Raw genomic sequence first — 57,671 nt, 5'->3', positions numbered from 1 at the left:
TATCGAGCACGGGCGACCCTCTGCGCCAAAGGGTCGCTTGGTCCTAAATGCCGCGTTCGTGTACACTTATGCCTGATTGATAATCGTTCGCATTTGCGTTCGTGTTATCGGCAATTGTGCGAAGCGCCGAGCCGGCGGTTTGCTGTTGGATATTCGATCAGAGCAAAAAGAGGAGTTTTTCGATGCAGCGTTCCACCTGGATTGTGAGCGGCGTGGCAGCCGTGGCGGCTGCGACCGCATTGACGGCGTCGGCGGCGGAGTACCCGATCGGCAAGCCCCAGGTGCAGGGCGGCATGGAAATCGGCGCCGTGTATTTGCAGCCGATCACGATGGATCCGGAAGGCATGATGCGCAAGGCGTCGGATTCGGACATTCACCTCGAAGCCGACATCCACGCCGTCAAGAACAACCCGACCGGCTTTGCCGAAGGCGACTGGATGCCTTATCTGCAAGTCCATTACGAGTTGAGCAAGGTGGGCGGCAAGCAGACGATCAAGGGCGACCTGATGCCGATGGTGGCGAGCGACGGCCCGCACTATGGCGACAACGTCAAGCTGTTCGGTCCCGGCAAGTACCACCTCACGATCGTGGTCGAGCCGCCGATGCAAACGGGTCACATGGCCTTCGGCCGCCATACCGACAAAGAGACGGGTGTGGGCCCCTGGTTCAAGCCGATTACGCTGCAATACGATTTCCCGTTCGCGGGCATCGGTAAGAAGGGCGGCTACTGAGTCGCGCCGCTCGGCATAGGGAGAGAGCAGGATGAAATGGGTTTCGAAGGCCGCACTGGCCGGTTTGTTCGCCGTCGCGGCCCTCGCGGCGCGCGCCGACGACGCGGTCACGGTCAAGCTCGAGATGGCCGACGGTACGCTCACGCCCGCGCGCATCGAAGTGCCCGCCGGCAAGCGTATCCGCATCGAGGTGCATAACGGCGGGAAGGGTGCAGCCGAATTCGAAAGCGTCGAGCTGCGCAAGGAGAAGGTGCTTGCGCCCGGCGCATCCTCGGTCGTCGTGATCGCCCCCCAAACGCCGGGCGAATACAAGTTTTTTGACGATTTCCATCAGGCGGCGCGCGGCGTCATCGTCGTCAAGTAGTGGCTTTTTGCGCCGGGTAGAGGAAAGCCCGGCGCTTGGAGAGTAAGAGATGGGCCAGGTTTTGTTCGTCGTGTGGCGCGAAAGCGTCGAGGCACTGCTCGTGGTGGGCATCCTTTACGCATGGCTGAAGAACGGCGACCCCGAGGCGCGGCGCGGTTTGCCGTATCTGTGGGCCGGCGTGGGCGTCGGCATATTGGCGGCGGTGGTGCTCGGTGCCGCGCTGGTGGGCTTCAGCGAAGTGCTGTCCGGCGATGCGGCGGACTACTTCCAGACGGGCATGGTCCTGGTCGCGTGCTTCCTGATCGTGCAGATGGTCCTGTGGATGAAGCGCCACGGGCGCACGCTCAAACGCGACATGGAACGCACGCTGCAAGAGCGCACGCGCGACGGCAACGGCTGGGGTGTCGCGGTTCTCGTCGCGCTGGCGATCGCCCGCGAGGGCAGCGAAACGGTGATCTTTCTCTACGGTCTCGGGTTCGGTCAATCGGGGCACGTGGGCCATGGCGATATCCTGGCCATCTTCCTCGGGCTCGGTCTCGCATTCCTCACGTTCTACATCCTCCAGCTCGGCGGCCGCGTGTTTTCCTGGCGTCATTTCTTCCGCGTAACGGAAATCATGCTGCTGCTGCTCGGCGCCGGTCTGTTGCAAACGGGTGTCGACAAGCTCATCGATAAGGAAATCCTGCCGCTCGGTATTTCGCAGGTGTGGGATACCTCCCGGCTGCTCGACGATTCGAGCACCGTCGGCTCGCTGGTCGCCGCGTTGACGGGCTATCGTGCCCACCCGGCGCTGACCAATCTGGTGGCTTACGCGCTGTATTGGCTCGTTGTCGGCTGGCTCGCGCGGCGCGCCGGCCGCGCGCCGGCGCAGGCGGCCGGACGCACGGCATGAGCTCGCCCGCGATCGGCGCCGCCGGCCAAGGGCGGCTCGCGCGTGTCGGTGCGTGGATGCAGCGCAACGGCGCGGCGATTCGCGCGATTCAATGGGTCGTCGTCGCCGTTTACGCGTTTCTCATCATCGTCCCGGCGTGCTTGCCGTTGCCGGGCGAGAGCGCGCATCTTTGGAACAATCTCACGCTGGCCGCCCAATTCGTGTTTTGGGGAATCTGGTGGCCATTCGTCTTGCTGTCGATGGTTTTGCTCGGCCGTGTATGGTGCGGGGTGCTTTGTCCCGAAGGGGCGCTGGCCGAATTCGCTAGCCGCCACGGAAGAGGGCGTGCCATTCCGCGCTGGATGCGCTGGGGCGGGTGGCCGTTCGTTGCCTTCGGCCTGACGACCATTTATGGCCAGATGGTCAGCGTCTATCAGTATCCGCGCGCGGTATTGCTCGTACTGGGCGGTTCGACGCTGGCCGCCATGGTCATCGGTTTCCTCTACGGTCGAGACAAGCGCATCTGGTGCCGGTACCTGTGCCCCGTCAACGGTGTGTTTTCCCTGTTGTCGCGGCTCGCCCCGTTCCACTACAAGGTAGACGAGGCTGCTTGGCGGCGTTCGTACACGGCGGGCGAGCGCGGTCACCGCGTCATTCCGATCAACTGTGCGCCTCTGGTGCCATTGCGAAATATGAAGGGCGCGGCGTCGTGCCACATGTGCGGCCGCTGCAGCGGTCACCGGGACGCCATTGCATTGAATTGGCGTTCGCCGGCGCAAGAAGTTGTCGAGTTGGGGCGCGACGCGGCGAACGGTTGGGATACGGCCTTGATTCTTTACGGCCTGCTCGGTGTCGCGATCGGGGCGTTTCACTGGAGCGCGAGCCCATGGTTCGTCGAGATCAAGCAGTACCTCGCCGGCTGGCTGATCGATCACGACTTCACGTGGATGCTCGACACGAATGCGCCGTGGTTTCTCTTTACCCATTACCCCGACCAGAACGATGTCTTTTCCTGGCTCGACGGCACGCTATTAGTCGCCTATATCTTGGCGACGGCACTCGTTTACGGCACGGTGCTCCTTGCCCTTATGACGGCAGGCGCTCGCGTGCTCGGCAAGTTCGATCGGGCGCGCTTGCACCATCTGACGCAATCGTTGATTCCAATCGCGGGCGCGGGCGTGTTCTTGGGATTGTCGGCGACGACGCTGTCGCTGCTGCGCGCGGAACATGTGCCGCTGGACTGGGCGTCGACCGTTCGCATCGCCGTGCTGGCGATCGCTAATGCGTGGAGTGCCTGGTTGGCTTGGCGCGTCACGGGCCAGTACACGCGGCGCGTCTCGTTGCGCATTGGCGCGATGGTATGTGTGGCGGCCGCGCTGGCGGTTGCCGATAGCGCTTGGTGGCTAATGTTTTGGGGCTTCGCGCGATAGCGGAACGCACCCAACAGCGAATCAAACAAGGACCGAAAAAAGCGGCATGGCTGGCTGCGACGTCGTTAAAGAGGGGCACGAAGGGGTCTAGACTCACGTGCTCGACGTTGCGCTGGCTACTGCCCAACACCTCTCGAGGAGGTGGTCCCCACAATACTCGGTGCTTACTTCGTCAGGATCAATTTGCCCAGACGGGTGGCTCGCAACTGGTATCGCTCACCGTTGTGAGCGATAAAAACGTGACTATGCCCCTGCAATAAGTGGTCGCTCGACAGCGTACGTTCCGCCGTACCGTTGCTGTCTTCTCGCCGCGTGCCTACTGAGTCCTTCGAACGGGACCGAGTGACACTGTTCATTGACGTTCTCAACGTTAGCGTGGACTGACGCGTGGGTTCACTCATGCTGGAGCCATCGTTGTTCGATTCGATAAGATCAATTATAAATGAGAATCATTATCGATTGTAAAAAACAAATTCATTGAGATAGGGCACTGATAGGGCGCGACCATCGTCGTCCGATGGCCGGAGGGGACCCGGCGGCCGAGCGGCCGCCTCGTTCAATGAAGCGGCGTCGCCCGCGTAGGGTTGCGCGCGTATTCGCGAATGAGCCGCACGGTGTCGATATCGGCCTCGCGGTACGCCGATTTCACGATCTCGCTGGTTTGGCGGGCGTCTTCGGTGTCGGGCGTGGGCAACGTGGTGGCATATTCGAATCGGACGAACAGTTGCAACTCGTCGGGTTGCTCGATCGTCATCGTCAGCGAGCCGCCCACGTGCGCCTCTGTGGCCAGGATGTCGTAGCGCACGCTTTCGTGCGGCGTCAACGTGACGCGATCGCGGACGGTCGCGTGACCATAGTGCAACTCGCGTTCGAGCGTATCGGCCGTGCGCGACAGAATCGTGCAGCTATCGAGGCCGAGCACGAAAAGCTGCGGCTGTTCGGCGCGCAGCACGAGTCCTTCCCATAGCTGGTCGCGCGTGAGCGTCTCAGCGAGCGGGTTCAATGGATCGTTGATCTGGACGAGATGTTCGAAATTCAAGGGCGTTCCTTCTGCAGCGAGTGCGGCGGGCGGGGCGATTTACACTTCGTCGGGTGTCGCGGGCAATATGGCCGCGAGCCCGGTGTTGATCGCGATCGGTCGCGTCAATATCTTATGAACAGGGCATGCGTTGGCTATTTGAAGTAGCCGCTCGCGTTGCTCATCGGTCAGTTCGCCGTGCAAGACGATTTTCCGGTCGATCGTCGAGCCTTGATCACCCGTTTGCATCGAGAGCGACACTTGCACGTCCTCGAGCGGCCAGCCCTTGCGCTGCGCATACATCTTCAACGTGATCGACGTACAAGCACCCAAACCCGACAGCAAAAGCGATACCGGGGTAGGGGCGCGGTCGCCGCCGCCGAGCGACACGGGTTCGTCGGCGTGCCACAAGTGATGGGCGCCGTCGTCGAACGTGACTTGGTAGGGGGTTGCGCCGATGCTTGCCGTGACAACGCGTTCGCTCATGCCTGTCCTCCTGGTTGGAAAGCTGGCGAGCTCGGGGCGCTGTGCCGCCGGCTTGCGCAGCCGAGCGGCTATTGTGACGCAATTCGTGGCCGTGCGCGTGCACGGAGCGATGGGCGCCCGCCATCGGCCCTTAGCGCGAGCGCTTCAATGCGCGATTTCGCCCATCCGTCCGGCTTGATAATCGACGATGGCTTGCCGGATCTCGTCTTCCGTATTCATGACGAACGGGCCGTGCCGCACCACCGGCTCATTCAGGGGCACGCCGCCGATGAGCAGCACCTCGAGCGGCTCGTCGCCTGCGGAGAGCGTCACCGCATCGCCATCGTCGCCGAAAATCACCATGCGCTGCGCCCCGATCTCGCGCTGCTCGTCGCCATAGCGTCCCGTTCCGCTGAGCGGGTAAGCGAAGACGCGATATGCGCTCGGCACGGGCTGGACGATGGACGCGCCCGGTTGGAGCGTGAAGTGCTGGTAAAGGATCGGGGTGCGCGTTTCGATGGCGGCCTTCACGCCGAGCGCTTCGCCCGCAATGACCTTCACGCGAACTTTGCCGTCGCTCGTGGAGGCAGTCGGAATTCGCTCCGACGGCATCTCTTGGTAGCGCGGCTCGATCATTTTGTCGCGCCGGGGCAGGTTCACCCACAGTTGCAACCCATGCACGCGGCCGCCCGCCCGTGCGAACGCGGGGTCGGGCATCTCGCTGTGCACGACGCCCGCGCCCGCCGTCATCCATTGCACGTCGCCCGGCCGCAGCACGCCGCGATGGCCCGCCGAATCCTTGTGAGCGAAGCTGCCCTCGAGCATGTAAGTGACGGTTTCGAACCCGCGATGCGGGTGATCGGGGGCGCCCTTGGCCTCACCCGGGGCGTAATCGATGGGACCCATTTCATCGAGCAGCAAAAAAGGATCGAAGTCCATTAACATTCGGGTCGGGAATGGGCGGTGAACGACGAAGCCGCCACCTTCTAAGGTGCGAACTGCCGCGATGGTATGGCGGATCGTGCGGGACGTGGTCATGAGCAATATCTCGAAAGGGACGGTCGCGTAAGAATGTGAGACCTATTATATGGACGGGTCCGCGCCCGTTTTAGCCCTGTTCAGAGCAATGGATTGTCCTACCGTTGGAACGATGAAATGCAGCTCGATTCGCAAAATCTAAATGACTTGATGTACTTCGCGCAGGTCGTCGAACACGGTGGTTTTTCGGCGGCAGAACGCGTGCTCGGCATCTCGAAGTCGCGGCTGTCGCGCCGCGTGGCCGAACTCGAAACCTCGCTCGGCGTTCGGCTGCTACAGCGCTCGACGCGCAAGCTCTCGTTGACCGAGGCCGGCGACCGCTTCTTTCGGCATTGCCAGGCGATGCTCTCGGAAGCGCAAGCCGCGATGAACGCGGTTCAGGAGTTGCGCTCGGCGCCGCGCGGGACCGTCCGTGTGAGCGTGCCGGTGACGGTCTCGCAAACGATGCTCAGCGAGATACTTCCCGAGTTTTTGCTGCGCTATCCGGAGGTGCGCGTCTCGATCCGGGTGACCAACCGTGTCATCGATCTGTACGAGGACTCGGTCGACGTCGCGCTTCGCGTGCGCTCCGAGCCGCCCGATAGCGCCAACATCGTCGTGCGGCCGTTATGGCGCACGCAGCAGTTGCTCGTGGGCGCGCCCAGTCTGCTGAGTCAACATGCACCTCCCGTTTCGCCGGCGGACCTGGCCAAGTTCGATACGCTCGATACGCCCAGCGGCGATGGGCGGCACGCATTTCATTTGACGGCGCCCGACGGCCGGCGCCACGTTCATGAGCACGAACCTCGGCTCGTGACGGCCGATCTGTCGACGATACTCGAAGCGGTGCTCGATGGCGTGGGCATCGCCGCGTTGCCGGAGATGATGTACGGCGCTGCTTTGCGTACTGGACAACTTTCGCCCGTCATGCCGGGCTGGACGTTGCCGACCCCTCAATTGTTCGCCGTGTTCGTATCGCGCCAGGGCATGGTGCCGGCGGTGCGAGCCTTCGTCGATTTTCTGGTGGAAAAGCTAGACCAGGAAAACCACACGATGTTGGAATGTCCCACTCGCGAGCAGGTGAGGGCGGCCCAATTGGCGAATAGGGAAGCATCCGCGGCGGTGGCCGATCCGGCCCGTTGATGCTCGACGCCGCCCGTGCGCGGCGCGATGGGCGATGGGCGAATCGCTTTTACCATTTAAGTCGCCGGGCCGATCAGTAGTTTCAATGGCCGGTGTCTTGAAGCACGGGGCGCCGGAGCCTATAGTGAAGTGCCTTTCGCGTTGGGGCGTCCAACGTGAAACCAGACGGATGCTCTTATAGCAAGCCGGATAGGGCCGACAGCGTGGTCCGTGCGAGACACGGCGATCGCATGCGTTGCTCGATAGCCAGTCCGATGGCTGGGAGCCCGCCGCCCGAAGGCGCCGCGTGCGCAGCAAAAAGGCCCTCATCGCCGATGAGGGCCTTTTACTTGTTGGACTTCATTCAATGCGCGCGGGGTTCCGTGACGAACCCAATTTGCGTGAGCCCGCTTTCCTGCGCCGCCGACATCACGTCGGCCACCCGTTCATACGGCACTTTACGATCGGCGCGCAAACGCAACTGCGGTTGGGGCTTCGTTTGCGCCGCTTGCTTAAGGGCGGCGCGCAAGCCGGCATCGTCGACATTCGCCCCATCCCAAACAAGCGTGCCGTCGGCTCGCAGCCCAACCTCGATATGGGCCGGTTTGACATCCTGCGCCTGACTGCCCACATGCGGTAAGTCGAGCTTGATCGCGTGCTCGATCGCCGGAATGGCGATCATAAAAACGATTAGGAGTACCAACATCACGTCGATCAACGGCGTCATGTTGATTTCGCCCATGAGCCCTTCGTCGGCATCGTCTTCGAATAGCGGCATCGCCATGATTCGCTCCGATCAGTTTGCGCGCGTTGCCACACGCAACGCCGGACTCGCTGCCGGCGCCACGCGCGCGCCGGTGACGAAATAGGCGTGAAGGCTATGGGCGAAGCGGCGCAGGCTGCCGACGATCGCCCGGTTCGAACGTGTGAGCGCGTTGTAGCCGAGCACAGCGGGCACGGCGACGACCAGGCCGAAGGCCGTCATGATGAGCGCTTCGCCGATCGGGCCCGCGATGCGGTCGATGGATGCTTGCCCGCTTTCGCCGATGGCGATCAGTGCGTGATAAATGCCCCAGACCGTGCCGAATAGTCCAACGAACGGCGCGGTGCCGCCGATCGACGCCAATACCGCGAGCCCGCGCTGCATGTGGGCAATGCCGTCGTCCATCGAATCTTTCAGGCACCGCGTGATCCAGTCGGACACGTCGAGCCGGTCGTGCAGATGGGGACGCGTGCGTTGATGATGCTCCGCGGCTTCTTGACCCGATAGCGCCAGCGCGAGAAACGGGTTGCGTTCGCGTGCGGGTACGGCGCGCGCCAACGTATCGACGCCGGCCGCGAAGTCGTCCGAATGCCAGAACTGCCGTTCGGCGTTTTTCGTCAGCCGGCTGAGCCGTACGACGTTCCATCCCTTTACGACGATGACCGTCCAAGACATCAACGACATCGTGAGCAGCGTCAGCGCGATCGCGCGTGTGACCAGATCGCCTTGCGCCCAGGCGTGGGCCAGACCGTAGCTTTGCATGTGTACGTCCTCTTGTTCTTGGTTCTTACTTCTTACGAATTGGAAGATCAGTCGTCGTCGAGTCCGAACGTGAACGCCTGCGTGTACGACACGCGGATCGGCGAGCCGTTTTCCAAGTAGGGCTGGCAGGCGCTGGCCCGCAATGCGTCGACGGCCGCGTCGTCCAGCCGCGTAAAGCCACTGCTTTTAGCGAGCGAGACGGCATCGATCGCGCCGCTGGTTCCGATGACGAACCGCACCGTGGCCGTGCCCGTTTCGCCGCGACGCCTCGACAGTTCGGGATAAGCCGGTTTCACGATGCGGCACTCGGCATGTTCGACGTGCTTCGGGGCGGCGACGGCGATCGTTTCGCGGGCAACCGATGAAGCGGCGGAAGAAGGGTTGGCTGCCGCCTGCGCTGTGGGCGCGGAGGCACGCTCGACGCTGGGGGCCGCGGGGCCGGTTGGTGCCGGCACCGGCGCAGGCGCAACCGGCTTGGCAGCCGGCGCGGCGGCCTGCTGTTTCGATACTGGCTTGGCCGGCCTGATCTCCGGCCGCCGCTCGGGTTGGTGCTGAACGCGTTTGGCGGGGGGCTGCGCAGGCGATTGCACGGGAACGGCGGGGGCGTTGGATGGCTCGCTCAGCAGTTGTGCGACGATCGCCGTGGACTCGATCGGACGAGGCACCGCGGCGCGGTTCGCGGTGACGAAGACGGCAATCAAGACCGCGTGGGCGAGTGCCACGCACAGGAATGCGGGGACGATACGTGAACGCGACATGCGGGACGGTGTTGCCGGCCCTACGCCGGCCGCAACGGGAGACGAGGCTTGCATGTTAGCGGGAACTGGGCGCGGCGACGCCGGCGCAGCGAGCGGTACGATGTCGCATTACGAACGGCAGATGAACAAAGAAATGCACAGGGTTGCGATAAAGCCGATCAGTAAGACCATCTCGAGCTCCTGGAGCAAAACGAGCGGCTGCTGGCTATAGCGACTGGCGTGCCGACTGGAAAAGCGGAAAACGGGCGGAGGAGGCGGGACGCTTAGGCGGCTTTGCGCTCGTAGAACATGACCGGCATCGGCTGTACGGGCACCGGCCGCTCGACGCCGCAATGGGTTTCGCAGATCCCGCACTGCGCCATGACCTCACGCACCGACTCCTCGCACTTGCCGCAGCACGTGGCCACGCCTAGTTCGAATTGCAGCTCGTCGAAGCTGTCTGCTCCCTCCGCGATGGCGGCGCGGATCTTTCTATCGGAGACGGACTTGCATACGCAAACGATCATGATTGAAGCCAAGACAGAACGTTAATGCGAACTATTATCATTACGTTTTGCGTCGTTGGCAAGCGCATCGTCCGGTTTTTTGTAACAAGTAGCCGTAACGTTCGAACCCCATTCGCATATGACGCCGCAATGGGAGCGCACTAGGCGCGACCGGTTTCGACCGTTCAGGCGTTGTGGGGAAAGGGCGAGAAAGGGGGCGTGATCTCCCGCTCGCAGCGGGAGCGGCAGTTCAGACGGAAGGCGCTTGCTGCGGCGCTTGGTCGCAGCCGGTAATGCAGACGTGTTCGATGGGACCGTCCAGCCCGAGCAGCATCGATGCGAGCCGGCGCATATGCACGCCTTCGTCCGTCGAGCACAGCCGCGGCGGCGGCGGTTGCGTATCGGCCGGCGCGCGCAAACCGTTCGCATCGAGCACGCGTTCGAGTTGCCGTGCGATCGCCACGCTCGTGTCGATGAGCGTCAGTCGTCCACGCGCAATGTCGCGGATCGCGGCGTCGAGAAACGGGTAATGCGTACAACCTAGGACGAGCGTATCCGCACCGGCCGCAAGCATCGGCTCGATATAGCTCGCGAGAAGCGCGCGCACCTGCGCAGTATCGATTTCGCAGCGCTCGACCGCTTCCACGAGCCCATGGCCGGGTTGGCACATGAAGCGGCAGTCGGACGCGTAGCGTTCGATCAACGATTTGAATCGTTCGCTGCGCAGCGTCACCTGCGTCGCGAGCACGCCGGCCACGCGCGACTTCGATTGGCTGGCCGCCGGTTTGATGCCCGGTTCCACGCCGATGATAGGAATGGCCAGGCGCGCGCGCGCCAACGCGATCGATTCGGCCGTCGCGGTATTGCAGGCGACGACGAGGGCCTTGGCGCCTTGCGCGACGAGCCATTCCCCGATCGCAAGCGTGCGCTCGGAGATGAACTCGTTGTCGCGCAGCCCGTACGGCGCATGCAGCGAATCGGCGACGTACAGCAGCGACTCGTGCGGTAGCTGCGCGCGTATCGCCCGCAGCACCGACAGCCCCCCGAGCCCCGAGTCGAAAATGCCGATCGGCGCGGTACGGGCGCGCGCGATCGTGGCGCGCGGCACCGCCGAGGAGGCGGAGTCGGCGAGCGGCCTATCGGACGATGCGGACGATGCGGACGATGCGGACGATGCGGTCATGACCGGCGAGGCGAGGGCGGATGGTACGCGAGCGCGCGGCGGTCAGGATTGCGCGGGCGAGCCCATGGCCGATTGCTGATAGTTCTGGATGCCGACCTTGTCGATGAGGTCGAGCTGCGTTTCGAGCCAGTCGATGTGCTCTTCGGTGTCGTCGAGGATCGTCGAGAAGATCCCGCGCGATACGAAATCGCGCACCGACTCGCAATAGGCGATCGCTTCCTTGCAGGTGGCTTGGGAGCCTTGCTCGAGCTTTAGATCGCATTCGAGGATCTCTTTCGTTTCCTCGCCGATGAGCAGCTTGTGCAAGTCCTGCAAATTGGGCAGACCGTCCAGCATGAAGATGCGTTCGATCAGCATATCGGCATGTTTCATCTCGCCGATCGATTCGTCGTACTCGTGCTTGCCGAGTTTTTCGAGTCCCCAATGCTTGTACATCCGCGCGTGCAGGAAGTACTGATTGATCGCCGTCAGCTCGTTCTTGAGCTGCGCGTTCAGGTATTCGATGACTTTCTTATCGCCTTGCATAGGTTGTTCCTTGTTTTAGGGGCTATCGGGCTATTGGACTATCGGACCGGTGTTGGCAAACGATAAACGTTGAGCCGGCAAAAGCCAAGGCTTGACACGTCACGTCGGCCATCCGGCCGATGTCCAAGCAAAAAGCCGGGCACGCGGCCCGGCTTTCGTCGAGATGGCGCCGCGTGCGGCCTTACGCGGTGACGACCGGAAGCTTGCCGATCTTCGCTTGCCACTCCTTCGGCCCCGTTTGGTGGACCGACGTGCCGGTCGAATCGACGGCTACCGTGACAGGCATATCGGCAACGTCGAATTCGTAGATCGCTTCCATGCCCAGATCTTCGAATGCAAGCACCTTCGCGCCGCGAATCGCTTTAGAGACGAGATAAGCGGCGCCACCGACGGCCATCAAATACGCCGCCTTGTGCTTCTTGATCGCCTCGATGGCCACGGGGCCGCGCTCGGCCTTGCCGATCATCGAAATGAGCCCCGTTTGCGCGAGCATCGTTTCGGTGAACTTATCCATGCGAGTGGCCGTGGTCGGGCCTGCCGGGCCGACGACTTCGTCGCGCACCGGATCGACCGGGCCCACGTAATAAATGACGCGGTTCGTGAAATCGACGGGCAGCTTCTCGCCCTTGGCCAGCATGTCGGCGATACGCTTGTGCGCGGCGTCGCGCCCCGTGAGCATCTTGCCGGAGAGCAGCAGCGTTTGGCCCGGTTTCCAGCTCGCGACTTCCTCGGGCGTGAGCGTGTTCAGATCCACACGCTTGCTCGTTTCCGTATTCGGTTCCCATTGAACCTTCGGCCAAGCGTCGAGCGGGGGCGCTTCGAGATGGGCCGCGCCCGTGCCGTCGAGCGTGAAGTGGGCATGGCGCGTGGCCGCGCAGTTCGGGATGATGGCGATCGGCTTGGAAGCGGCGTGCGTCGGCGCGGCCATGATCTTGACGTCGAGCACCGTGGCCAAGCCGCCGAGACCTTGTGCGCCGATCCCGAGCGCGTTCACTTTCTCATGCAGCTCGATGCGCAGTTCCTCGATCCAGTCGCGCGGACCGCGGGCGATGATGTCCTGGATGTCGATCGGATCCATCAGCGATTCCTTGGCCATCAGCATCGCCTTTTCGGCCGTGCCGCCGATGCCGATGCCGAGCATGCCCGGGGGGCACCAGCCGGCGCCCATCGTCGGTACCGTCTTGAGCACCCAGTCGACGATCGAATCGGACGGGTTCAGCATCGCGAATTTCGATTTGTTTTCCGAGCCGCCGCCCTTGGCCGCGACCTGCACGTCCACCTTGTCGCCCGGCACGATCTCGTAGTGGATGACGGCGGGCGTGTTGTCCTTCGTGTTCTTGCGGGCGCCTTCGGGCGGATTGACGATCGATGCGCGCAAGACATTGTCGGGGTTCAGGTAGCCGCGACGCACGCCTTCGTTGACCATATCGGTGACGCTCATCGTCGCCGGGCCGCTTTCGCTGCCCCAGCGCACGTCCATGCCGATTTTCAGGAAGACCGTGACGATGCCGGTGTCTTGGCAGATCGGACGGCGGCCTTCGGCGCACATACGGCTGTTCGTCAGGATCTGGGCGATGGCGTCTTTCGCCGCCGGGCTCTCCTCCAGCTCGTACGCTCGGCCCAGGGCCTGAATGTAGTCGAGAGGATGGTAGTAGCTGATGTACTGCAGCGCGTCGGCGACGCTCTGGATGAGGTCTTCCTGTTTAATGACTGTCATGGCTGAGTGCTGTGGGGACGGAGCGGCAAAACGGAAACGATGGCGCTAAAAGCGCACGAAAAATCGCGCTATTGTACCGCGCCGCCGTTACCAAGCACGCTGCGCCCCCGTGGCGCGGCGTCCCGGCCCCTATGACGCAACCGGCGGCGAGCGCTTCGGATCGATGCTCGCGATCGCGATGCCCGTCACGACGCAGGCTAGGGCGACGCCGTGGGCGAGCGTTGGACGTTCGCCCAAAAACACGATGCCGTATCCCGCCGCGGCCACGGGCAGCACGGCGCTGAAGACCCCGGCGAGCGAGCCGTGCACATGGCGGATGCCCTTCATCCAGAGCCAGAACGAGAAGATGCTGGCCGATAGGCCGTACCAAAGGGTCAGCGCCCAGATGCCCCGCGGCACGGCCGTGTAATCGAAGCCGGCCAGTGCCTCGATGCCGAGCGGCAGCATCAGCAAGAATCCGAACAAATGCGTATAGGCGCAGATGTCGATGGCCGCGAGCGTTTGGGTGAGCCGGCGCGACAAGATCACGTAGAGCGATTCGCAGCAAACCGCGCCGAGCACCATGATATTGCCGGCGAGCGAGCCGGTGGCGCCCGCAGCCGCCGAGGCGCCGCCGCGCGATAGATTGACGGCGACGATCCCGAGCATGGCCAAGGCGATCGACACGCAGGCGCGCGCGTTCGGCCGTTCGCCGAGAAAGAGCCAAGCGAAGAGCGCGACGACGGCCGGAATCGTGCTCGTGATGACGCCGGCGGCCACGGCGCTCGTGCGGGCCACGCCGTTCAGCATGAGCAGCGTAAACCCGAATGTGCCGAAGAGCGCCTGCAAGAAGAGATTGAGCCATTCGCCGCGTTTGACCTCGCGCATCTTCGAGGGCCGCAGAAGCGGCCACAATACCGCGAGCGCGATGACGAAGCGCAGCAGCGCGAAGACGAGCACGGGAACGAAAGCGACGATCGACTTACCGATACCGACGTTACTGCCGACGAGCAGCATCGCGGCGATGAGAAACCAAACGTATCGATTCAAGCTGTGATCCGGGGGGAGTTCGGCTAGCATTGTAGGGGGGCGTGCGCGACCACGTAAACCCGGGTTGGCGGCGCGCGCAGCCGCGCCGGCAATAGGGATGTGGTCGACCGAACGGCCGATGGCGCGCGCTGTAAGAAGCCGGTAAGTTGTCGCCGCTACTGTGCACCCACTATCATGCGAGCGCGTTGCGCATGGCGCTTCGTTGTTGCGATGCGGCATTCCATTTCAGTCTTGCGCGGTTCGAGGGCCTATCGGCTCGCTGGCGCCGGACGCGAGTTTCATCTTGTCGATAAGGGAGTAGTCGATGTCTGCGATTGAATCGGTTCTTCGCGAAAACCGCGTATTCTCGCCTTCCGCCGAGGCGGCGGCCGGCGCGGCCATTTCGGGAATGGACGCGTACCGGGCGTTGATGGCCGAAGCCGAGCGCGATTACGACGGCTTTTGGGCAAAGCTTGCGCGCGAGACGCTCGCTTGGCGCAAGCCGTTTACGAAAGTGCTCGACGAGTCCGACGCGCCGTTTTTCAAGTGGTTCGAAGACGGCGAGCTGAACGCGTCGTACAACTGCCTGGACCGCCATGTCGAAGCCGGACAGGGCGATCGCACCGCGGTGATCTTCGAAACGGACGACGGCGTTGTCACGCACGTCACGTACCGGGACTTGCTCGAGCGCGTGTGCCGCTTCGCCAATGCGCTGAAGCGGCGCGGCGTGAAGAAGGGCGATCGTGTCGTCATCTACATGCCGATGTCGATCGAAGGTGTCGTGGCCATGCAGGCATGCGCGCGTATCGGTGCGCCGCACTCGGTCGTGTTCGGCGGTTTCTCGTCGAAATCGTTGAACGAGCGGCTCGTGGACGTCGGGGCCGTCGCGCTCATCACGGCCGACGAGCAAATGCGCGGCGGCAAAGCGTTGCCGCTCAAGCGGATCGCCGACGAAGCGCTGGCGATGGGCGGCTGCGAAGCCGTCAAGAGCGTCATCGTCTATCGCCGCACGGGCGGCAACGTCGAGTGGGATGCTTCGCGCGACCTGTGGATGCATGAGGTCGTCGCGCAAGAAGCCGCGACTTGCGAGCCGGAATGGTTGAGCGCCGAGCATCCGCTGTTCGTGCTCTACACATCGGGCTCGACGGGCAAGCCCAAAGGCGTGCAGCACAGCACGGGCGGTTATCTGCTGTGGGCCGCGCAGACGATGAAATGGACCTTCGACTGGAAGCCGGCGGACGTCTTCTGGTGCACGGCCGATATCGGCTGGATCACGGGCCACACGTACATCACGTACGGTCCGCTGGCGCTCGGCGCGACGCAGGTCGTGTTCGAAGGCGTGCCGACGTACCCGGACGGCGGCCGCTTCTGGAACATGATCGAGAAGCATAAGGTCAGCATCTTCTATACGGCGCCCACGGCGATTCGTTCGCTGATCAAGATTGCCGATGCGGATGAGAAGGTCCATCCGAAGAGTTTCGATTTGTCGAGCCTGCGCATTCTGGGCACGGTGGGCGAGCCGATCAATCCCGAGGCATGGGTGTGGTACCACCAGCATGTCGGCGGCGCGCGCTGCCCCGTGATCGATACGTGGTGGCAAACCGAGACCGGCGGTCACATGATCGCGCCGATGCCGGGTGCGACGCCGCTCGTGCCGGGCTCGTGCACGTTGCCGCTGCCGGGGATCATGGCTGCGATCGTCGATGAGACGGGACAAGACGTGCCGAACGGGCAGGGCGGGATTCTCGTCGTCAAGCGGCCGTGGCCGTCGATGTTGCGGACCGTGTGGGGCGACCCCGAGCGCTTCAAGAAGAGCTACTTCCCGGCCGAGCTGGGCGGGAACTTGTATCTCGCGGGCGACGGCTCCGTACGCGACAAGGAAACGGGCTACTTCACGATCATGGGCCGGATCGACGACGTGCTCAACGTCTCGGGCCACCGGCTCGGCACGATGGAGATCGAATCGGCGTTGGTGTCCAATCCGATCGTGGCCGAGGCCGCCGTCGTGGGCCGGCCCGACGATACGACGGGCGAAGCCGTCGTTGCATTCGTCGTGCTCAAGCGGCCGCGCCCCGAGGGCGAGGAAGCCGCCAAGCTCGCCAACGAGTTGCGCGCGTGGGTGGGCAAGGAAATCGGGCCGATCGCGAAGCCGAAGGACATCCGCTTCGGCGACAACTTGCCGAAGACCCGTTCGGGCAAGATCATGCGGCGCTTGCTGCGTTCGCTCGCGAAGGGCGAGGAAATCACCCAGGACGTCTCGACGCTCGAGAACCCCGCGATCCTCGAACAACTCGCCGAGGTGCGTTGATCGCATGACGCGGCGCGTGGCAGGAAAGCGGTTGCGACGTTTTGTCTAGCGCGCGGCCGCATGCTTGCGGCGCTGGGTTGAAGGCGCGGCACGGTCAATCCCGATTGCCCGTGCCGCGCCTTTTTGATACATAGGCGCATGGCCGCGCCACGTCCTCTCGATCCCATTGCTCAACGCTCGCTCGAACCGCCTCCGGTTTCGGGTGCGATGATGCTCGCGCATCGTCGCTATTGGCGCTTCAACGTGATCTTGATCAGCGTGTTGATGCTGATCGGGTTTGCCGTTTCGTTCGTCGTGCCGCTCTTCGCGCGTGCGTTGTCGAGCGTGCGCGTGGGCGGTTTTCGATTGCCGTTTTACCTCGGTGCCCAAGGGGCGATCGTCATTTACCTGTTGCTGATTGCGGTGTACATCGTCGGCATGACGCGCGCCGACCGTCGTTTGCGACAGGCCGCGGCGGACGATGCCGCGAGCGATGTCACTCACGAGGCGGCGCGATGAGGCTCGTGAGCCGGCTCGTTCGCGCCTACGCCTTATATACGCTCGGGTTCTTCCTGTTCGTCTATACGATGTGGCGCATCGAGCGGGTGACGGGGCCCGGCGTATGGGTGGGCTACGTCTTCCTGTTCGTGCCGATCGCCGTGTACGCCGTGATCGGTTTGCTGTCGCGTACCTCCGATCTCGTCGAATACTACGTGGCTGGGCGACGGGTTCCGGCCGCTTTCAATGGGATGGCGACGGCGGCCGATTGGCTCTCGGCGGCCTCGTTCATCGGGCTTGCAGGCTCTTTGTACGCGACCGGCTACGACGGGCTCGCGTACATGATGGGCTGGACGGGCGGCTATTGCCTCGTCGCGTTCCTGCTCGCGCCGTACGTGCGTAAGCTCGCGCGTTACACGATTCCCGATTTTCTCGGTACGCGGTATTCGAGCAACGTCGTGCGCGGTATTGCGGCGATGGCGGCGATACTGTGCTCGTTCGTTTATCTCGTCGCGCAGATTCAAGGCGTGGGGCTGATCGCGACGCGTTTCATCGGGGTCGACTTCGCGATCGGCATTGCATGCGGCTTGGCCGGCATTCTGGTGTGTTCGTTTCTTGGCGGCATGCGCGCGGTCACGTGGACGCAGGTGGCGCAGTACGTGATTCTCATCAGCGCGTTTTTGATTCCCGTGTCGATGATCGCGCACAAGGATGGGCTTGGGTGGGTGCCGCAACTGACCTATGGCCGGATGATGGAGCGCATGGAGAAGCTTGATCGGACGGTGCGCGATTCTCCGCAGGAGCGCAGCGTTCGCGCGTCGTATCGGGAGTGGGCCGCGCAAATCGACGTGCGGCTCGCGGCGCTGCCGGGTTCCTATCTGGACGAGAAGGCGCGGTTGATGCGCGAGCTCGACGACTTGCGTCGTCGCAATGGGCCGCTGAGGGACATCCATGCGCGCGAGGCAGCGCTCGAGGCGTTCCCGCGCGATGCAGCGGCGGCGCGCGTGGTGTGGACCCAAGAGCGTGACGATTTGCTTGCGCGCGCAACCGATCCCGTGCCGATGTACGAGCCGTTTCCGGCTGCTAGCGATGACGAGCGGCGCACCCACGAGCGCAATTTTCTTTCGTTGCTGCTGTGCTTGTCGCTGGGGACCGCGAGCTTGCCGCATATCTTGTCGCGGTACAACACGACGACGTCGGTGAGTTCCGCGCGGCGCTCGGTGGCTTGGACGTTGTTTTTTATCGCGCTGTTTTATGTGACCGTGCCGGTGCTGGCGGTGCTGATCAAGTACGACGTCATGACGCATCTCGTCGGACGTTCGATGGCCGACTGGCCGACATGGGTGACGCAGTGGCATCGTGCCGAGCCGGGCTTGGTCGGTATCGATGTAGGCAACGGCGACGGCATCATTCGATGGTCCGCGATTCGGCTTCAGCCCGATATGGTCGTGCTGGCCGCGCCGGAGATCGCGGGGCTGCCGTATGTGATTTCCGGGCTCGTTGCAGCGGGGGCGTTGGCGGCGGCGCTTTCGACGGCGGATGGGTTGTTGCTGACGATCGCGAATGCGTTGTCGCACGACATCTATTACCACATGGTCGATCCCGAGGCGTCGAGTCAGCGGCGCGTCACGATATCGAAGATCTTGTTGCTTGGCGTGGCGTTGTTTGCGTCGTACGTGGCGTCGCTCAATACGGGAAACATTTTGTTCTTGGTGGGGGCGGCGTTTTCGCTCGCGGCATCGAGTTTTTTCCCCGTGCTCGTGCTGGGCGTGTTTTGGAAACGGACGACTCAGCGTGGGGCGGTTGCGGGCATGCTCGCGGGGTTGGGGGTGTGCGTCTATTACATCGTCTCGACGTACCCGTACTTTCGGCAACTGACGGGTTTTGTCGGGCCGCGGTGGTTCGGGATCGAGCCGATTAGCTCCGGGGTGTTCGGGGTGCCGGCTGGGTTTGTCGCGACGATCGTTGTGAGCTTGTTCGACCGTGCGCCCGATGCTTATACGAAGGCGCTCGTAGACTACATTCGGCATCCTTGAGGGCGGTTTGGAGGGCTCTCGATACGCGAAGGCGAGGGGAGTGCACGCGCCTGCGGAGTTCTGCTATAATGCGCGGCTCTCGGAGAGATGGATGAGTGGTTTAAGTCGCACGCCTGGAAAGCGTGTATAGGTTAATAACCTATCGGGGGTTCGAATCCCCCTCTCTCCGCCAGTCAAGCTTCTCAGGCGTTCTCGCCGACTCTCAGGAAATCTCGCTCAGCCTTGCCCGTCGGGCAATTTGGGGTTGTCGATCCAGTCGCGTTCGCTCAGCGCCCCAGGGCATTCGCCCCCGCGTTTGTGGGTAGGATTGGGGGTAGGAAGTGGAGTTTCTCGAAAGGCTTATCGCCCGAAGACGATCCATGCTGCTGCGCCGATCACGGCGAGTTCTCGCCTGCGCCCGGCGATATCCCGGGACAAGCAGAGCCGCCAAGACGATCGAATGGCTCCAAAGCAACAACCTTGCGGCGTTTATCGAGCGACCGTCCAAATGGTATTCATGCGTGTCGACGGCTCCGAGGACGTGTAACAAGCGCGTCGTATAGCGTCACCGCGGACCCGACACCCAAGGCCACTAAGAAGACCGTTGTAGCCATGGCGATCGCCCCGCCCGCCAGCGCCACAGAAGCGATGGGGACGAGAGACAGGATGACGACGTTGTTGAGTGTCTCCGCGGTTGCCAGAACCGTGCCCTTGTCGCGCCCCGAACGTTCGGCCAGCACCGTAGTTGCAGACGGGGCTCCGATCCCTAGCGCCGCTCCCCACGCTGCCAGACAGGCGAGCGCGCCAAAGATCGAAAGCGGCAGAAGATAGAACGCCGCGACCGAAGCGATTAGCACGCTTGTCACGACGGTCAGCGAATGTTCCTCGCTGCCAGTCAGGCGTCGCAGCTTCCCCGCAGACAGATTGCCGATCCCCAGCCCGATGCCGAACGCCGTCACGCTCATCCCGACATGAGCAACGTCAAGCTGATAGCGCTGGCGCAACACCTCTCCCGACAATAGGAAAGCCGATACGCCGGTTCCGTTCCATAAGCCTTTTGCGAGCAACTGGCGTGTAACGTTAGCGTTACGGAGCCACCTGAAGCCATGGTTTTCACGCGTGGCGACTGCACTGTGCCGTTTAGGCATCGCCACGGCGCCTATCAAAAACGCCACGATGCAGTCCATCGACGTCAGGAGGAACGGCGCTCGCCAATCAACCCAGCTTGTCAGCAGCCCTGCCAACGCGGGACCAAGGGCGATGCCGAACGTCATGCCTAGCATGACGGCACCCATTGCGGACGCATGGCGCTCGCGCGGAATGACTTCGGAGACCAGCGCGAACGCGGTGGGAATGATGACCGCAGAGGCGAGTCCGCCGAAGATTCGCAGCGCGATCGCGATTGGCAACGTCGGCGCGAAAGCAATGCCGACGCCGTCGATCGCAAACGACAGTAGCGCGATCAGTAGAAGCCGGCTGCGATCGATGCGGTCCGACAGATAGCCGAAAAACGGGGCCGCGATGGCGTAAGCGAACGCATAACTCGATATAAGCCAGGCAATGCTGGTCGAGTCGGTGTCGAATGCGGCGCTGAGCGGACCCAGCATCGCTGAGAGCATGAACTCGCTTGCGCCAACGAAGAATACCTACATCGAAAGCACGAACAGCAGTGTGCGGTTGTTGTCGGCACTGGCAATTGCTTGTGATGATGACACGCTCTTTCCCATTACAGCGTGCGATCGGCACGCATTAGAGGATCTCGTTACAGGGCTATTAGCATTTACGAGCTCCCAGGCATAAGCATTCTGGAGTAACGGCCGCGCGATCGGCAGTGCTACGAGCTCGCTGGCGCGACGCTCATGGATCATCGCGGACTCGGCCAAAAAACGCAATGCCGGCCCCGGCCCCGGCGAAGAGTGAGCCGAGCAACGAATTGGCAACGAAAATAGGCTCGAGCCCGATGTTCGCCGTATGCGCCGGTCCTCGGCAATTGACTAAGCCCAAGCGCGTCAGGCATGATCGAAAACGGATAAATTGCTGCCCAGCACGTTCTCGTGCAGCGCATGAAGACGAATTGGCGAAGCTTCAACCCGGTATCCGGCAACATCCGCCTGAATACGCACCTGGCTTGCAAGCCGCAAGACTGCTTGAAATACATTCTCGTGCATGAGTTGCTGCATCTGATCGATGCCGACTCACAACGCGCGGTTTCAATCGCTGATGGACCGGTTCATGCCGCAGTGGCGGCAGGTTCGCGACCAGTTGAATCGACTGCCGGTACGGCATGAGAATTGGGCGTATTAGTGCACGATTGCTATCTCGGCCCGTCGTCGGGCGGCCTGGGGATGGAAGCGCCGATCGAGTTCGACCATACGGGGTGAATTTGTGACGACAGCAACAGAAGAGAGAAAGAATCGCTTCACGAAATACTTCCCGCTGTTACTGGATGCGTTGCGGTCTGTTGATCCGAATCCAATGCGACCAGCTGAAGCCCTGGCCTGGATTCGGGCGAACGCTTCGGTTGCTGACGACGATCTAGCCCGCCATATCAAGGGCGGCGGCCAGTCGATCTTTGAAAACGATGTGCATTGGACCCGCTTCTATCTCGCGAAGGCGGGGTTGGTCAGCAATGCAAAACGTGGGCTCTGGGGCTTGACGCCAGACGGCCGCGGCGCACACCTGACTCCCGAGCGGACATGGGATCTTTACGTCCGTATCCGCGACGCTAACCGGCCTCGTAATGTTGCCTCCGAAGATGAAGCTACCGCGCCCGACCTCGGAGCCGATCAGGATGATGACAAGGCGTATTGGTTCGTTGGGGCGCAGTGGGAAGCCGGTGAGCAGCTGCAACGCTTCTTGAGCGAGGGAGTCTGGCAGAACGGATACGAGGATCAGTTCCTCGACCAGGTTCGCAAAATCCGGCCGGGTGACCAGATCGCCATCAAGGCCGCTTTTGTCCAGAAGCGGCATCTCCCATTCGATGTCGGGGGCAAGTCCGTGTCGGCGATGCGGATCAAGGCAACGGGCACCGTTCTAGAAAATTCGGGCGACGGTCGAACGGTCCGCGTGGCTTGGGATCCGGTGAGCGCGCCGCGTGACTGGTTCTTTTACACGTACCGCAACACCATTGCCCAGGTCGATCCTGAAGCCGAGGATGGACGCCGCCTGATTGAATTCGCGTTTAAGGGGGCCTTGCAGGACTACGCATGGTTCCTGGCGCAGCCCTATTGGAAAGAAAAGTACGGTGGTCGTGCGGGTGTTGTTGCCGTCAATAATGCGGTCGGCACGGCGTCTGTCGAGGATGAGGAGGAAGTCGCCGAAGAGATCTCCCCGTCCTATACAGTCGATCAGATCGTTGCCGACGGATGCTTTCTGTCGGTCGAGGAACTGACGGTTCTACTCGATCGGTGGCGAACAAAGAAAAACATGATCCTCCAGGGGCCACCTGGAACAGGGAAGACTTGGCTCGCCAAGCGCCTGGGTTTCGCGCTTGTGGGATCGGATGACCGCGATGCGACGCGCTCCCGCTTGCGGATCGTACAGTTTCACCCGTCATTGGCGTACGAAGATTTCGTGCGCGGTTGGCGTCCCGCCGGAAACGGTCAGTTGGCATTGGTGGATGGCATCCTCATGCAGGCCATTCAGGCAGCAGAGAGCGAACCCGACCTGCCATTTGTACTGGTGATCGAGGAGGTGAATCGCGGAAACCCGGCGCAGATTTTCGGTGAAATGCTGACGTTACTGGAAGCGTCGAAACGCCATCGCTCCGAGGCGATGGAGTTGGCTTATCGCAAGGAGCCAGGCGAGCGCATTCATGTGCCGGACAATTTATACGTTATCGGCACCATGAACGTTGCTGACCGCTCGCTCGCCATTGTCGATCTGGCGCTTCGGCGCCGGTTTGCTTTCGTCGACCTTGAGCCGCGGTTTGGCGCTCCATGGCGCGCGTGGGGTGCCGCGCACGGTCTCGACGATGGGTTGATTGCTGAAATCGAACGTCGAATCGTCGATCTGAATGGCAAGATCGAAAAGACAGTTTCGCTGGGGGCGCAGTTTCGGATCGGTCACTCGTATCTAACGCCGGATGGCAGGGTTGACAACGGTGTGGAATGGTTCCGGGCCAAAGTCGAATCTGAGATTGGCCCGCTGCTCGATGAGTACTGGTACGACGCGCCGGAAACGGCGCGGGAACTCCGACAAAAGCTGCTCGCGGGGTTGGTTTGAACGGGACCGCCGCTCCGGATGTCGCCATCGGAACACGAAAGATTGGCCGAATCCCCGTGCGTAACCTGTGGTTCCTAATGCTGTATGCATCCGATCTGACGCGTATCGAGGGAGCCTTCGATGCGTTCGTCGAGGAAGATCTAGCAGAGATTCCCGATCTGATCGCGAGGTTGTTGGCTCACGCGGTTGAGCAGCGTCTGCGCTGGAATGTTTCGCGCGGATATCAATACAGGGCGCAGAGTCTTACCCGTGTCCGCGGACGGATCGATATCCTCAAAACGGAAGCGCAGCAGTTGTTGTCCCGAGGCGAGGTGTATTGCCGCTTCGAAGAGCTGACGACCAACACTCCGCGAAACCGTCTTGTCCGTGCAGCATTGGATGTCCTTGCGCGTTTGGTGTGTGACCGTGACCTTGGAAGGCAATGCTATTCCCTTGCTGCGACGCTCGGTCGTATGGGCGTGATTGGTCTTCGCCCATCCCGGGCCGAGCTGGCGCAAGACCAGATCAGCCGGAACGACCATCATGACCGTCTCATGGTTGCGTTGGCGAAGTTGGCATTTGATCTTGCTCTCCCCACGGAAGAGGTTGGGTCAACGTCGATGCTTGCGCCTGAGCGGGGGGACGCATGGGTGCGCCGCCTGTTTGAAAAGGCCATACTTGGATTCGCGCGCGTCGAGTTAGAGCCAATCGGTTCGAGTGTCCGCGGTGGCATGTACATGGACTGGCAAGTGTCGGCCGAGACGGGTGGCATTGCCGACATCTTGCCAGGCATGATCACGGACATCATCATTGACGATCCGGCGCTCGGGCGCAGGCTTGTCATCGACACCAAATTCACATCGGTTCTTGGCGTGAGCCGGTTTGGTGGTGCGAGTCTGAAAAGCCCGTATCTGTACCAAATGTACGCATACTTGCGTTCGCAGGAGGGGCGCGACCCGCTGTGGGATCAGGCATCAGGGCTGTTTCTGCACCCGGCTGTCGATGTTCGCGTTCGCGAGTCCGTCACGATCCAGCGACATGCCATCGCGTTCGCCACTGTAGACCTTGCTCAGGGCGTACAAGCCATACGGCGTGAGCTTCGCGTCATTCTGTCGGGTGCTGATCCGGAAGGCGCTTATGACCGCGCCAATTGAACATGATCGCGGCGTGATTGACGGCGTTGGCCCGATCGACGGCCGATACGTGCGTCTAGGAAACGCGCTAAGACATAGGACCCGAATGAAAGTTGTTTTCTCGCGGAAGGGCTTCGACCAACAGTCCGGGGGTATGGCCAGTCCGATCCTGCCGGATGGCAGATTGATTGCGCTTCCGATCCCGAGCGGTCACGACCTAACGACTATTGATAACTTGGGGCTCCCAGATCTCGACCTGGACGTCATGCTTCGGGATCTATCCTGCGAACGGCATAGCTCGAAGTCGACGGTCCATTACGATCCGGACCTAGGCGGCAATCACACAGCTGTCATTCCTGGCTGGCGGCCTGCCTTCGGTCAGACGGGAGCAGCCCAGGGGCACCTTTTCAACAATGGCGTGGGTGCGGGCGACGTCTTTCTGTTCTTTGGGTGGTTCCGACAAGTCGAAAAATTCTCGGGCCGATGGCGCTTTGTGCCGCGTGCGCCGGACTTGCACGTTATCTTCGGTTGGCTGGAGGTAGACGAAGTGCTGCCTGTGGTCACTGACCGCGCCGGTTCGTTGCGACGACATCCTTGGATTGCGACGCATCCGCACGTAGCTTTGCCGGAGAGACACACGAATCCGCGGAACACGCTTTACGTCGGACGCGAGCGTTCGGCCTATATCAAGGGCCTCGGAGGCGGGCGATTCCCGTCGCTGCGTCCGTCGTTGCAATTGACGCGGCAAGGGCTTTCGCGCAGCTTCTGGTCGTTGCCGTCGTGGTTCGAGCCAAAAGGCAGGAAGCCGCTAACCTACCATCCCGCTGCCGACTGTTGGGAAGTAGCAGGCGATAGAGTGACGCTGAAGACGGCGGCGAAAGGGCAGGAGTTCGTGATCGATGGCAATGCCTACCCGGAGCTTGAACCGTGGGTGGCGAATCTCATCGGAGGGACGGCATGAAGCTGCTCAAGTATGTGATGACATCGGATACTGGGCTCGCCCCGAATCCTTACTTTGACATCTGTTCGCTGGCGCTTTGCACACCTAACCACATGAATGCGCGCCTTCAACGCGGTGACTGGATTGTGGGGCATTCGTGCAAGGCGACAGGGAATCGTCTGGTCTACGCGATGCGTCTGACGAGCGTTCTTGACATGGACCGGTACTTCCGCGATTACCCGCAAAAGCGTCCGGTGATGAACGGTAAGCCCGAACAGAGGTGCGGGGACAATCTTTACTTCCGCGAAGGCGTGCATTGGCGAAGGGTACCTTCCGCGGGTCACAACTCCGTGGACTTGTTCGTACAGGATAGCGGGAGGCCCGTCTTCTTGGCCGAAGGGCCGGAAAATTTTTGGTACTTCGGTGCGGCGAGTTCGATGCCTGAGTCGCTGGCATTTGCCAATCTCTTTCCGGGGCTTGTCCTCAGGCGTCAGGGCATCCAATACGTGTACGACGCTGCATCCATCGAGAAGTTTATTCACTGGCTTGAATCAATCGACGCTAGCGGTCGCTTGGGGAGCCCGCGCGATAAGGAGCCGGACAACTACCGGCACTACCTGACAGCAATCGAGCCTCGGCACGTGTGGCAGCGAGCTTCTGACGAGGTCGGCACAGGCAATGAGGCGGGTAATGCGGCGGATCGCGTTGACGTGAACCACTGCCGTCGAGACGAGGATCGAGGTTGCGGCATTCCTTCGCCAACGCAGGGTGGTGAAGTGAGAGCGGTCAAACGGACTTGTGGCTCGCGATGACGACGTAGCGAGATTGCTGATTGGCATGCCGACGATGCCGTTGAGGAACACAAGACCAAGCAAACGGATCCGTGCGCAATCAGCGAGCGCGACTCAACGAGATGTTCTCGTCATACAATAGCAATCCGCCGATCCTCCCCGAGAATTCTCCGGAGTGATGGATCGACGATCTATGAGAGTAGAGAGCAAAAAGAAAAAGGATTGCGCGTGTCACAACAACCAGAGCAGCCATCGAAAGTGGAAAGCTGGGCCTATCCCTTTCCACTCCAGCGCACAAACGGCCCGTCTACGCCCGAAGCCTATCTCGCGGCCCTCGCGGCGGCTCAAGACGGCTTCTATCCGATTGGCACAAACGGACTATGGCATGGAGGCATTCATTTCGGTGCCGAAACTGCCGATAGGTTCAATCAGGATGGCGGGGTGAAGTGTATTGCCGACGGGGAAGTCGTCGCATTTCGACTCGATTCCGAACTCCAGCGATTGAGCTATCCGGGGGGGATCAAGGCCGGCTATTCGAAGGGATTCACGCTGGTGCGCCACCGGTTGGTCTTGCCGCCAGTTCCGACGCAACCCGCCGGCCCCAATGGTCCTTCACCTGCCGCGCCGGCCCCGGCCCCTCAGAACGCGACACCGCCTGCGCAAGACATACTGACATTCTTCAGCCTGTATATGCACACGTTGCCGCAGAAAGGCTACGACGCAGATCATGCGGCTCAACAAGGTCACGCCAAAACACTGCCGGCCTACTATGGCACAGACGACGTGTACAGCATCGGGACAAGTGCGTCAGATCCGCGGCTCGACGCTGACGGGCACCCGGACCACTCGACCCTCGGACTACGCGTGCGGTCCTCGCCTTCGGCGCACGGTAATCCCGTGGGATGGCTAGCGCGTGGGACGAAAGTTAGGATCGGTCAGCGACATGGTGCATGGGGCCAATTAGCCGGCGTCGTCACGGGCGATATCTCGTCGTATAAGGAAGGCGATACGCTGTCTGCCAATGCTGCGTCGGGCTGGATTTTTTTGGCTCAGGCACACCACGAATCGCAACCCCTTGCAGTGGATAAGGTCTACGTTTTGCCCAAGCCGCGACGGATCCGCACCGGCGAGACTGTCGCCTATCTCGGCGAATACCAACGCTTTGCAGAAGCGCGCGCGCACCATACGCTCCCGCCTCAACTCGGAGAACGCCCTTTGCTGCACGTAGAGGTGTTCACCGGAGACGACCTTGCGCAATATATTTCGCGAAGCCGAGCCCGGGCTCAACAACTCGATCCAAAATCCCGTACGCTGCTGCTGATTTCGGCGGGCGCCAAGCTGGTTCAGCCTGCGCCACAGGACACGTCCGTCAGCGGTTCGGTTAAGGCGGCCAGTGATTCGCCAAGTAGCGGTCCCTGGTGCAAAGTCAATGCTGTCGACGCGGCGGGCCACCCACTGCCCGGGCAAGCATGCTGGATTTCGCGCGCGGATCTGCATGGTACTGGTGTACGGCAGGCATGGAGAAACTTCCCGCTGAACGTGTCGGCTGCTGGCGGCGAGGCCGCTGCTTGGGCGCGCGTCATTCACACTGATGCGACCGAAAAGTGTGCCGAAAGTGGGAACAAGACGTGGTATCGCGTTAGCGTGGCCGATGCAAACGATGCGCAAATCGATGGCTGGGTATGCGACCACGGGCATCCGCTTGTCGAGTTGAAGAGTCCCTGGGATTGGCCTGGCTTCGATCTCGCCACCTTGAGTGCGCCGGTCTCGGACATGTTCCAGCGCGCACTCTTCATCGCCCAGGATGGCACGCCAGACGAGATCGCGAGTTTCGAGGAAGCCTTCAATGGCGTCCAGTCGGACGCTACCGTCAAGAAGTTGGAGGACGCCATTGACAAGGCGGGGCAACACGACGGAAAGATCACTGCACAAGAACTTAAAGCGGCACTCGGCAAACCGTGGCTCGCAGATCGCATCGACCATTTGATCGTGAAATACGAGAGCGAATGGGGTGGCGATATGAGCAAGTGGGACGCTCTCGATTCGCATATGCAGGCAGGCTTACCTGTTTGGCAAGCCGAAAAGACCCGCATCGAGGCGTTGCGGTTTTGGCACGAAGTGGCAACCATTGACGGCTTCCCTTCGAGCGCAACTGTTTTTCACATCCATCCGCTTGGATTGGTGGGGAATTTCATGGTGCCGGCGGACCTAATCACGCTCGAAATGCTGAATGCCGTAGATCCGGGCGGATCGGTCGACTATCATCGACAGATACTTCCGTATTTAAATAAATATGCGAAAGGGTATGGCGTCACAACCCCGAGAAGGATTGCGCACTTCCTTTCCCAAGTAGCGGTAGAGAGCGAATTCAAGAATGTCGAAGAAAGGCTCGACTATTCGGAAAGAAGGATGAAGGAAGTCTATGGGTGTAAATTGCCGCCTCATGGGAATCATACGGCGAAATTTAATATAGTAAACGGCGACATAGCTTGTAATTTCGGACAGCTTCGCCCGGCGCTATGGACTAGCCCCGATCGCTACGCGCACAACCCTGAAAATCTGGCTAACCTTGTTTATGCGGATAGGTACCACAATGGCCCGGAGGCGAGCGGCGATGGCTACAAGTACAGGGGGCGTGGTCTTATTCAAACTACATTCAAGGCGAACTACGAAGTATTCAACAGGGAACACAATCATCGTTTTCCCGATGATCCAAAGGATTTTGTGAGTAATCCAGATCTTCTTCTCTCGGATCTTGAGTATGGAGTGGAATCTGCATTCGTGTATTGGGCCGTCAATCGTGGCGTGAACTCAGTAGCAGATGCGGGAGATGTGGCGGCAGTGACACAGCAGATTAACGGAGGGCAGAATGGACATGCTGAAAGACTTAGTGCATACAATAAAGTTGCACCGCTCTTGGGGCTTCCGCAAGAGTCGAATTAAACGCTTTTTTGAATGCCTCGCATGCTGGGTTTTTCTTTCGTTCGCCTCGCTAGCTTATGCGAGCGCGGCCGAACCTGCAGTCTGCCCGGCTGTGTCGCCATCCACGGGTGTGTATTCGGCAGGGAGAATATACAAAAATTCGGTCGTTTCGGTCGAAAGAAATGACGCGGATCAGACGATAAGCTTGTCTATCTATAGGCCGAATGCAAATGGTTGTGAGAAAACGACGTTCGCAAATTATTCTATAGAAGGTGGGGCGCCGAACGTCGATTCTCTATTTTTCATGGATCTTGAAGGAAAGACAAATATTTTTACCATTGTCCATTGGGATGTCAATTCGCGTGGAATCGGGACGTATGGGAAATATTACCAAGTATACGCATATGTAACGGACGACCAGGGTAAGCTAATCGAAAATAAGAGCGTGGTCGATAACAGTGCAATGACCGGGATGGACGGATATCAAGAGGGGGAGGAGAGTTCGTTTCCGTACAAGACTGCAGGCACCGTAAGATCCTTTTTCAAATGTAAACAGGCGAAGTGTAAGTAATGGTCTATTTGTCGAGCCGAGCGGTGGGCCGCGGGCTCGCCTAGCGATTGAACACTGATGAATGCAAACTTGCTGTTCACGTGGTGCCGAGCGTTGGGTGCCGACGAATGTGAGCGGGCAGGATTGCTGGAAGCAGTCGTGCCAGAAATCGAACGGCCGATGCTCGCATTCAACGCGCCTACGATCGTGTGACTAGATCGGCTCGGGCTGTACAGTATCCGATTGCGAACTCTCGATGGAGAGCGTGCATGACCAATGTGCATTAAAATGTTTTGCAGGCTGGCTAAGCACGCCTTCACGCTATTAAATGGGGCAAACGCGTAACGGTCGCGAACGAATGGACACCATGAGAAACGGGATTCTTCTAGTTCCTGCAATTTTGCTGTCAGCTTTTTCCGGGCAGATTTCCGCCGAGAGCGATGTGTCGTGGTCGGCAAAGCAAATTCGTCCAGGTTGCTCCGTGGTAATGCACAAGACCTATCCCTCTGGCATCGATCGGAACGTGAATGCGACTGTGTTTGACGAACAACTCTTCTGGAAATGTATCGGTGCCGAGGCTGTCCCGGTAGGAACGATCGAGGCGGAAGGTAGCGGCCCAGAAATCGTCACGGTCTTTTACCGACGGAATGAAATAGTCGTCTTGGCGCGTTGGACATCAGGTTCGGCCGCAGCCGATTTTCAGGGAGATTTTTACGAAGTTAAAGCGCTTCATCTAGAAAATGCGAACAATCGGACGACGTTCCAGGCGGTACAGGCTATAACCAAGGCGTTCGGTGATGGCTACGATGGCGTGCTCAACGGAACGCGCGTGACGTTTCCCTACAAGAATGCTGCGTCGATCCGCGCCCGGTTGGCGGCACTCGGTCTGTGACACGATCTATCGCTTTGCGCGATTACGCGCTGCCCGCCGAGCGACGCTTACGAAAAGCTGGCCCGGTCAAGTGACTCGCGGCGAGGGCGGGGCCGCGCAACAGCGCAGGCGAGGCGTTGGTTGGCGCGCGGACTATGCATAGGTACGGAGGCGTCGGGTTGTGGGTAGAGTTGTGGGTAGGCCTCAGCCGCCAAGATGGAATCCATATCCGGCGCGGCTTCCCTGCCGGCATTTGTCTCACCCTCTCTCCGCCAGTCAAGCTTCTCAGGCGGTCTCGCGGGTTCTCAGGAAATCTCGCTCAGCGTTGCCTATCGGGGGAGTTGAGGTTCTCGATCCAGCCGCATTCGCTCAGCGCTCTAGGGCATTCGCCCCCACGTTTGTGGGTAGGATTGGGGGTAGGAAGCGGGAGCTTCTCGAAGGATTCATCGCCTGAAGACAATCCATGCTGCTGCTCCGATCGCGGCGACGTCTTGCCTGCGTCCGGCGATATTCTGGGGCGTGCAAAGCCGCCAAGACGATCCAACGGCTCCTGAAGAACGTTTCGACGTTTATCCGCCGGCGTCATCGTCAAAACAGACGGCGCCGATATCGAACTCAAAACCGCAGCTTGGCGATGCCCTTCGCCCCACCAACTACAGGGATACCTCTGCCGTCAGCGCTTCCCACGGCGCGCTCAAACGGCCGCCTTCCCTAACAATGGGTCCTGCCCCCTCCAAGATCGCAACATCTTCATGCACGCGCTTGTAATCGCGATCGAGTTCGCGCGCCAACGCCTTGATGCTGTCCGCGCCAGTCCGATGCAAGTGGTGCAGCCGACAGCGTAGAAACGCGCGAACGTCTCGTTATGGCCGACATGAGCTGTTGCCTACTCAGAGCGACGCAATACAATGCCCGAATTCCCGGCCTACGCCCGATCCGCTACGACAACTCGCAAGATGAAAAGACTCCCGCCGCTCAATTGGTTACGCGCTTTCGAATCATCGGCTCGGCACCTCAGTTTCACGCACGCCGCGACCGAGTTGAGCCTCACCCAGGCGGCCGTGAGCCAGCAGGTGAAGGGACTCGAATCTCAGCTTGGAACAGCGTTATTCAAGCGCCTGCCGCGCGGCATCGAGCTGACCGAGGCCGGGCTTGCGTATCTGCCGGTTGTCCATGAAGCGATCGAGCGACTTGCCGCTGCCACCGACGAAATCTTCGGTCAAGGACACCTGAAGATGCTGACCGTGCGTGTGAGTCTCGTGTTTTTCACGCACTGGCTCTCGTGGCGGCTGCCTGATTTCCGCAAGCGGTATCCGGAGGTCAATCTGCGCATCACCAGCAATATCTGGGGAGGCGACAGTAGCGTCACCGACGTCGAAGCCGACCTGGAGATCCGCTACGGCCACGGCAAATGGACCGGCCTGCGCGCGGAGCGACTGACGTGGGATACGCTGCTGCCCGTCTGTGCTCCCGGGTTACCTTCTCCCAAAGCGCCACTGTCGACACCCAAGGATCTCGCGCATCACGAACTGCTCCATGTGCTCGGTTACGAAGAGGGCTGGGGATATTGGCTGAAAAAGGCCGGCGCTTCAGGGGTCGATTCGTCGAAGGGAATGCAATTCGACACGCTGATCTCCGCATTGAAGGCGGCTGAACTCGGGCAGGGCGTCGCACTCGCGCGTTCGTCTCTCGTCGAGCACATGCTGATCTCCGGACAACTGATCGCCCCACTGAAACGTAGGCTTCCGACCAGCGAGGCGTTCTACCTGGTCTACTCTCCTCACAGCATCGTTAACCCGCATGCGGCTGCGTTTGTCGCGTGGTTGAGTGCGCAAGCCCAAGAAGCGCACGCACGGTACTGATCGCTCGCCGGGCTAGCGTGGCTGCGCCGGTTCGCCGGGGCGTGGCGTCCGGCGGTTCCGCAGGCTTGCTTTAGGCATAAAAAAAACGACCCCACCATCGTTTTTTTTATTGCTTTACCCATCATGGCTTCCGGCCGAAAGTTGCCTCCATCCACTTTGACCGTCACCCAAAGGCGTCTCGACGCTGACGACCGACGGTGACGGGTCTATCTACAACGTGATGATCGACGGTCGCGCGATGCGACGGGTCTGGAGGCGACTTGGCAGATTATGGGAAATAGCAAGCAACTGCCGTTCAGCGGCGTGAAAGTCATCGACTTCGGCCAGTATATTGCGGGCCCTGCCGTAGCAATGATCCTTGCGGATCTCGGCGCTACCGTCATTCATGTCGACCCTCCGGATGGGCCGCTTTGGGATAGTCCGGCCAACGCCGTTTTGAACCGCAATAAGCATTGCCTGAGGCTCGACCTGAAGTCCGCGAGCGGCCTGGAAGAAGCAAAAAGCCTCATAGAGCGCGCGGATGTCGTCATCGAGAACTTCCGGCCTGGCGTGATGAAGCGACTTGGCCTCGATTTCGCGAAGCTGCGCGCGCAAAGCCCTTCGCTCATTACCCTTTCGATGCCCGGTTTCGCCAGCAACGATCAGTTGCGGCGGGAATGGCGTGCGTCCGAGCCGATCATCGCTTCGGCATCCGGCGTATTCACGGACATGGGACAGAATCGCGTGCTGATGGGCATCAACCCGAGCTTCTCGCCGCTGCCGCTCGCCTCCGCCTACGGCACGATGCTCGGCGTATCCGCAGTCGCGCTGGCACTGCAGGCGCGCCAGCGCACCGGCCTCGGGGATGAAATCGAGGTCCCGCTGGCTTCGGCGGTGATGGAGGGGCTTTCGTACAACTCCATCCATATCGCGGACTACCCCGAGCGGTACAAGACACTGCGTGAGAAGGAGATCGAGCGGCGTCGCTCGAGAAATCTCCCGATGGATCTGTCGTACGAAGCCCTGCAGGAATACCTCGATCCCTTCTACCGCACGTACGAGTGCGCCGACGGCCGCCAATTTTACGTGGTGTGTCCCTCGCACCGCTCGCACGCGCGGCGCTGCCTGCAGGCGATGGGGCTGTACGACGAAATGCTGGCGGCCGGATTGCCGACTGTAGACGATCCCTATCTGCCGATTTCCGAATGGGAAGGCGACGCTTCGTTAGGGGTCTACCCGTTGCCCGAGCATTGGGCCAAGCGCATTTCGGCGCGCATGAAGGAAGTTTTCCTGACGAAGACGGCAGCGCAATGGGAAAAGATTTTCGGTGAAGGGGGATTCCCAGGCGCTGCGCATCGCACCACGCGGGAGTGGCTGCATGACGATCATGCGAATTGCGCCGGTCTGGTCGTGGATGTCGAAGACTTCGAATATGGCACGATGAAACAGCCCGGTCCCGTCGCGTGGCTCGAGGACTGCGCCGAAGCCATGCTTTCGCCCGCATCGCGTCGCCCGGTGACCTTCAAGGATGCCGTGACCATTCTGGACGAGCAGGAGAGCGACGCACTTCCGCTGCCGTCCGAGGGGCGCTCGAAGGGGTGGCTCGAAGGGATACGCGTACTCGACTTGACGAATGTGATCGCCGGGCCGCATTCAACATCGTTTCTCGGCCGGTTTGGCGCCGACGTCATCAAACTCGACCCCGTCGTTCCGAATTACGACCCGTGGAACACTGTGGTCTTCGGGATGTCTTCCGCCCGCGGCAAACGGAGCGTACTCGTCGATTTGAATCACCCGGATGGGCGTGAGGTGTTCAACCGTCTTGCACGGTCCGTCGACGTGATCGTCATGAACGCTCCGGATCGTCAATTGGCGCCGCTGGGGTTGGACGAAGCAAGTCTGCGTTCCGTCAATCCGGGCGTGATCTTTTGTCAACTCGACTGCTTTGGGGGGCCGCGGCACGGACCGCGAACCAATTATCTCGGCTACGACGATTTGATCCAGGCGTGTACCGGAATCATGGCGCGATTCGGTGGCGGCATGCAGACGCCAGAGGAGCACGCGCACGTCGGGACCATCGATGTCATGTGCGGATTCGCGGCTGCGCTGGGCGTTGCCGCCGCACTGTACCGCAAGGCCAGAACGGGGCAAACCGGGCGCGCCAGAACCTCCCTCGCAGCGCTCGGCAACCTTGTGCAGGTTCCGTTCTCGTACGACTACGCGAGCCGCCGCCCGTTCGATGAGCCGTCCGGCCGCGACGCACAAGGCTTCACCGCGATGTCCCGCTTCTACCGTGCGTCGGACAACTGGATCTACGTGGATATCAGCGAGGGCGAACTGGGCAAGCTCGACGGCGTGGACGGCCTGAACGGCATCGCCGCCGCCGAGGATCCGGTCGCGTTTCTCGCTTCCGCGCTCGACACAGCCTCCGCCCAAACGTGGCAGACCCGGTTACAAGCCGCCAACATCGCCGCTGCGGTGCCGGACAACATCGTCAATCTGCGGCGGCACAACAGCCGCCCTTGCGATGGCAGCCCCGGGATCGACAACGGTAGTTACTCGTTCAGCGTTTATGCGGACCATCCAAGCGGTCGATGCGTCACCCAGCTCGATCCCTTTGCGATCCGCCCCCGTCACGCCCGGATTCGCGCCCTGCTGGCGGCCGAGAAATTCGGCGCGTCGACGCACGCCGTGTTACGCGAGTTCGGATATAGCGATGCGGAGATCGAAATGCTAATGGCGCGACATGCCGTCGGCGACAGCTGGTCGGAGGAGTATCTGCCCAGCTAGGCGCAATGCTTCGCTTCGCAGCCAACCGATGAGAAACACATCCAAGGTGTGAGCGCACCGTCGAGATGTGGCCATTTTTACATTGGAGACAATCATGCAGGATCAGACAAAGGCTGTGGTGAGCTTTCGTCATGTCAAAAAAACATATGACGGCGAGACGTTAGTTGTCAAAGATCTGAATCTCGATGTCCAGAAGGGCGAATTCCTGACCTTGCTCGGTCCGTCCGGCTCTGGGAAAACCACCTGCCTGACGATGCTTGCGGGATTCGAGTATCCGACCGAGGGCGAGATCTGGCTCGACGGTCAATTACTGAATCGGATTCCACCGCATAAACGCAACATCGGAATGGTCTTCCAGAACTACGCGCTATTCCCTCACCTGACGGTTGCGCAGAACCTGGAATATCCGCTCAGAGTTCGAAAAATGCCGCCGAACGAACAGGCCTCGAAGGTGAAGCTGGCGCTCGAAATGGTCGGCATGGGGAAGCTGGGCACACGGATGCCGAGTCAACTGTCGGGCGGCCAGCAGCAACGCGTCGCCCTCGCGCGCGCTTTGGTCTTCAACCCGCAGCTCGTGCTGATGGACGAGCCGCTCGGCGCGCTCGACAAACAGTTGCGCGAACACATGCAGCTCGAACTCAAGGCCTTGCATGAAGCGCTCGGATTGACGTTCATTTATGTCACGCACGATCAGAGCGAAGCGCTCACGATGTCCGATCGCGTCGCGGTGTTCGATCAAGGCGAGATCCAGCAACTCGACACGGTCGATCGCCTGTACGAATCGCCAAGAAATCTATTCGTTGCGAACTTCATAGGCGATAACAACCGGATGAAAGGCATCGTCGTCGCAAAGGAAGGCGACTATTGCGGCCTGCGCCTCGCCGACGGGACGACGGTGCGTGCGTTGAACGTTGCGAATGCCGGAGTCGGCATGCAGGCGACAGCCGTCATCCGTCCCGAACGGCTCTCGGTCGAGCCCCGCTCGGCGGCCGATACGAATGTCATCCACGCCGAAATGCTCGATGCCATCTATTTTGGCGACCATGTGCGACTGCGTTGCCGCGGCCCCGGTGACACAGAGTGTTTCGTCAAGGTTGCGCTCGAACACGATGGGTATTCGCACGCACATCCAGGAAACAAGGTCGCCCTGTCGTTCCGCGACGACCATCTGAAGATCCTGAACTGACGTCCCGCACTTTCACAACACAGAAGGAGACACCATGAAATCGCCCTTGAAAATGATTTTCGCCTCGTTCCTTGTATGTTCGTCGGCGACTGCCTTTGCCGGCGCCCTCACGACCGTCAACTATGGCGGCGCGGCCGGCAATGCCCAAAAGGCGGCCTGGGTGGAACCGTTCGCCAAGAACACGCATATTGAAACGAATGCCATCGAGTACACCGGCGACATGGCTAAGGTGAAAGCGATGGTCGAGGCCAAGAACGTCACGTGGGACGTCGTCGAGGTCGAGTCTGCCGACGTCGGTCGCGGCTGCCAGGATGGCCTCTTCGAGAAGTTGGACTGGTCGAAGATAGCGAACAAAGGCGACCTGATGAGCGGGTCGGTCACACCTTGCGCCGCTGGAACATTCGTTTGGTCTACGGTCCTGGCGTATAACCCGACGCTAACGAAGGGCACGCCTCAAGGTTGGAAAGACTTCTGGGACGTCAAGAAATTTCCGGGCAAGCGCGGCATGAAAAAAGAAGCCCGCTATAACTTGGAGTTTGCATTAATGGCGGACGGCGTGGCACCGAAGGATGTTTACACTGTGCTCGGTACGAAGGCGGGTATCGATCGCGCTTTTAAGAAAATGGACGAACTCAAGCCCTACATTCAGTGGTGGGAAGCGGGTGCGCAACCACCGCAGTTTCTGATCGCGGGTGACGTTGCAATGTCGACTGCCTATAACGGCCGTATCGACGCCGCGGTCCGCGAAGGCAACCGCAATCTCGCCATCACCTGGGATCAGAGCATTTACGATTTGGATTTCTTCGCGATTCCAAAGGGCTCAAAGAACAAGGAAGCAGCCGAAAATTACATTTCATATGTACTGAAACCGCAGTCGCAGGCCGCGTTCGCACAAAAGATACCGTACGGCCCGGTTAACAAGGCGGCGTTCAATCTGCTCGATGGCGCGACCTTGGCCGCGCTTCCCAATTCTCCCAAGAACGGCAAGGACGCCCTTGCAGGCAGCGTCGAGTTCTGGACCGACCACGGCGACGGCCTCGAGCAACGTTTTACCGCTTGGGCGGCAAGGTAAGAGGGAGCAAGTATGAGCGCCATAACTTCAGAGCAGCAGAGGTGGCATACGCGCCAGCTCAAAAAGTCGCTGCGAGCCGTGCAGTTGCGCAAGGAAGCCGCCGCCTTCGTCCTGGTGGCGCCGCTCGCCCTCTTCATCCTGCTGGTGTTCGTGATGCCGGTCGCGTCGATGATCGCGCGTTCGATTCAAAGTCCGGAAGTCGTCGACGCGTTGCCGAACACCACTGCGGCCTTGAGACATTGGGACCGCAAGTCGGCCGTTCCCGACGAGGCGTACCGCGCGCTCGTGCTTGACGTGGAAAGCAATGGCGGAAACAACGATGCCGGTAGCGCGGCCGGTCGGCTGAATGGCCAGAAAGATGGCTTTCGCTCGTTGTTTTACAAGACGACCGGTGCGCTTCCTTTTGGCGATAACGATTCGGCGCTTTCCGCGGGGGAGATAAAGCAACGCCTGATCCAAATCGACCCCCGCTGGGCAGACGCGAGTTACTGGCGAGCGATCGCGAACGAATCATCCCGTTATACGAGCCAGTATCTCCTCGCCACGATCGACTACCACGAAACGCCGGATGGCCATATCGCACCGGTCCAGGACGGTGCATCAGCGTACCGCGCGGTGTTCATGCGTACCTTCGTAATCAGCGCACTGGTGACGCTTGCGACGCTGTTGCTGGGTTATCCGCTCGCCTACTGGATCTCGATTCTGCCGGCGCGCAAAGCGAATCTCGTGATGATCCTCGTGCTCCTCCCGTTCTGGACGTCCATCCTCGTGCGAATTTCGGCGTGGATCGTGATTCTTCAAGGAGCGGGTCTCGTCAACAAGGCGTTGATGGCGTTGCATCTCATTTCGACGCCGCTGGCGCTCTTGTTCAACAGAACCGGGGTGCTGATTTCCATGACTCACATCTTGCTGCCGTTCATGATTCTGCCGCTCTACAGCGTCATGAAATCCATCCCGTCGAGCTATACGAAAGCCGCGATTTCGCTTGGCAGTCACCCTTTCGGGGCATTTTGGAAAGTCTATGTACCGCAAACGCTTCCCGGTGTCGGCGCGGGTGGCCTGCTGGTGTTCATCACCGCGCTGGGCTATTACATCACGCCAGCCTTGCTGGGCGGCGCGGGCGATCAGATGGTCAGTTACTACATCGCGTATTTCACCAACGCGGCCCTGAACTGGGGGATGGCGTGCGCGCTTGGCGCGGTTCTCCTGCTCGTGACGCTGATCCTGTTCGGCGTCTATCGGAAGGTCGTCGGTAAAGAACTGAAGGTAGCCTAGCATCATGAAAACCAACGTGCCGCGTTTCGCACCTTACATGTCGATGCCTGAGATCGTGTGGCACTACGTTCTACGGTCGGCGAATGTCATCGTTCTCCTATTTCTAATCCTGCCGATACTGGCGATCATTCCGCTTTCGTTCAACGAGAACTCATTCCTCGTCTATCCGATACACCAACTTTCGTTCAAGTGGTACCGCCATCTCTTTACGTCGGTCGAATGGGTGCGTGCCGGCGGCAATAGCTTGATCGTGACGCCGATCGCGACGGTGCTCGCCACCGTGCTGGGGACGCTGGCGGCATTGGGCTTGAACAAGGCGTCGTTCAGGGGCAAGGGCGCGCTGGTTGCCCTCTTGATCTCGCCGATGATCGTGCCGGTGATCGTTACGGGCGTCGGGATGTACCTGCAGTTTGCGCGATGGGGATTGGCCGGCACGTATCCCGGGCTGATCTTCGGACATACGGTGATCGCCGCTCCTTTTGTCGTTGTCACGGTCAACGCCACGCTTGCCGGCTTCAACCAGAACTATGTTCGCGCTAGCCTGAGCCTGGGCGCGTCGCCGGTACGGACATTCTTCTCCGTCACCTTGCCGATCATCGCCCCCGGTGTCATCTCCGGAGCGTTGTTCGCGTTCGCGACCTCGCTGGACGACGTCGTCATCACTATGTTTATTGCAGGTCCAACGCAGGGAACGCTCCCGCTTCAGATGTTTATCGGAATTCGCGAAAGCATCAGTCCCACGATTGCCGCGCTTGCGTCCATTTTCATCGTCTTTTCGAGTCTGTTGCTCGTCACGATGGAATGGCTGCGTTCCAGATCCGTCGCGAGGCAGACGGCGAGCTGATGAGGTCGGCGTTTGCGAGCAACGAACCCAGTTCCGCGGCGGCGAGCGATCGGCAACAAAGTGAAATCGATATGCAGAAGAAGCAGGAGGCATGATGTCAGCAGAAAAAATCGGCGGAACCCGATCGAAGCAATCAGCCGGCGAGTTCGACTACATCGTGATCGGAGCGGGTACGGCCGGCTGCGTGGTCGCCAATCGCCTGAGCGAAGACAATGATGTGTCTGTACTGCTGGTCGAGGCGGGCGGCAAGGACAACTATCACTGGATCCATATCCCGGTGGGTTATCTCTACTGCATCGGGAATCCACGGACCGACTGGCGTTACAAGACATGCGAGGAGTCGGGGCTCAACGGCCGGGCGCTGGCCTACCCGCGAGGCCGGGTGCTGGGTGGCTGCTCGTCGATCAACGGCATGATCTACATGCGCGGTCAGCGTGAAGACTATGACGATTGGGCGCGCATGACGGGCGACTCGGGCTGGGGGTGGAATTCGGTGCTCGAGGCGTTCAAGAAGAGCGAGGACTATCACGGCGGCGCAAGCGATGCTCATGGTTCGGGCGGCCCGTGGCGCGTTGAAAAACAACGGTTGAAATGGGACATTCTCGAATGGTTCGCGCAAGCCGCACAGCAGACGGGCATACCCGCAACCGACGATTTCAATCGCGGCGACAATACCGGGGTTGGGTATTTCGACGTCAATCAGCGACATGGCATTCGCTGGAATGCGTCGAAGGCCTATCTGCGACCTGCCGCGAATCGTCGGAACCTGACGATCGTCACCCATGCGCAGACGCAGCGGCTCCTGTTTGAGAACCAGCGCTGTTCTGGGATCGAGTTTCGGATTGGCGACGACCACCGCGTGGCTAGAGCGCGGCGTGAAGTGATTCTGTGCGCCGGCGCCGTCAATTCGCCGCAATTGCTGGAGGTGTCGGGGATCGGGGACGCCGATCGCCTGACGAAGCTTGGAATCGACGTGACAAAGGCACTGCGCGGTGTGGGCGAAAATTTGCAGGATCACCTGCAATTGCGCATGGCGTTCAGCGTGGACGGCGTACGGACGTTGAACACCCTCAGCGCTCGCTGGTGGGGCAAATTGATGATCGGCCTGGAATACGGGCTCTTCAGAAGCGGGCCGATGGCGATGGCGCCTTCGCAACTGGGCGTGTTCGCGAAGTCGGACCCGGACGACAAGACGCTGACGCGCCCCGACGTTCAGTACCATGTACAGCCACTGTCGCTCGAACGGTTCGGCGAGCCGTTGCATTCGTTCGACGCGTTTACCGCGTCCATTTGTCAATTGCGGCCGTCGTCGCGAGGCAGCGTTCATATCACGTCGAGTGACCCCGCGATGGCGCCGAAAATCGCACCCAACTACCTTTCGACCGAGCATGATCGTCATGTCGCGGCCAATGCGCTGCGATTGACGAGGCGGATTGTGTCGGCGTCGGCCCTTGAACGGTTTCGTCCTCGCGAGGTCCTTCCTGGGATCGAATTTCAGACGGAAGAAGAATTGAGGCATGCGGCGGGCAATGTCGGAACCACCATCTTTCATCCGGTCGGAACCTGCCGAATGGGACATGCAGACGATCCGGACTCGGTGGTTGATTCCCGCCTGCGCGTGCATGGTGTGCATGGCTTACGGGTAGTCGATGCTTCAATCATGCCGGTCATCACCTCCGGCAACACAAATTCGCCGACATTAATGATCGCGGAGCGCGCCAGCGAAATGATCCGCGCCGACAGGAAGCGAACGGGTGCGACCGCCTAGGCGGGTCCGCCGCCACATGGGAGCACTGCCAGAGCGGTACTGCATGGGCACATCTGTCCCGAGGGAGGCATATCGAGGGCGCGAACGCCGCGAGCGCGCCGGCTCGACAGCCATGCTGGCGCACGAGCAGGTAGCACGCTGCATTGCGGGGGCTTGCGTAGGAGCACAACGCTATGTGCGATACACGCCTCGAAGCATCACACGACAGGGGCGGAGCCACCCGCACGAAGCCATCCGAGGGAAGGGCAGTGCTGTCGAATTTGCTCGAAGACCCCGGCGACGCTGGTTGTCCACCCATAGCACTGCGCGCCACGTGAAGGAACTCCGTCGGATGCCTTCTCTGTGCTTTGGCGAATCGGGACGGAGATTGTGGGTAGAGTTGTGGGTGGGCTGCATCTGCACGACTGGAATCCATACTGCGCGCGGGTTTCCGGCCGACATTTGTCTAACCCTCTCTCCGCTAAGTCCTCAATATTCCTCTCGACCAGCGACCGCCCCCGATCTCAGTTCGGTCTATTCGCTCCCGGGAAGTCTAACCAACGCGTCGTACAGCGTCAGCGCGGCACCTATACCCAAGCCCACCAAGAAGACCGCTGTGGCCATAGCGGTCGTCCCGCTCGCCAGCGCCACAGATGCGATCGGGACGACTGACAGGATGACGACGTTGTTGAGCGTCTCCGCGGTTGCCAAAACCACACCTTTGTCGCGACCGGAACGTTCGGCCAGTACGGTCGTCGCCGAGGGAGCCCCAGCCCCGAGGGCCATGCCCCACGCCGCCAGGCAGAGGAGTGCGCCGAACATCGGAAGCGGCAGAAGATTGAATGCTGTGACCGAAGCGATTAGGAGGCTCGTCACGGCGATCAGCGAGCGTTCCTCACTTCCGGTCACGTGCCGCAGCTTCCCCGCAGACAGATTGCCGATCCCGAGACCGATGCCGAACGCGGTCGCGCTCATTCCGACATGAGCCACGTCGAGTTGATAGCGCTGGCGCAATACTTCGCCCGACAAGAGGAAAGCGGATACGCCTGTACCGTTCCATAGGCCTTTCGCGAGCAACGGACGCGTCACGTTAGAGTTGCGGAGCCATTTAAAGCCGCGGGTTTGGCGCGTCGCCACAACGGTTGGCCGTTTCGGCATCGTCATAACGCCTACGAGGAATGCGATGATGCATCCGGTCGACGTCAAGAGGAACGGCGCTTGCCAGCCGACCCACTCGGTCAGCATGCCCGCCAGTGCGGGGCCGAGCGCAATGCCGAACGTCATGCCCAGCATGACGGCCCCCATCGCGGACGCGTGGCGCTCGCGCGGTATGACTTCGGAAATCAGGGCGAACGCCGTCGGGATGATGACCGCAGAGGCGAGCCCGCCGAAGATTCGCAGCGCGATCGCGATTCCTAACGTGGGTGCAAACGCGATCCCGACGCCGTCGATCGCAAACGACAGCAACGCGATGAGCAGCATGCGGCTGCGATTGACCCGGTCCGACAGATAACCTAGGAACGGGGCCGCGATGGCATAGGCGAACGCATAGCTTGAGATCAGCCAGGCGATGCTAACCGAGTCCTTGCCGAATGCGACGCTGAGCGGACCCAGCATCGCAGAGAGCATGAACTCGCTCGCGCCAACGAAGAATACCGACGTCGAGAGGACGACCAACAGCGCACGATCGTTGTCGGCACTGGCAATGGCTTCTGATGATGACACGGCTTTTCCTATAAGGATGCGAAGTCGACGGAGTCTGGATTCGGGAGGGAAGATCCGGCGTTGCCGATGGATTGGCACAGGGGAGGAGGGGCGATAGAAGGTCGAGGCGATTCCCGATCCGCTCATCCCGGCTCCACGAGATCACGCGCGTCGAGCTCCGGCGCCGGCACGACTCGGTTGCGTCCTGTCTCCTTCGCGGTGTAAAGCGCCGTGTCGGCCCGCGCCAGGACGTCCGCCAACGCATCGCCACCGCCCACGCATTCCACCCCCGCGCTAAAGGTGCAGCGCACGCCGTCGTTAGGCGATTGTGCGACCGCAAGCCGTAGTTGATTCGTCCAAGCCTGTGCGTCGGCCTTTTTCGCGTTCGCGAACACGATCGCGAACTCCTCCCCACCGAGTCGGCCGAACAAGTCGCACGGCCGTAACCGTGCCGATACCGTCGATGCGATGTGCGTGAGGACTCGATCCCCGGCCGCATGGCCAAAGCTATCGTTGATCGCTTTGAAATTGTCGATGTCCAAAATGGCGACCGCGAGCGGTTTGCCCTCCGCCGACGCTTCGCGAAGCAGCGCGTTCGCCTTCGCCATGAACGCGCGCCGCATCAAGATGCCTGTCAATTCATCGACACTTGCGAGCTGTTCCATTCTTCGGGCGAGCCGATCGTTGGCGAGCATCACCATGCCGGTCGACATGCACGGCAGCGTGACGATCGCGAGCCCGAGAAATACCACGTTCCAGGGCGACGGTTGCACCAGTGCCATCTTCGGCCCGAGACCGAACGCAACCGCGGCGATTCGCGCGACATGGACGAGCGCGCCCAAATAGGCCGCGGCGGCGACGAATCGATAGGGGTAGCGCGCGCCGTCACGGGGCGCGTGACGCAGCGCTAACGTACCCACCGCTATCCGCGCATAAGCGAGGGCGACGGATAAGAGCGTGATCTTTGCATCGATGTTCGGCGATACGCACGTGAAGTACACCAAAGCGACATACACGATGAGAAGCGCCGCCGACTCCATGTGCCGGACGGAGTCCAGACCAAAAAATTGACGCGTGCCCTGCACGAGCAAGAGCACCGCCGCGAACGTAACGAGAGAAGCGCCGGCCGCGACCAACGGCCCCGGCGGAGCAGGGGCGAGCAGCACCCACGCGGAGGCAGCGGCCAATAGCGCGTAGGCCACGCACCAGCGGCCTATTCCCGGCACCGCGGTCCGAAGTAGCGAAGCCAGGATAGCGACGCTCATCAGGCAAGAGACGATGACGATGCATATCAGGGCAAGGGGGCTGAGCATGGGATCGGTCGAGTCACGCAGAGACGGCAAAGCAACGTAAGCGAAGTGGCATGCGACGAATCGAATTCGCAAGCAAACACGCTCGAGGCGGTTTGCATCGCGGCGGCCGAGATGCGCTAATCCTATCTCATACGCGTGACGCCAAAAAAATCGAACCAGCATTGGCATCGGACAGCGGCAGCCGTCCGCGCCGCTCATATCCGCACGACGTCAGGGCGAACCCCTAAAGTCCCGATGATGTGGGGGTCTCGAGCGACTCATCTCGCAGCAGCGAATCGAACCGCTCGCGAAACGCCGCATCCTGCTTTGCGACCAGACTCGCCTCCACCCACAGGCAAAGGCGCTCGTCGTTTCGCAAGTAGTGGTTGAGCACGGAGATAACTGCGCGCAGATTGCACGGCAGAGTGGCGCGCTGCCTTCGCAACGACTCGATCAGCAAGTCGGTTTTGTCGCTGAAGTTGGAATAGAACGCGCCGCGAGTGTAGCCCGCCGCATCGGCAATCTCTTCCAGACTCGTCGAAAGAAACCCTCGTTCGACGAACAGTTCTTGTGCCGCGTCGAGCAGTCGTTCGCGTGTTTGGAGCCTTCGTTCCTCGTGCGTGAGCCGTTTGCGTTTCATGGGGTCGAGAGGATTTCGGTTTGCAAAGCGTTCATCTATGATTTATCGATCGTGGTTGAGCGTTTGGTCAGTCGCGATGTTTGAATCTATACTGCGGGTCTGATCCACATCGGAACCGATATGCCCAAGACCACGAACCGCCCGGCACAAAAGCGCGCTGTCCCGCGAGCGGCTACCGCCCCGGCAGATGCCGCCGAAGCACGCGAGCCGCGCGGCGCCCGCCGCAAGCGAGAGACGCGGGCCCGCTTGCTGGATGCGGCGCTCAAGCTCATGGCCGAAAAAGGCATGGAAGGGGTGGCCATCAACGAGATCACCGAGGCGGCCGACGTCGGGTTCGGGTCGTTTTACAACCACTTCGAATCGAAAGAGGCGATCTACGCCACGCTCGTCGAGTCCGTGTTCGATGAATTTGCCGACTGGCTGGACCGCCTCACCGCCGGTTTGTCGGACCCAGCCGAAGTGATCGCCGTCTCGGTGCGTTACACGTTGATGCGTGCGCATCGCGAGCCCCTGTGGGGCCAGTTCTTGGTGAGAGAGGGCTTTTCCTCGCGCATGCTCGACCGGGGGCTCGGCGCTCGCTTGTTGCGGGATGTTCAAAGCGGTATCGCCGCGAAGCGTTTCGCCGTCGCCGATCCGTTCGTCGCGTTCTTGTCCGTGGGCGGTACCGTGCTTGCCGCGGTGACGGCCGAGCTTGGCTTCGTCGCACCGGGGGCGCCGAATGCGGCCGCGTTGAAGGCAGTGAATTTCAGCGGCGAGCACCTGGCCGAGCGCGTTGCGGCCGCCTTGCTGCAAACCTTGGGTCTCAAGCGAGCGGATGCGGAAAAAGTTGCGATGCGTCCGTTGCCGATCGTCGAATCCGCCGTCGAGGCCGAATGAAAGGCAGGACCGCAAGCCGTTTGGCTCACGGCCCGCACCTCGGCTAAGCGGGCGAGTTCGAATCATCGCGCCAGCCCCATCCGGGCGGCGCTCGAGGCCGAAGCCGCCATGGCGTGTTGTTCGACGTGGGTGGCCGGCGCGGGGCATTGCACCGTCGGCAGCGAAATCGACGAATGGCGTGACGGCACCATGGTCGACTCGGCCGCGGGCGAGGCGAGGGTGCGAACCGTCGCCGCCAGTTGCCGCGCGATGGTCGTCAGCGCGCGCCGATGACCGTCCACCAACGCCTCGTAACCGGCGGCCACCGGCTCGACGACCGTACTGCGGCAGGTCAATCTTGCGCCGGCTTCTCCCGGTGAGCGAACAGTCCAAATCGCATCGACGACCACCCGTGAGCCGGGCCATGACTCGAAACGCTGCACATCGACGGTAACGCGATAAATGGACGCCGCGCCCTTATCCTCAGAAAGGCGCGTGTTTAGGCCGCCCAACTGCTGCGTTGCCGCGATCGACAGTGCCGAGCGTATTTCATCGCTGAGCGGCGACGCCCAGCGTTCGTCCTCGAGCACTTCGACCCGCGTTTCTCCGGCTCTCACGACGAGTTGGTTGCGCGCGACCTGAGCCGGTACGCCGACGGACTCGATGTCGATCACCGCAGCAGGGCTCGAAACACTCGAAATACCCGAAATGCCCGTAGCGGCTGCCGCCGGCGCACTTGGCGTCAGCGTATAGAACCGGCTCGGCGGCGAGGACACGCAGGCGGACAGCGCGAACGCGCTCGCCGTTGCGAGGATTCGAATGACGGCGCCGCGCCTTTGCAATACGCCCGACCTCATTGACGATCTCCTTTCTTACCGAAGACGAGTGCTTCGGGATGGCGTTCCAGGTAGTCCGCCAGCGCGTTCAAGGACTGCAACGTGCGGGTCAGTTCCTGCATCGCGCCGTGTACGTCCGCTTGCATCGGCGAATCCTGACCGAGCGTGGCCTGAGCCGCGTCGAACGTTTTCTGCGCGGAGGCCAGCGTGGATCGGGCTTGCGGAACGACTTCCGTATTGAGCTGACCGAACAGCCGGTTAGCGCTTTCGAGCGTGCCGTTCAAATTCGCACCGATCTTGTCGAATGGCACTTCATTGAGTTTCTTGGCGATACCGGCAATTTGCACTTGCAATTCGTCGAGCGTGTTCGGCACGGTGGGCAGCTCGATGGGTGTGCGGCGCAGATCGACTGTGGCGTGCGCCGCTTGCGGGAACATGTCGAGCGCGACATATAGCTGACCGGTGAGCAAGTTGCCGGTTCGCAACTGGCCGCGTAGTCCGTGCAAGACGAGGTGCTGGATCAGGTCGTTGGCGCCCTGCGTATTGGGCTCGGGCAACATCGCGTTCGAACGGCGGCTGAGCCTGTCGGGATAGAGCGCCATCGTCACTTCCATGCTGAAGCTAAGCGCCTTCTCGTCGTACTCGAGGCCGATCTTCGTCACCTGGCCGAGCGTGATGCCGCGCAGGTCCACCGGTGCGCCGACCGATAGTCCGCGCAGCGACTGATTGAAATGCATGACGACGTAAAGCGGCGTACCGTCGGGTTCTCGCAAGGCGTCGGTTTCATCCGGCGCGAGCCTGAACGTCGCGCCGTCGGGGGCTTGCGCACCCGCATTCGCTCCGGGCGGCGATTCGAAGGCGAGCCCGCCCATCATGACCGTGGCGAGCGACTGCGTGTTGAGCTTGAGGCCGCCGGAGTCGAGACGCAGATCCACGCCGCTCGCGTGCCACCAGCGTGTGTCGGTACCGACGTACTTGTCGTACGGCGCATTGACGAACACGTTGACGATCACGCCCGATCCCTTCGGGTCGAGCGAAAAGCCGACGACCTGGCCGACTTGAATGCGCCGGTAGAAAATGGGCGCTCCGATATCGAGCGAGCCGAGCGAATCGCCGCGCAGCGTATATTGATGCCCTTGCTGATCGGCGGTGACGATCGGAGGATTCTCGAGACCGGTGAAGCTCGTCGCGCGACGGGTAGAGCGGCCGATGTCGGCGCCGATATACGCGCCCGACAGCAACGTGCCGAGACCCGAGACGCCGCTTGCGCCGATGCGCGGGCGCACCACCCAGAATCGCGATCCCTCGGTGGCGAACTTTTCCGCTTCTTTGTCGAGTTGGATCGTGACGCGAACATGCTTGAGATCGTCCGATAGCGCGATCGTGCGAACGGTCCCGATTTCGACGTCTTTGTATTTGACCTTCGTTTTGCCCGCCTCGAGCCCCTCGGCGTTATCGAAGGCAACGGTCACGGTCGGCCCTTCGGCCGTCACGGATTTCACGAGAAGGGCGATACCGATCAGCGCGGAGATCAAGGGTATCAGCCATACCAGAGAAGGAAGCCAGCGGCTGCGAGGCTTGATCTCCGGATGCGGTAAGTCAGGGATGTGCATCGCTGGAAGGAATCGAGTGAAGGTTGACGAAGCGGGGCGATAGGGACGATAGGGGCGATTACGACCGTCCACGCGCGCGCGCCGGCCGGAGGCGGACGTTGTCCCAGATGAGGCGCGGATCGAACGCGTTCGACGCGAGCATGGTCAGGACGACGACCGAACCGAAGGCCAATGCCCCCGGTCCCGCGGTGATCTGCGCGAGCGATCCGAAATGCACGAGGGCCACGGTCAGCGAAACGACGAATACGTCGAGCATCGACCAGCGCCCGATGCGCTCCACCATGCGGTAGAGCTTGGCGCGCTCTAGCGGCTGCCAATCGGAGCCGCGATAGGCGGCGACGGTTTGCAGCGTGAGGATGGCGAGCTTGAGCATCGGCACCATGACGCTGGCGACGAAGACGATCGCCGCCAGCGGCCAGTCTCCCGACCGCCAGAAATAGGCGATGCCGCCGAGGATCGTGTCGTCCTCCGCGCGGCCGAGCGTCGACGTATGCATGATCGGCAACAGGTTCGCGGGGATATAAAGCATCGCGGCCGCAAGCAGAAGCCCGAACGTACGGGTAACGCTTTCGGGGCGGCGCTCATGCAGCGCACAGCCGCATCGCGCACAGCGCCGATCGGACGCTTGGGCGTTGCGCGAGTGGACTAGGCCGCAGCAGTGACAGGCGATGAGTCCGGCGTGCTTGGCGGTGACGCAGGTGGTTGCCGCGGAATCGGCGAGCGCGGCGCCACCCTGAGCGCCTTCGTCCGCTGCACGCCGCTTGCGATACCGTCGGGTCGACCCGGCGCCGGCAACGCCTCGGTTCATGACCTCGTCGCGAATCTCCCAAAGCATGCAGGGGTCGAAGGCGGCGATGACGCAAAACATCAACGTCAAGGCGCCGAACGCGAACAGCGACGTTCCCGGGATGACGCGCGCGAGACTGACCATCTTCACGATCGTGATCAGCACCCCGAGCATGAAAACCTCGGTCATGCCCCACGGGCGCACGAATTGGACGGCGCGCAACACGGCATCGAAGGCGCGCGGCACGCGGCCCGCGCGCAGCGGCAGCAAGAGGTAGAGCAGGGCAGCGAGTTCGAACGACGGGAACAGCATCGTCGTGCAAAACACCAGCGCCGCGACGATATGCATATGACCTTGCCAAAGCGATCGCACGGCTTCGAACAGCGTGGCATGCGACGTGAGGCCCTCGGTTTCGAGCTCAAGCACGGGGAACGCCTGCGCGATCAGGAACGTGATCAGCGCGGCGACCGTCACCGCGCAAACCCGGTCCAATGTGAGCGCGGCGTGGCGCACGCCTTTCATGCTTGCGCCGCAAGACGAGCAGTGCGCGACCAAACCGCGCAGGCGCGGCGGCTTGCGAAACAGCGAGTCGCACTCGTGGCAGGCAATCAAATCTCGATGTTCCATGATCAATCGTGCGACGCCCGTTTGCCGGGTTCGGGCGGCAATTCCCCCATCGCTTGGAAGAGCGCGGCGGTATCGCCAAGCCGCTGACGCTGTGCGCGCACGGCGTCGACCTGTGCCGTCAAATACTGCTGTTCGCTCGCCTGAGCCGCCGATAGAGGCAATGCCCCGAGCCGATAGCGCGCGCTCGTTTCGTCGAACAGCGCATGGGCCGAGCTGGCCTCGCTTTCGGTCGATGCGAGCGTCTGCGCATCGTTATCGAGCGCGGCGAGCGAATCGGCGACGTTCTCGAACGCGGACAGGACCGTCGATTTGTAGTGCAGAACGGCTACCTCATACGCCTCCTTCGTCGCGCGCCGATGCGCCAGCAAGGCACCGCCGTGGAAGATCGGTTGTGCGGCACTTGCCCCGATCGCCCATATGCCGCCTGCGCCGGAGAGCAGGGCCGGCCAACTGAATCCGGCGCGGCCCATCGAGGCTGTCAGCGATAGGCTCGGGAAAAGCTGGGCCGTTGCTTGGCCGACATCTGCCGCGGCGGCTTGCAACGCGGCTTGCGCGGCTTGAACATCCGGGCGCGACCGGAGCAGTTGCGCCGGTACGGCGACGGGTACGTGCTCCGGCAGTGCAAGGCTGGCCAATTCGGGGACGGCGGGTGCGGCGTCGGGCGTTCGGCCGAGGAGCACGGCCAGCGCGTTGAGGGCACTTGTGCGCTGCTGGCGCAGCGGTGGCAGCGTCGCCGCGAGCGCGGCGGCCTGCCGGGCGGATGCGAGTGCCTGCGCATGCGAGACCGAGCCGAGCGCTTGCCGCTGCGCATCGTCGCGCGCTGTATCGCTGGCGAGCGTCGCCAAGCGTTCGGTGAGCGCGATCTGCCGATCGAGCGCCGCGACATTGATGGCGGCGCCGACGATATTCGCGGCGAGCGCGCGCCGCGCCGCTTCGACCTCGTACGCCTGGACGTCGACGCGAGCGGCGCTGGCCTTGTTGCCGTAACGAACGGCGCCGAACAGATCGAAGTTGTACTGCGCCTGCAACTGGCCGGCGAACACGTTGTAGCGTTCGGTGCTTGGGCCGATGCCGGGAACGACGGGCGAATGCACGCGATCGGCCTGTGCGAGCGCATCGATCGACGGCAGGGTAGAAGCGCCGACCTGTGCCCGCAAATCTTCCTGCGCCGCGTTGAGCGATCTGCGTGTGGCGGCGAGCGTCGGGTTGTTGCGCAGCCCCTCTTCGACGAGCGCATCGAGCGCCTCGGAGCGGTACAGCCGCCACCATTGCGGCACGGGCGCCGCGCCGACGTCGAATCGTTGCGCCGTTCCCGCGGCTTCGACGGTACGCTGGGGTTGCGGCTGCGCCCCATAATGCGTGGGCGACGGCATGGCGGGCGGCGCACCGCTCGGGCCCAGCGAGCATGCGCTCGTTGCAAGCGCCGCGAACACGGCGATAACGGATGTCTTAATGGTGAGTTGCATGATCAGATCTCCGCATGCTCGACGACGGACTGTCCGTGCGCGCGCTCGTCGCGTCGAACGCGGAAGGAAGTCGCATAAAGGGCCGGCAGGAAGAACAGGGTGAGCACCGTGGCGATCGTGATGCCGCCCATGAGTGCGGTGGCCATCGGGCCGAAGAAGCCGGAACGAAGGAGCGGGATCAAGGCCAGCACCGCGGCGGCGGCCGTGAGCATGATCGGACGGAAGCGCCTGACTGTCGCGCCCACGATGGCATCGAAACGCGGCTGCCCCGACGCAATGTCTTGCTCGATCTGATCGACGAGAATCACCGAATTGCGCATGATGATGCCGAACATGGCAATCACGCCGAGCATGGCGACGAAGCCGAACGGTTCGCCGAGCAGCAGGAGCGCGGCCACGACGCCGATCAAGCCGAGCGGTGCGGTCAGGACGACGATGAGCGTTCGGGCGAAGCTCTGTAGCTGGATCATGAGTAGCGTCAGCACCGCGATGATGAGGATCGGCATTTCCGCATTGATCGACGTCTGGCCCTTCACGCTTTCCTCGACCGAGCCGCCCACGACGATGCGGTATCCCATCGGCAGTTGGGCGCGAAGCGTTGCGAGTTGCCCGTCGATGTCGTGCGTGACGTCGATACCTTGGGCGTTTGCGCGAACGTCGGCCTGCACCGTGATGGTCGGCTGCCGATCGCGTTCCCAGATCACGCCGTACTCGAGCGAGGTGCGAACGTGGCCGAGCGTGCCGAGCGGCACCGGGCCGCTGGGCGTCGGAACGGCCAGGCTCGTGAGTTGCGCGGGATCGACGCGCTCGTTCTTGGGCGCGCGCAGATCCACATCGATCAGCTTGTCGCGCTCGCGATACTGCGTCACCGTGTACCCCGAGAGCGTCATGGCGAGGAAGTTCGATACGTCCTGCGAGGTCACGCCGAGTTGGCGCGCCCGGTTCTGGTCGATCTGGAACGAGAGGGAGCGCTCTTGCGGCTCATCCCAGTCGAACTGCACGTTGCGTGTGCGTGTGTCGGCACGTACCTTGTCGGCCACCTTCTGCGCGATCTCGTGCACGGTCGCGATGTCGTCGCCGCTCACGCGGAACTGGATCGGATAACCGACGGGCGGCCCGTTCTCGAGTCGCGCCACGCGCGTTCGCACACCGGGGAATTGCTTGTCGAGCGAGGCGTCCAGCCATGACAACAGTTTGTCCCGCTCTTTGACGTCCTTGGCCGTGATGACGAATTGGGCGAAGTTCGGCTGCTGCAACTGCTGGTCGAGCGGCAGATAAAAGCGCGGCGCGCCGGTGCCGACGAAGTCGACGACGCGTTCGATCTCGGGGCGGCCGTGCAGCGTCTGTTCGAGGCGCTGCGCTTCGCGCAAGGTCGCCGCGAACGATGCGCCTTCGGGCAGCCGCATGTCGACGAGCAATTCGGGGCGCTCGGAGTTCGGGAAGAATTGCTTGGGCACGCGCGTGAAGGCCGCCATCGCAACCGCGAACGCAATGGCCGTGACGCCCATCACTAGCCAGCGGCGCTCGATACACCAGGCGACCCAGCCGCCCATGCGGCGATAAAATCCCGTGTTGTAGATATCCTCGTCGTGGCCATGGCCGCCGTGCTCGCCGCCCTTGCGTTCGGGGAGCAGGTGGTAGCCGAGCAGCGGAACGAGCACGACGGCGGCGAACCACGACACGATGAGCGCGATCGCCGATACCTCGAAGATCGAGCGCGTGTACTCACCGGTGCTCGACTTGGCGAGGGCGATCGGCAGGAAGCCCGATACGGTAACGAGCGTACCGGTGAGCATCGGGAACGCCGTGCTCGTGTAGGCGAAAGCCGCCGAGCGCATGCGGCTCCAGCCTTGCTCGAGCTTCACGGCCATCATTTCCACGGCGATGATCGCATCGTCCACGAGCAGCCCCAGCGCCAGCACGAGCGTGCCGAGCGAGACCTTGTTCAGGCCGATGCCGAACAAATACATGCACAGCGACGTGACGGCGAGCACGATTGGGATCGAAATCACGACGACCATGCCCGTGCGCAAACCGAGCGAGACGAGGCTGACCACGAGCACGATCGCGACGGCTTCGGCGACGGCTTCGACGAAATCGTCGACCGAATGCTTGACAGTGTCGGGCATGCTCGAAATCTGGACGAGCTTGAGCCCAGCGGGAAGCCGCGCCTGAAGTTCGGCGCGCTCGCTGTCGAGTGCCTTGCCGAGGCGAATCACGTCGCCGCCCGTTTGCATGGTGACGCCGATCCCGAGCACCGCGTGCCCGTTCGTGCGCATCTGCGTGACGGGCGGGTCGTCATAGCCGCGGTGAATCTTCGCGATGTCCCCGAGGCGGAACGTACGGCGATTGACCGTGATCAGCATGTCCTCGAGGGCTTGCACGCTTTTGAACGCACCGCTCGTGCGCACGAATACGCGGTCGTCGGGCGTGTTGAACGTGCCGACCGGGGCGACGGCGTTTTGCGCATCGATGGCGTGGGCCAACTCGGCGGGCGTAATCGCGAGCTTCGTCAACTGCGTGTTCGAAATTTCGACGAAGACGTGTTGAGCGGGGTCGCCGAAATAGTCGACCTTGGCGACACCGGGTACGCGCAGGAGCACCGTGCGCAGTTGGTCCGCATAGTCGTGCAGCTGCGCGGCCGAGAAGCCGTCGCCTTCGAGCGCATAGATGTTCGTGTAGACGTCGCCGAACTCGTCGTTGAAGAAGGGTCCGACGATTCCCTGCGGCAGCGTCGCCCGGATATCACCCACCTTTTTGCGAACCTGATACCAGGTTTCCGGCACTTCCTTGACGGGAGCCGAGTCCTTCATCGCAAAGAAGATCATCGACTCGCCGGGGCGCGAATAGCTTTTGATGTTGTCGACGTAAGGCGCGGCTTGAAGTTGGCGCGCGATGCGATCGGTGACCTGCTCTTGCACTTCGCGTGCGCTTGCGCCGGGCCAATACGTTTGAATCACCATCGTCCGGAACGTGAACGGCGGATCTTCGGATTGCGACAAATGCGTGTACCCGATGACGCCGAACAGCGTCATCAGACCGATCAAATAAATGACGAGCTGCTGATGACGCAGCGCCCATTCGGAAAGATTGAAGCCGCCCTTGCTTTTAGCTTCGGTCTGCGGAGCGGTGGCGAGCGCGTCGTCGCCGGTTTTTTCACGGTCGACGATGCTCATGATGCGAAGTCCTCGGGGTGCAGCGGGGCGACGGCTTGCACGTGTTCGCCGGCGCTCACGGTATGGACGCCCTGCATCACCACGCGCTCGCCGTCGTGCAGGCCCGCGGCGACTTGAACGGTCCGCTCGCCGTAGGCCGTGACGGTGACGCGGCGCAGCGCGAGCTTGTCGGTGCCGGGCTGCACGACCCAGACGGCGGGCTTGTCGCCATCGTGAAAGAGTGCCGTGGCAGGCAGCTCGAAGGGGGCGGCGCCGTCGTTCGCCTGTGCAATATCGAATCGCACCTGCGCCGTCATGCCGAGCCGTACCTCCGGGCTCGGTGCGATGAGCGTCAGCTTCACGCGCCAAGTGCGGCTTTGCGGATCGGCGCTCGGCGCGACTTCGCGCACCCGCGCATCGAGCGTCTTACCGGGCAACGCCGGCAGCGTGACTTTCGCGATTCGGCCGACGCTCAACGAACTCAGCGCGCTCTCCGGGGCGTCGCAAGCGACGTCGATATCGCCGCTCCAATCAAGGTGATACACGGCCTGCCCTTGCTCGACGTTCTGGCCGGTATCGGCGTCTTCGGACTTGATCACGCCGTCGTGGTCCGCGACCAATGCCGTATAGCGCAGGTGGTCTTCGGCCAATGCCATTTGAGCCAACGCGGAATCGCGTTGCGCGAGGGCCGTCGCGTAGGCGTTTTGCGTTTGTTCCAACTGCGCCGGCGCAATCAGGTTGGCCCGCGCCTGGGCCTGATCCCGGGCGAGCTGCTGCTTTTGATAGGCGAGCTGGTGCTCGGCCGCGTCGAGTTGAGCGCGCGCGTTCGCCGCGTTGTTGCGCAGGTCGGTGGGGTCGAGCAGCGCGAGCACTTGCCCGGCTTTCACGGTATCGCCCAGGTGTACGCGGCGCTCGGCGATTTTGCCACCGACGCGGAACGACAGCACCGTGGAGTAGCGCGCTTCGACCTGGGCCGGCAACGAGGAGACTTCTGGGGAGCCATCGGCATGCACGGCAAGCGCGACGACCGGTTTTACTTCCGGGGCGGCAGGTTCGCGCGTGTGGCAAGCCGCCAGCGCGAGCGTACCGCAGAAAGCGGCCAGGCAAAGGGCCGCCCGGCGGGGCAACGCAGTGGAAGACGGGCGCGAGGACGACCGCGTTTCAAGACCGGGGAGTTTCACGATGTTTCCAAAGCAAGGGTTAGCAAGAGGAAGGGGAGCCGCTCATTCGTCAGGGTTTTTGCTGACGACGATCGATCGATGGTGAGATTAAAGTCGAAGATGATAAGATTGTCAATTATGACTTCTGTATCTTGTGCGATGAGCGATGAAAAAAAGACAACGGCGCGGGCGCGGCCCGCGCCTGCCGGCGAAGAAGCGATCGGACTAGCCGGCGAGACGAGTGCAGGGCAGGCCAAACCGCGAGAGGCTCGCGTTACGCGACGCAAGCGTCAAACACGCGGCCGGCTGATGGAGGCGGCGCTTGTCCTCGTGGCGACGAAAGGTGTCGAACACGTGACCATCAACGAGATCACGGAAGCGGCCGACGTAGGCTTCGGCTCGTTCTACAACCACTTCGAGTCGAAGGACGCTCTTCATGCCGCGCTTTTCGATTGGGTGTTCGAGGCGTTCGGCGCGCAGCTCGATGCTTTGGTGAGCGGCGTGACCGACCCGGCGGAAGTCGTGGCCGTGGGCGTGAGGCATACCTTGATGCGAGCACGACGTGAACCCGTATGGGGGAGCTATCTGATCCGAGAGGGGCTTTCGGAGCGCGCGCTGCGCGATGGTCTGGGCCGGCGTTTGAAGCGCGATAGCGAGGCCGGTATGGCGGCCGGGCGCTTTGCCGTAGCCGATCCCGACATGTGCCATGTGGCGGTGAGCGGTATTGTCTTCGCGGCGATTGCCGCGGAACTGAGTGTGCTCGTCAACGGGAGATCCGTCGGCGAACGACACTCCGCGCGGGAGTTCGGGGACGCGTGCTTCGCCGAGCGCGCCGCGATCGTCGTCTTGCAGGTCTTGGGTTTGGACCGCGAGGAAGCCGGGCGCGTGGCGCGGCTGCCCTTGCCGCCCGGGGCGCGTGTGCCGGATTGACGGGGGCGGCCGCGCTGGAAGTTGAGCGCGATATCCGAGTGGGTATCAGAGGGGAGGCAGATCTCGTCGCACGAACATATGCTCGATTTCGTTAGTTGACAAAAATATCAGGGATGACTTTAATGTCACATACGAGCCGCGCAACGGATCGGACGAACAACCATAGAGACGCCGCCATGAAATTGACCACCGTACAGCCCACGCGCCATCCTCATCCCACGACGAAAGCGTCGGCCTTGGCGTACCTGATCTTCGACCGTCCCGACCTCGAGCGAGCGGAGCGGTTTCTCAACGACTTCGGGCTGCAAACGGTTTTGCGAAACGAAGCGCTGCTGCTTTTGCGCGGCACCGGGCCGGCGCCGTTCTGTTATGTCGTCCGCCACGCGGCGAAGGCTCAGTTCGCCGGCTTCGGATTGCGAGTAGACGACAAGTCGGATTTACGTGCGCTGACCCGGCTTCCCGGCGCCTCGGGGATGGAGTCGTCGGACTGGCCCGGCGGCGGGTATCGCGTCACGCTAACCGACCCCTCGGGTTTTCGCGTCGACGCGGTTTGCGGAGTCGGCGAAGTCGAACCGCTGCCGCATCGAAACGCGCTTCAATTCAATACGGTCGACGCGGCGGTACGAATCAACGAGACGCAGCGGCCGCCGGAACACGCGCCGGACGTCATCAAGCTCGGGCATGTCGTGTTCGAGTTGGCCGATTTCCAAGAAACGTGCGCGTGGTACACGCAGCACTTCGGCTTCATCCCAAGCGACGTGCAGACGCTGCCGGACGGCTCGCCCGCCGTCGCGTTCATGCGGCTGGATCTAGGCGACCGGCCCGCCGACCATCACACGCTCGCGCTGGCGCAGGGCTTCGTTCCGAAGTACAGCCATAGCGCATTCGAATTGATCGATGCGGACGCCGTCGGCATGGGACAGCGTGTTCTACGCGAAAAGGGGTGGACGCACGCCTGGGGGATCGGACGTCATATCCTCGGCAGCCAGATATTCGATTACTGGCAGGACCCGTGGGGCGACAAGCACGAACACTACTGCGACGGCGATCTCTTCACCTCGGCCGTCCCCACGGGCCTGCACCCGGTCAGCCGCGAAGCGATGGCGCAATGGGGGCCCGCGATGCCGCGCAGCTTCACCAAGCCCAAGCTCTCGCCGTCCAGCTTGGCGGCCCTCGTTCGCAATCTGCGGCGTAGTCCCGACCTCACGGTGAGAAAGCTGCTGACGCTCGCCAAGATATTTGCCTGACCCTCCGCTTTCCGAACGATAGAGACTCGAAACCATGTCACTGCATGTTCTGCATTACCAGCACGAAGGCCGCGCTCGATGGGGCGTGGTAAAAAACGGCGCCATCACGCCCATTCCCGGCGAGTTCGCCACGACGGCGGAGTTCATCGCCGCGAATCCGGTCGAGCGTCTGGTC

Annotated in this window: 48 protein-coding genes, 1 tRNA gene and 1 pseudogene (1 of these 50 cut by a window edge); 27 read left to right on the top strand and 23 right to left on the bottom strand. The window is 61.7% G+C overall.

The genetic code is table 11. The features are described from left to right. Positions 1-182: 182 nt before the first annotated feature. Genes C0Z18_RS18125 through C0Z18_RS18110 form a run of 4 tightly spaced genes read left to right on the top strand, consistent with a single transcriptional unit; the run spans position 183 to position 3,396 of the window. Positions 183-731: an iron transporter gene (locus tag C0Z18_RS18125; protein WP_102646802.1), complete on the top strand. Its 549-nt coding sequence runs from the start codon at positions 183-185 to the stop codon at positions 729-731. A gap of 31 nt (positions 732-762) precedes the next feature. Next, positions 763-1,095, top strand: coding sequence for a cupredoxin domain-containing protein (locus C0Z18_RS18120; protein ID WP_102646801.1), 333 nt, complete (start codon positions 763-765; stop codon positions 1,093-1,095). A 49-nt stretch (positions 1,096-1,144) separates the two neighbouring features. Next, positions 1,145-1,987, top strand: a complete 843-nt coding sequence (locus tag C0Z18_RS18115; protein ID WP_102646800.1) for an FTR1 family iron permease — start codon at positions 1,145-1,147, stop codon at positions 1,985-1,987. Then, on the top strand, positions 1,984-3,396 hold the full coding sequence (locus tag C0Z18_RS18110; protein WP_102646845.1) for a 4Fe-4S binding protein: 1,413 nt from the start codon (positions 1,984-1,986) through the stop codon (positions 3,394-3,396). Before C0Z18_RS18115 ends, C0Z18_RS18110 begins: the two co-directional genes overlap by 4 nt. 164 nt (positions 3,397-3,560) lie before the next feature. Here the strand turns inward: C0Z18_RS18110 and hemP are convergent, their stop codons facing one another. From hemP to C0Z18_RS18090, 4 genes are all read right to left on the bottom strand, one after another. Beyond that, complete coding sequence (gene hemP / locus C0Z18_RS18105) at positions 3,561-3,797, bottom strand: hemin uptake protein HemP (protein WP_102646799.1); 237 nt, start codon at positions 3,795-3,797, stop codon at positions 3,561-3,563. Positions 3,798-3,952: 155 nt separating this feature from the next. Then, a complete protein-coding gene (locus C0Z18_RS18100; RefSeq protein WP_102646798.1) occupies positions 3,953-4,435 on the bottom strand; it encodes an SRPBCC family protein in 483 nt (160 codons plus the stop codon). A 39-nt stretch (positions 4,436-4,474) separates the two neighbouring features. Further along, positions 4,475-4,900 (bottom strand): OsmC family protein, encoded by a 426-nt coding sequence (locus C0Z18_RS18095; protein WP_102646797.1) that lies wholly within the window; start codon positions 4,898-4,900, stop codon positions 4,475-4,477. Positions 4,901-5,044: 144 nt separating this feature from the next. After that, on the bottom strand, positions 5,045-5,917 hold the full coding sequence (locus C0Z18_RS18090; RefSeq protein ID WP_102646796.1) for a pirin family protein: 873 nt from the start codon (positions 5,915-5,917) through the stop codon (positions 5,045-5,047). A gap of 117 nt (positions 5,918-6,034) precedes the next feature. Here C0Z18_RS18090 and C0Z18_RS18085 point away from each other — a divergent pair, with 117 nt between their 5' ends. After that, positions 6,035-7,039: a LysR family transcriptional regulator gene (locus C0Z18_RS18085; protein ID WP_102646795.1), complete on the top strand. Its 1,005-nt coding sequence runs from the start codon at positions 6,035-6,037 to the stop codon at positions 7,037-7,039. 343 nt (positions 7,040-7,382) lie between these two features. Here C0Z18_RS18085 and C0Z18_RS18080 read toward each other — a convergent pair whose 3' ends face one another. The 8 genes from C0Z18_RS18080 to C0Z18_RS18045 all read right to left on the bottom strand — a co-directional run bounded on the left by C0Z18_RS18080 (position 7,383) and on the right by C0Z18_RS18045 (position 14,240). Further along, on the bottom strand, positions 7,383-7,802 hold the full coding sequence (locus C0Z18_RS18080) for an ExbD/TolR family protein (RefSeq protein WP_102646794.1): 420 nt from the start codon (positions 7,800-7,802) through the stop codon (positions 7,383-7,385). A 12-nt stretch (positions 7,803-7,814) separates the two neighbouring features. After that, a complete protein-coding gene (locus C0Z18_RS18075; RefSeq protein ID WP_102646793.1) occupies positions 7,815-8,543 on the bottom strand; it encodes a MotA/TolQ/ExbB proton channel family protein in 729 nt (242 codons plus the stop codon). A gap of 47 nt (positions 8,544-8,590) precedes the next feature. Beyond that, positions 8,591-9,301, bottom strand: coding sequence for an energy transducer TonB (locus tag C0Z18_RS18070; protein WP_158244258.1), 711 nt, complete (start codon positions 9,299-9,301; stop codon positions 8,591-8,593). 263 nt (positions 9,302-9,564) lie between these two features. Next, positions 9,565-9,807 carry a (2Fe-2S)-binding protein gene (locus tag C0Z18_RS18065; RefSeq protein ID WP_102646791.1) on the bottom strand — a complete coding sequence of 81 codons (243 nt, stop codon included), beginning with the start codon at positions 9,805-9,807 and terminating at the stop codon, positions 9,565-9,567. A gap of 229 nt (positions 9,808-10,036) precedes the next feature. Continuing rightward, entirely contained in the window at positions 10,037-10,969 is a 933-nt protein-coding gene (gene murI, locus C0Z18_RS18060) for a glutamate racemase (RefSeq protein WP_102646790.1), read from the bottom strand. 42 nt (positions 10,970-11,011) lie between these two features. Next, positions 11,012-11,494 carry a bacterioferritin gene (gene bfr / locus C0Z18_RS18055; RefSeq protein WP_102646789.1) on the bottom strand — a complete coding sequence of 161 codons (483 nt, stop codon included), beginning with the start codon at positions 11,492-11,494 and terminating at the stop codon, positions 11,012-11,014. 181 nt (positions 11,495-11,675) lie between these two features. Beyond that, positions 11,676-13,211, bottom strand: coding sequence for a fumarate hydratase (locus C0Z18_RS18050; RefSeq protein ID WP_102646788.1), 1,536 nt, complete (start codon positions 13,209-13,211; stop codon positions 11,676-11,678). A 129-nt stretch (positions 13,212-13,340) separates the two neighbouring features. Continuing rightward, on the bottom strand, positions 13,341-14,240 hold the full coding sequence (locus tag C0Z18_RS18045) for a DMT family transporter (RefSeq protein WP_102646844.1): 900 nt from the start codon (positions 14,238-14,240) through the stop codon (positions 13,341-13,343). Between the two features lie 304 nt (positions 14,241-14,544). Between C0Z18_RS18045 and acs the strand changes: the two genes are divergently transcribed. The 4 genes from acs (at position 14,545) to C0Z18_RS18025 (ending at position 19,212) form a co-directional block, all read left to right on the top strand. Beyond that, entirely contained in the window at positions 14,545-16,527 is a 1,983-nt protein-coding gene (acs, locus tag C0Z18_RS18040; RefSeq protein ID WP_102646787.1) for an acetate--CoA ligase, read from the top strand. Positions 16,528-16,665: 138 nt separating this feature from the next. After that, entirely contained in the window at positions 16,666-17,025 is a 360-nt protein-coding gene (locus C0Z18_RS18035) for a DUF4212 domain-containing protein (protein WP_199189487.1), read from the top strand. Next, a complete protein-coding gene (locus C0Z18_RS18030) occupies positions 17,022-19,040 on the top strand; it encodes a sodium:solute symporter family protein (RefSeq protein ID WP_102646786.1) in 2,019 nt (672 codons plus the stop codon). Before C0Z18_RS18035 ends, C0Z18_RS18030 begins: the two co-directional genes overlap by 4 nt. An 81-nt stretch (positions 19,041-19,121) precedes the next feature. Continuing rightward, a tRNA-Ser gene (locus C0Z18_RS18025) sits at positions 19,122-19,212 on the top strand. 322 nt (positions 19,213-19,534) lie between these two features. Here the strand turns inward: C0Z18_RS18025 and C0Z18_RS18020 are convergent. Further along, a pseudogene (locus C0Z18_RS18020) lies at positions 19,535-20,650 on the bottom strand (MFS transporter); the annotation flags it as partial. A gap of 432 nt (positions 20,651-21,082) precedes the next feature. Here C0Z18_RS18020 and C0Z18_RS18015 point away from each other — a divergent pair. The 7 genes from C0Z18_RS18015 (at position 21,083) to C0Z18_RS17980 (ending at position 30,450) form a co-directional block, all read left to right on the top strand. Beyond that, positions 21,083-21,307 (top strand): M48 metallopeptidase family protein, encoded by a 225-nt coding sequence (locus tag C0Z18_RS18015; protein WP_269845321.1) that lies wholly within the window; start codon positions 21,083-21,085, stop codon positions 21,305-21,307. Between the two features lie 97 nt (positions 21,308-21,404). Then, positions 21,405-23,243, top strand: a complete 1,839-nt coding sequence (locus C0Z18_RS18010; protein WP_102646785.1) for an AAA family ATPase — start codon at positions 21,405-21,407, stop codon at positions 23,241-23,243. After that, the gene (mcrC, locus tag C0Z18_RS18005; protein WP_269845320.1) at positions 23,240-24,376 is read left to right on the top strand and encodes a 5-methylcytosine-specific restriction endonuclease system specificity protein McrC; all 1,137 of its coding nucleotides are present in this window, start codon (positions 23,240-23,242) and stop codon (positions 24,374-24,376) included. The genes C0Z18_RS18010 and mcrC overlap by 4 nt, the downstream gene beginning before the upstream one ends. Positions 24,377-24,461: 85 nt before the next feature. Then, positions 24,462-25,316, top strand: coding sequence for an Nmad3 family putative nucleotide modification protein (locus tag C0Z18_RS18000; protein WP_102646842.1), 855 nt, complete (start codon positions 24,462-24,464; stop codon positions 25,314-25,316). Then, the gene (locus tag C0Z18_RS17995; RefSeq protein ID WP_102646783.1) at positions 25,313-26,107 is read left to right on the top strand and encodes an Nmad2 family putative nucleotide modification protein; all 795 of its coding nucleotides are present in this window, start codon (positions 25,313-25,315) and stop codon (positions 26,105-26,107) included. The genes C0Z18_RS18000 and C0Z18_RS17995 overlap by 4 nt, the downstream gene beginning before the upstream one ends. Positions 26,108-26,314: 207 nt before the next feature. Beyond that, a complete protein-coding gene (locus C0Z18_RS17990) occupies positions 26,315-29,029 on the top strand; it encodes a glycoside hydrolase family 19 protein (protein ID WP_146014038.1) in 2,715 nt (904 codons plus the stop codon). Positions 29,030-29,925: 896 nt separating this feature from the next. Continuing rightward, complete coding sequence (locus tag C0Z18_RS17980) at positions 29,926-30,450, top strand: hypothetical protein (RefSeq protein WP_146014037.1); 525 nt, start codon at positions 29,926-29,928, stop codon at positions 30,448-30,450. Positions 30,451-31,082: 632 nt separating this feature from the next. Here the strand turns inward: C0Z18_RS17980 and C0Z18_RS33980 are convergent. Next, positions 31,083-31,253 carry an HVO_A0114 family putative DNA-binding protein gene (locus C0Z18_RS33980; protein WP_456300765.1) on the bottom strand — a complete coding sequence of 57 codons (171 nt, stop codon included), beginning with the start codon at positions 31,251-31,253 and terminating at the stop codon, positions 31,083-31,085. Positions 31,254-31,385: 132 nt separating this feature from the next. Here C0Z18_RS33980 and gcvA point away from each other — a divergent pair, with 132 nt between their 5' ends. The 7 genes from gcvA (at position 31,386) to C0Z18_RS17940 (ending at position 41,205) form a co-directional block, all read left to right on the top strand. Then, positions 31,386-32,291: a transcriptional regulator GcvA gene (gene gcvA, locus C0Z18_RS17970; protein ID WP_102646779.1), complete on the top strand. Its 906-nt coding sequence runs from the start codon at positions 31,386-31,388 to the stop codon at positions 32,289-32,291. Between the two features lie 270 nt (positions 32,292-32,561). After that, positions 32,562-35,060, top strand: a complete 2,499-nt coding sequence (locus tag C0Z18_RS17965; protein WP_102646778.1) for a CoA transferase — start codon at positions 32,562-32,564, stop codon at positions 35,058-35,060. A 94-nt stretch (positions 35,061-35,154) separates the two neighbouring features. Continuing rightward, positions 35,155-36,246 carry an ABC transporter ATP-binding protein gene (locus tag C0Z18_RS17960; RefSeq protein ID WP_102646777.1) on the top strand — a complete coding sequence of 364 codons (1,092 nt, stop codon included), beginning with the start codon at positions 35,155-35,157 and terminating at the stop codon, positions 36,244-36,246. 34 nt (positions 36,247-36,280) lie between these two features. After that, positions 36,281-37,318, top strand: coding sequence for an ABC transporter substrate-binding protein (locus C0Z18_RS17955; RefSeq protein ID WP_102646776.1), 1,038 nt, complete (start codon positions 36,281-36,283; stop codon positions 37,316-37,318). Positions 37,319-37,330: 12 nt separating this feature from the next. Continuing rightward, the gene (locus C0Z18_RS17950) at positions 37,331-38,593 is read left to right on the top strand and encodes an ABC transporter permease (RefSeq protein WP_102646775.1); all 1,263 of its coding nucleotides are present in this window, start codon (positions 37,331-37,333) and stop codon (positions 38,591-38,593) included. A gap of 4 nt (positions 38,594-38,597) precedes the next feature. Then, positions 38,598-39,437, top strand: a complete 840-nt coding sequence (locus tag C0Z18_RS17945) for an ABC transporter permease (RefSeq protein WP_102646774.1) — start codon at positions 38,598-38,600, stop codon at positions 39,435-39,437. Positions 39,438-39,531: 94 nt separating this feature from the next. Further along, complete coding sequence (locus C0Z18_RS17940; RefSeq protein ID WP_102646841.1) at positions 39,532-41,205, top strand: GMC family oxidoreductase; 1,674 nt, start codon at positions 39,532-39,534, stop codon at positions 41,203-41,205. A 513-nt stretch (positions 41,206-41,718) separates the two neighbouring features. Here the strand turns inward: C0Z18_RS17940 and C0Z18_RS17935 are convergent. The 3 genes from C0Z18_RS17935 to C0Z18_RS17925 form a co-directional block, all read right to left on the bottom strand. Beyond that, positions 41,719-42,909 (bottom strand): MFS transporter, encoded by a 1,191-nt coding sequence (locus C0Z18_RS17935; RefSeq protein ID WP_233217371.1) that lies wholly within the window; start codon positions 42,907-42,909, stop codon positions 41,719-41,721. 122 nt (positions 42,910-43,031) lie between these two features. Then, positions 43,032-44,201: a GGDEF domain-containing protein gene (locus C0Z18_RS17930; RefSeq protein WP_102646840.1), complete on the bottom strand. Its 1,170-nt coding sequence runs from the start codon at positions 44,199-44,201 to the stop codon at positions 43,032-43,034. Between the two features lie 223 nt (positions 44,202-44,424). Next, on the bottom strand, positions 44,425-44,820 hold the full coding sequence (locus C0Z18_RS17925) for a TetR/AcrR family transcriptional regulator (protein ID WP_102646772.1): 396 nt from the start codon (positions 44,818-44,820) through the stop codon (positions 44,425-44,427). A 120-nt stretch (positions 44,821-44,940) separates the two neighbouring features. Here C0Z18_RS17925 and C0Z18_RS17920 point away from each other — a divergent pair, with 120 nt between their 5' ends. Next, positions 44,941-45,696, top strand: a complete 756-nt coding sequence (locus C0Z18_RS17920) for a TetR/AcrR family transcriptional regulator (RefSeq protein WP_102646771.1) — start codon at positions 44,941-44,943, stop codon at positions 45,694-45,696. A gap of 62 nt (positions 45,697-45,758) precedes the next feature. On the opposite strand, the gene C0Z18_RS17915 is transcribed toward C0Z18_RS17920, so the two are convergent. Genes C0Z18_RS17915 through C0Z18_RS17890 form a run of 6 tightly spaced genes read right to left on the bottom strand, consistent with a single transcriptional unit; the run spans position 45,759 to position 55,340 of the window. After that, positions 45,759-46,532 (bottom strand): PqiC family protein, encoded by a 774-nt coding sequence (locus C0Z18_RS17915; RefSeq protein ID WP_102646770.1) that lies wholly within the window; start codon positions 46,530-46,532, stop codon positions 45,759-45,761. Then, positions 46,529-48,124, bottom strand: coding sequence for a PqiB family protein (locus C0Z18_RS17910; protein WP_102646769.1), 1,596 nt, complete (start codon positions 48,122-48,124; stop codon positions 46,529-46,531). The genes C0Z18_RS17915 and C0Z18_RS17910 overlap by 4 nt, the downstream gene beginning before the upstream one ends. Positions 48,125-48,182: 58 nt before the next feature. Then, positions 48,183-49,538, bottom strand: a complete 1,356-nt coding sequence (locus C0Z18_RS17905) for a paraquat-inducible protein A (protein ID WP_102646768.1) — start codon at positions 49,536-49,538, stop codon at positions 48,183-48,185. A 2-nt stretch (positions 49,539-49,540) separates the two neighbouring features. Further along, positions 49,541-51,004, bottom strand: coding sequence for an efflux transporter outer membrane subunit (locus tag C0Z18_RS17900; RefSeq protein WP_102646767.1), 1,464 nt, complete (start codon positions 51,002-51,004; stop codon positions 49,541-49,543). A gap of 2 nt (positions 51,005-51,006) precedes the next feature. Continuing rightward, positions 51,007-54,180, bottom strand: a complete 3,174-nt coding sequence (locus C0Z18_RS17895) for an efflux RND transporter permease subunit (protein WP_102646766.1) — start codon at positions 54,178-54,180, stop codon at positions 51,007-51,009. Next, entirely contained in the window at positions 54,177-55,340 is a 1,164-nt protein-coding gene (locus C0Z18_RS17890; RefSeq protein ID WP_102646765.1) for an efflux RND transporter periplasmic adaptor subunit, read from the bottom strand. Before C0Z18_RS17890 ends, C0Z18_RS17895 begins: the two co-directional genes overlap by 4 nt. 138 nt (positions 55,341-55,478) lie before the next feature. Here C0Z18_RS17890 and C0Z18_RS17885 point away from each other — a divergent pair, with 138 nt between their 5' ends. From C0Z18_RS17885 to C0Z18_RS17875, 3 genes are all read left to right on the top strand, one after another. Beyond that, positions 55,479-56,249 (top strand): TetR/AcrR family transcriptional regulator, encoded by a 771-nt coding sequence (locus C0Z18_RS17885; protein WP_102646764.1) that lies wholly within the window; start codon positions 55,479-55,481, stop codon positions 56,247-56,249. A gap of 176 nt (positions 56,250-56,425) precedes the next feature. Next, positions 56,426-57,496, top strand: coding sequence for a VOC family protein (locus tag C0Z18_RS17880; RefSeq protein ID WP_102646839.1), 1,071 nt, complete (start codon positions 56,426-56,428; stop codon positions 57,494-57,496). Positions 57,497-57,530: 34 nt separating this feature from the next. Beyond that, a protein-coding gene (locus C0Z18_RS17875) for a fumarylacetoacetate hydrolase family protein (RefSeq protein ID WP_102646763.1) crosses the window boundary here: on the top strand, positions 57,531-57,671 show its 5' portion. Its footprint extends 816 nt past the window's final position; the window shows 141 of its 957 coding nt (coding positions 1-141); its start codon is at positions 57,531-57,533; the stop codon falls past the right edge of the window.

This window comes from Trinickia dabaoshanensis (assembly GCF_002879885.1).
Taxonomy (GTDB): domain Bacteria; phylum Pseudomonadota; class Gammaproteobacteria; order Burkholderiales; family Burkholderiaceae; genus Trinickia; species Trinickia dabaoshanensis.
This window is presented reverse-complemented; position numbering and strand designations above follow the sequence as displayed.

Coding starts and splice junctions, on each gene's coding strand:
- C0Z18_RS18125 (WP_102646802.1), top strand. CDS start 183: ATGCAGCGTTCCACCTGGATTGTGAGCGGCGTGGCAGCCGTGGCGGCT.
- C0Z18_RS18120 (WP_102646801.1), top strand. CDS start 763: ATGAAATGGGTTTCGAAGGCCGCACTGGCCGGTTTGTTCGCCGTCGCG.
- C0Z18_RS18115 (WP_102646800.1), top strand. CDS start 1,145: ATGGGCCAGGTTTTGTTCGTCGTGTGGCGCGAAAGCGTCGAGGCACTG.
- C0Z18_RS18110 (WP_102646845.1), top strand. CDS start 1,984: ATGAGCTCGCCCGCGATCGGCGCCGCCGGCCAAGGGCGGCTCGCGCGT.
- hemP (WP_102646799.1), bottom strand. CDS start 3,797: ATGAGTGAACCCACGCGTCAGTCCACGCTAACGTTGAGAACGTCAATG.
- C0Z18_RS18095 (WP_102646797.1), bottom strand. CDS start 4,900: ATGAGCGAACGCGTTGTCACGGCAAGCATCGGCGCAACCCCCTACCAA.
- C0Z18_RS18090 (WP_102646796.1), bottom strand. CDS start 5,917: ATGACCACGTCCCGCACGATCCGCCATACCATCGCGGCAGTTCGCACC.
- C0Z18_RS18085 (WP_102646795.1), top strand. CDS start 6,035: ATGCAGCTCGATTCGCAAAATCTAAATGACTTGATGTACTTCGCGCAG.
- C0Z18_RS18080 (WP_102646794.1), bottom strand. CDS start 7,802: ATGGCGATGCCGCTATTCGAAGACGATGCCGACGAAGGGCTCATGGGC.
- C0Z18_RS18075 (WP_102646793.1), bottom strand. CDS start 8,543: ATGCAAAGCTACGGTCTGGCCCACGCCTGGGCGCAAGGCGATCTGGTC.
- C0Z18_RS18070 (WP_158244258.1), bottom strand. CDS start 9,301: ATGTCGCGTTCACGTATCGTCCCCGCATTCCTGTGCGTGGCACTCGCC.
- C0Z18_RS18065 (WP_102646791.1), bottom strand. CDS start 9,807: ATGATCGTTTGCGTATGCAAGTCCGTCTCCGATAGAAAGATCCGCGCC.
- murI (WP_102646790.1), bottom strand. CDS start 10,969: ATGACCGCATCGTCCGCATCGTCCGCATCGTCCGCATCGTCCGATAGG.
- bfr (WP_102646789.1), bottom strand. CDS start 11,494: ATGCAAGGCGATAAGAAAGTCATCGAATACCTGAACGCGCAGCTCAAG.
- C0Z18_RS18050 (WP_102646788.1), bottom strand. CDS start 13,211: ATGACAGTCATTAAACAGGAAGACCTCATCCAGAGCGTCGCCGACGCG.
- acs (WP_102646787.1), top strand. CDS start 14,545: ATGTCTGCGATTGAATCGGTTCTTCGCGAAAACCGCGTATTCTCGCCT.
- C0Z18_RS18035 (WP_199189487.1), top strand. CDS start 16,666: ATGGCCGCGCCACGTCCTCTCGATCCCATTGCTCAACGCTCGCTCGAA.
- C0Z18_RS18030 (WP_102646786.1), top strand. CDS start 17,022: ATGAGGCTCGTGAGCCGGCTCGTTCGCGCCTACGCCTTATATACGCTC.
- C0Z18_RS18015 (WP_269845321.1), top strand. CDS start 21,083: ATGAAGACGAATTGGCGAAGCTTCAACCCGGTATCCGGCAACATCCGC.
- C0Z18_RS18000 (WP_102646842.1), top strand. CDS start 24,462: ATGAAAGTTGTTTTCTCGCGGAAGGGCTTCGACCAACAGTCCGGGGGT.
- C0Z18_RS17995 (WP_102646783.1), top strand. CDS start 25,313: ATGAAGCTGCTCAAGTATGTGATGACATCGGATACTGGGCTCGCCCCG.
- C0Z18_RS17980 (WP_146014037.1), top strand. CDS start 29,926: ATGAGAAACGGGATTCTTCTAGTTCCTGCAATTTTGCTGTCAGCTTTT.
- gcvA (WP_102646779.1), top strand. CDS start 31,386: ATGAAAAGACTCCCGCCGCTCAATTGGTTACGCGCTTTCGAATCATCG.
- C0Z18_RS17965 (WP_102646778.1), top strand. CDS start 32,562: ATGGGAAATAGCAAGCAACTGCCGTTCAGCGGCGTGAAAGTCATCGAC.
- C0Z18_RS17960 (WP_102646777.1), top strand. CDS start 35,155: ATGCAGGATCAGACAAAGGCTGTGGTGAGCTTTCGTCATGTCAAAAAA.
- C0Z18_RS17955 (WP_102646776.1), top strand. CDS start 36,281: ATGAAATCGCCCTTGAAAATGATTTTCGCCTCGTTCCTTGTATGTTCG.
- C0Z18_RS17950 (WP_102646775.1), top strand. CDS start 37,331: ATGAGCGCCATAACTTCAGAGCAGCAGAGGTGGCATACGCGCCAGCTC.
- C0Z18_RS17945 (WP_102646774.1), top strand. CDS start 38,598: ATGAAAACCAACGTGCCGCGTTTCGCACCTTACATGTCGATGCCTGAG.
- C0Z18_RS17940 (WP_102646841.1), top strand. CDS start 39,532: ATGTCAGCAGAAAAAATCGGCGGAACCCGATCGAAGCAATCAGCCGGC.
- C0Z18_RS17930 (WP_102646840.1), bottom strand. CDS start 44,201: ATGCTCAGCCCCCTTGCCCTGATATGCATCGTCATCGTCTCTTGCCTG.
- C0Z18_RS17925 (WP_102646772.1), bottom strand. CDS start 44,820: ATGAAACGCAAACGGCTCACGCACGAGGAACGAAGGCTCCAAACACGC.
- C0Z18_RS17920 (WP_102646771.1), top strand. CDS start 44,941: ATGCCCAAGACCACGAACCGCCCGGCACAAAAGCGCGCTGTCCCGCGA.
- C0Z18_RS17915 (WP_102646770.1), bottom strand. CDS start 46,532: ATGAGGTCGGGCGTATTGCAAAGGCGCGGCGCCGTCATTCGAATCCTC.
- C0Z18_RS17910 (WP_102646769.1), bottom strand. CDS start 48,124: ATGCACATCCCTGACTTACCGCATCCGGAGATCAAGCCTCGCAGCCGC.
- C0Z18_RS17905 (WP_102646768.1), bottom strand. CDS start 49,538: ATGGAACATCGAGATTTGATTGCCTGCCACGAGTGCGACTCGCTGTTT.
- C0Z18_RS17900 (WP_102646767.1), bottom strand. CDS start 51,004: ATGCAACTCACCATTAAGACATCCGTTATCGCCGTGTTCGCGGCGCTT.
- C0Z18_RS17895 (WP_102646766.1), bottom strand. CDS start 54,180: ATGAGCATCGTCGACCGTGAAAAAACCGGCGACGACGCGCTCGCCACC.
- C0Z18_RS17885 (WP_102646764.1), top strand. CDS start 55,479: ATGAGCGATGAAAAAAAGACAACGGCGCGGGCGCGGCCCGCGCCTGCC.
- C0Z18_RS17880 (WP_102646839.1), top strand. CDS start 56,426: ATGAAATTGACCACCGTACAGCCCACGCGCCATCCTCATCCCACGACG.